The 57,671-nt window shown below is 37.4% G+C and carries 43 protein-coding genes, 2 tRNA genes and 2 pseudogenes (1 of these 47 running past the window's edge); 14 read left to right on the top strand and 33 right to left on the bottom strand.

Annotated elements, in window-relative coordinates:
• Both ACFIME_RS03910 and nhaA read left to right on the top strand, forming a co-directional pair.
• Positions 1 to 946 carry the 3' portion of a hypothetical protein gene (locus tag ACFIME_RS03910; RefSeq protein ID WP_375684529.1) on the top strand. Its footprint begins 761 nt before the window's first position, so only the last 946 of its 1,707 coding nucleotides appear in the window; its start codon lies beyond the left edge, outside the window; the stop codon is at positions 944 to 946.
• A 146-nt stretch (positions 947 to 1,092) separates the two neighbouring features.
• Positions 1,093 to 2,451, top strand: a complete 1,359-nt coding sequence (gene nhaA, locus ACFIME_RS03905) for a Na+/H+ antiporter NhaA (protein WP_375633545.1) — start codon at positions 1,093 to 1,095, stop codon at positions 2,449 to 2,451.
• A gap of 2,620 nt (positions 2,452 to 5,071) precedes the next feature.
• Here nhaA and ACFIME_RS03900 read toward each other — a convergent pair.
• Positions 5,072 to 6,328: an aspartate kinase gene (locus tag ACFIME_RS03900; RefSeq protein ID WP_375684528.1), complete on the bottom strand. Its 1,257-nt coding sequence runs from the start codon at positions 6,326 to 6,328 to the stop codon at positions 5,072 to 5,074.
• Positions 6,329 to 6,517: 189 nt separating this feature from the next.
• Here ACFIME_RS03900 and ubiG point away from each other — a divergent pair, with 189 nt between their 5' ends.
• The gene (gene ubiG, locus ACFIME_RS03895) at positions 6,518 to 7,261 is read left to right on the top strand and encodes a bifunctional 2-polyprenyl-6-hydroxyphenol methylase/3-demethylubiquinol 3-O-methyltransferase UbiG (protein WP_375633543.1); all 744 of its coding nucleotides are present in this window, start codon (positions 6,518 to 6,520) and stop codon (positions 7,259 to 7,261) included.
• 20 nt (positions 7,262 to 7,281) lie between these two features.
• Here ubiG and grxC read toward each other — a convergent pair whose 3' ends face one another.
• The gene (gene grxC, locus ACFIME_RS03890) at positions 7,282 to 7,536 is read right to left on the bottom strand and encodes a glutaredoxin 3 (protein ID WP_375618441.1); all 255 of its coding nucleotides are present in this window, start codon (positions 7,534 to 7,536) and stop codon (positions 7,282 to 7,284) included.
• 47 nt (positions 7,537 to 7,583) lie between these two features.
• The gene (locus ACFIME_RS03885) at positions 7,584 to 8,369 is read right to left on the bottom strand and encodes a ComF family protein (RefSeq protein WP_375634703.1); all 786 of its coding nucleotides are present in this window, start codon (positions 8,367 to 8,369) and stop codon (positions 7,584 to 7,586) included.
• Positions 8,370 to 8,564: 195 nt separating this feature from the next.
• On the opposite strand from ACFIME_RS03885, the gene ACFIME_RS03880 reads away from it, so the two are divergent.
• Positions 8,565 to 9,443 (top strand): methyltransferase, encoded by an 879-nt coding sequence (locus ACFIME_RS03880; RefSeq protein ID WP_375655207.1) that lies wholly within the window; start codon positions 8,565 to 8,567, stop codon positions 9,441 to 9,443.
• Between the two features lie 7 nt (positions 9,444 to 9,450).
• On the opposite strand, the gene ACFIME_RS03875 is transcribed toward ACFIME_RS03880, so the two are convergent.
• A complete protein-coding gene (locus tag ACFIME_RS03875) occupies positions 9,451 to 10,806 on the bottom strand; it encodes an L-cystine transporter (RefSeq protein WP_375612078.1) in 1,356 nt (451 codons plus the stop codon).
• 798 nt (positions 10,807 to 11,604) lie between these two features.
• Between ACFIME_RS03875 and ACFIME_RS09880 the strand changes: the two are divergent.
• A pseudogene (locus tag ACFIME_RS09880) lies at positions 11,605 to 12,202 on the top strand (type ISP restriction/modification enzyme); the annotation flags it as partial.
• Positions 12,203 to 13,186: 984 nt separating this feature from the next.
• Here ACFIME_RS09880 and ACFIME_RS03865 read toward each other — a convergent pair.
• Together ACFIME_RS03865 and ACFIME_RS03860 are read right to left on the bottom strand one after the other, a co-directional pair.
• A complete protein-coding gene (locus tag ACFIME_RS03865; protein ID WP_375662624.1) occupies positions 13,187 to 14,560 on the bottom strand; it encodes a glutamate--cysteine ligase in 1,374 nt (457 codons plus the stop codon).
• A 68-nt stretch (positions 14,561 to 14,628) separates the two neighbouring features.
• Positions 14,629 to 15,372, bottom strand: coding sequence for a 16S rRNA (uracil(1498)-N(3))-methyltransferase (locus tag ACFIME_RS03860; protein WP_375662623.1), 744 nt, complete (start codon positions 15,370 to 15,372; stop codon positions 14,629 to 14,631).
• A 235-nt stretch (positions 15,373 to 15,607) separates the two neighbouring features.
• Here ACFIME_RS03860 and ACFIME_RS03855 point away from each other — a divergent pair, with 235 nt between their 5' ends.
• A complete protein-coding gene (locus ACFIME_RS03855; RefSeq protein ID WP_375618436.1) occupies positions 15,608 to 15,751 on the top strand; it encodes a hypothetical protein in 144 nt (47 codons plus the stop codon).
• Between the two features lie 315 nt (positions 15,752 to 16,066).
• Here ACFIME_RS03855 and ACFIME_RS03850 read toward each other — a convergent pair whose 3' ends face one another.
• Positions 16,067 to 17,947 carry an AsmA family protein gene (locus tag ACFIME_RS03850; RefSeq protein WP_375662622.1) on the bottom strand — a complete coding sequence of 627 codons (1,881 nt, stop codon included), beginning with the start codon at positions 17,945 to 17,947 and terminating at the stop codon, positions 16,067 to 16,069.
• 315 nt (positions 17,948 to 18,262) lie between these two features.
• On the opposite strand from ACFIME_RS03850, the gene folD reads away from it, so the two are divergent.
• Positions 18,263 to 19,162 (top strand): bifunctional methylenetetrahydrofolate dehydrogenase/methenyltetrahydrofolate cyclohydrolase FolD, encoded by a 900-nt coding sequence (gene folD / locus ACFIME_RS03845; protein ID WP_375618434.1) that lies wholly within the window; start codon positions 18,263 to 18,265, stop codon positions 19,160 to 19,162.
• Between the two features lie 66 nt (positions 19,163 to 19,228).
• Here folD and edd read toward each other — a convergent pair whose 3' ends face one another.
• The 6 genes from edd to ACFIME_RS03815 all read right to left on the bottom strand — a co-directional run bounded on the left by edd (position 19,229) and on the right by ACFIME_RS03815 (position 27,771).
• Positions 19,229 to 21,052, bottom strand: a complete 1,824-nt coding sequence (gene edd, locus ACFIME_RS03840) for a phosphogluconate dehydratase (protein WP_375662621.1) — start codon at positions 21,050 to 21,052, stop codon at positions 19,229 to 19,231.
• A 55-nt stretch (positions 21,053 to 21,107) separates the two neighbouring features.
• On the bottom strand, positions 21,108 to 21,860 hold the full coding sequence (gene pgl, locus ACFIME_RS03835) for a 6-phosphogluconolactonase (RefSeq protein WP_375662620.1): 753 nt from the start codon (positions 21,858 to 21,860) through the stop codon (positions 21,108 to 21,110).
• A gap of 10 nt (positions 21,861 to 21,870) precedes the next feature.
• Positions 21,871 to 23,343: a glucose-6-phosphate dehydrogenase gene (zwf, locus tag ACFIME_RS03830; protein WP_375633535.1), complete on the bottom strand. Its 1,473-nt coding sequence runs from the start codon at positions 23,341 to 23,343 to the stop codon at positions 21,871 to 21,873.
• Positions 23,344 to 23,462: 119 nt separating this feature from the next.
• Positions 23,463 to 24,746 (bottom strand): NAD(P)/FAD-dependent oxidoreductase, encoded by a 1,284-nt coding sequence (locus tag ACFIME_RS03825; RefSeq protein WP_375684531.1) that lies wholly within the window; start codon positions 24,744 to 24,746, stop codon positions 23,463 to 23,465.
• 11 nt (positions 24,747 to 24,757) lie between these two features.
• A complete protein-coding gene (locus ACFIME_RS03820) occupies positions 24,758 to 26,185 on the bottom strand; it encodes a glutamine synthetase family protein (protein WP_375618430.1) in 1,428 nt (475 codons plus the stop codon).
• A gap of 890 nt (positions 26,186 to 27,075) precedes the next feature.
• On the bottom strand, positions 27,076 to 27,771 hold the full coding sequence (locus ACFIME_RS03815) for a hypothetical protein (RefSeq protein WP_375633533.1): 696 nt from the start codon (positions 27,769 to 27,771) through the stop codon (positions 27,076 to 27,078).
• A gap of 338 nt (positions 27,772 to 28,109) precedes the next feature.
• Between ACFIME_RS03815 and ACFIME_RS03810 the strand changes: the two genes are divergently transcribed.
• The gene (locus tag ACFIME_RS03810; RefSeq protein WP_375684527.1) at positions 28,110 to 29,531 is read left to right on the top strand and encodes a coproporphyrinogen-III oxidase family protein; all 1,422 of its coding nucleotides are present in this window, start codon (positions 28,110 to 28,112) and stop codon (positions 29,529 to 29,531) included.
• A gap of 10 nt (positions 29,532 to 29,541) precedes the next feature.
• On the top strand, positions 29,542 to 30,762 hold the full coding sequence (locus ACFIME_RS03805) for an MFS transporter (RefSeq protein WP_375681829.1): 1,221 nt from the start codon (positions 29,542 to 29,544) through the stop codon (positions 30,760 to 30,762).
• An 822-nt stretch (positions 30,763 to 31,584) separates the two neighbouring features.
• Here ACFIME_RS03805 and ACFIME_RS03800 read toward each other — a convergent pair.
• The 15 genes and pseudogenes from ACFIME_RS03800 to ACFIME_RS03730 all read right to left on the bottom strand — a co-directional run bounded on the left by ACFIME_RS03800 (position 31,585) and on the right by ACFIME_RS03730 (position 41,216).
• Positions 31,585 to 31,728, bottom strand: coding sequence for a hypothetical protein (locus ACFIME_RS03800; RefSeq protein WP_375633529.1), 144 nt, complete (start codon positions 31,726 to 31,728; stop codon positions 31,585 to 31,587).
• Positions 31,725 to 32,987, bottom strand: a pseudogene (locus ACFIME_RS03795) (hypothetical protein). The gene ACFIME_RS03800 and the pseudogene ACFIME_RS03795 overlap by 4 nt, the downstream one beginning before the upstream one ends.
• 547 nt (positions 32,988 to 33,534) lie before the next feature.
• Positions 33,535 to 33,951: a hypothetical protein gene (locus ACFIME_RS03790; protein WP_375684526.1), complete on the bottom strand. Its 417-nt coding sequence runs from the start codon at positions 33,949 to 33,951 to the stop codon at positions 33,535 to 33,537.
• A 13-nt stretch (positions 33,952 to 33,964) separates the two neighbouring features.
• Entirely contained in the window at positions 33,965 to 34,327 is a 363-nt protein-coding gene (locus ACFIME_RS03785; RefSeq protein WP_375633521.1) for a hypothetical protein, read from the bottom strand.
• 14 nt (positions 34,328 to 34,341) lie between these two features.
• Positions 34,342 to 34,917: a DEAD/DEAH box helicase family protein gene (locus ACFIME_RS03780; RefSeq protein ID WP_375684525.1), complete on the bottom strand. Its 576-nt coding sequence runs from the start codon at positions 34,915 to 34,917 to the stop codon at positions 34,342 to 34,344.
• Between the two features lie 272 nt (positions 34,918 to 35,189).
• Complete coding sequence (locus ACFIME_RS03775; protein WP_375684524.1) at positions 35,190 to 35,663, bottom strand: hypothetical protein; 474 nt, start codon at positions 35,661 to 35,663, stop codon at positions 35,190 to 35,192.
• Positions 35,641 to 36,105 carry a hypothetical protein gene (locus tag ACFIME_RS03770; protein ID WP_375684523.1) on the bottom strand — a complete coding sequence of 155 codons (465 nt, stop codon included), beginning with the start codon at positions 36,103 to 36,105 and terminating at the stop codon, positions 35,641 to 35,643. Before ACFIME_RS03770 ends, ACFIME_RS03775 begins: the two co-directional genes overlap by 23 nt.
• A gap of 2 nt (positions 36,106 to 36,107) precedes the next feature.
• Positions 36,108 to 36,584 (bottom strand): hypothetical protein, encoded by a 477-nt coding sequence (locus ACFIME_RS03765; RefSeq protein WP_375684522.1) that lies wholly within the window; start codon positions 36,582 to 36,584, stop codon positions 36,108 to 36,110.
• Positions 36,542 to 36,994 carry a hypothetical protein gene (locus ACFIME_RS03760; RefSeq protein WP_375662411.1) on the bottom strand — a complete coding sequence of 151 codons (453 nt, stop codon included), beginning with the start codon at positions 36,992 to 36,994 and terminating at the stop codon, positions 36,542 to 36,544. Before ACFIME_RS03760 ends, ACFIME_RS03765 begins: the two co-directional genes overlap by 43 nt.
• Positions 36,987 to 37,235, bottom strand: coding sequence for a hypothetical protein (locus tag ACFIME_RS03755; protein WP_375662410.1), 249 nt, complete (start codon positions 37,233 to 37,235; stop codon positions 36,987 to 36,989). Before ACFIME_RS03755 ends, ACFIME_RS03760 begins: the two co-directional genes overlap by 8 nt.
• 55 nt (positions 37,236 to 37,290) lie before the next feature.
• Positions 37,291 to 37,737 (bottom strand): hypothetical protein, encoded by a 447-nt coding sequence (locus ACFIME_RS03750; RefSeq protein WP_375684521.1) that lies wholly within the window; start codon positions 37,735 to 37,737, stop codon positions 37,291 to 37,293.
• A gap of 377 nt (positions 37,738 to 38,114) precedes the next feature.
• Positions 38,115 to 39,014, bottom strand: a complete 900-nt coding sequence (locus tag ACFIME_RS03745; RefSeq protein ID WP_375662408.1) for a hypothetical protein — start codon at positions 39,012 to 39,014, stop codon at positions 38,115 to 38,117.
• Positions 39,015 to 39,102: 88 nt separating this feature from the next.
• Positions 39,103 to 39,417 carry a hypothetical protein gene (locus tag ACFIME_RS03740; protein WP_375684520.1) on the bottom strand — a complete coding sequence of 105 codons (315 nt, stop codon included), beginning with the start codon at positions 39,415 to 39,417 and terminating at the stop codon, positions 39,103 to 39,105.
• A gap of 501 nt (positions 39,418 to 39,918) precedes the next feature.
• Positions 39,919 to 39,995, bottom strand: a tRNA-His gene (locus tag ACFIME_RS03735).
• A gap of 138 nt (positions 39,996 to 40,133) precedes the next feature.
• Complete coding sequence (locus ACFIME_RS03730; RefSeq protein ID WP_375684519.1) at positions 40,134 to 41,216, bottom strand: quinone-dependent dihydroorotate dehydrogenase; 1,083 nt, start codon at positions 41,214 to 41,216, stop codon at positions 40,134 to 40,136.
• 1,345 nt (positions 41,217 to 42,561) lie between these two features.
• On the opposite strand from ACFIME_RS03730, the gene mscL reads away from it, so the two are divergent.
• Positions 42,562 to 42,969, top strand: coding sequence for a large conductance mechanosensitive channel protein MscL (gene mscL, locus ACFIME_RS03725; protein ID WP_026500234.1), 408 nt, complete (start codon positions 42,562 to 42,564; stop codon positions 42,967 to 42,969).
• An 18-nt stretch (positions 42,970 to 42,987) separates the two neighbouring features.
• Here mscL and ACFIME_RS03720 read toward each other — a convergent pair whose 3' ends face one another.
• Both ACFIME_RS03720 and ACFIME_RS03715 read right to left on the bottom strand, forming a co-directional pair.
• The gene (locus ACFIME_RS03720; protein ID WP_375684518.1) at positions 42,988 to 44,694 is read right to left on the bottom strand and encodes an ATP-binding protein; all 1,707 of its coding nucleotides are present in this window, start codon (positions 44,692 to 44,694) and stop codon (positions 42,988 to 42,990) included.
• 1,145 nt (positions 44,695 to 45,839) lie between these two features.
• Entirely contained in the window at positions 45,840 to 48,413 is a 2,574-nt protein-coding gene (locus ACFIME_RS03715; protein WP_375684517.1) for a DNA translocase FtsK, read from the bottom strand.
• A gap of 460 nt (positions 48,414 to 48,873) precedes the next feature.
• Here ACFIME_RS03715 and ACFIME_RS03710 point away from each other — a divergent pair, with 460 nt between their 5' ends.
• The 3 genes from ACFIME_RS03710 (at position 48,874) to rpoH (ending at position 52,371) form a co-directional block, all read left to right on the top strand.
• Positions 48,874 to 50,304, top strand: a complete 1,431-nt coding sequence (locus ACFIME_RS03710; RefSeq protein ID WP_375662403.1) for an aldehyde dehydrogenase family protein — start codon at positions 48,874 to 48,876, stop codon at positions 50,302 to 50,304.
• A 29-nt stretch (positions 50,305 to 50,333) separates the two neighbouring features.
• Entirely contained in the window at positions 50,334 to 51,338 is a 1,005-nt protein-coding gene (locus ACFIME_RS03705; protein WP_375684516.1) for an RluA family pseudouridine synthase, read from the top strand.
• Positions 51,339 to 51,486: 148 nt separating this feature from the next.
• Positions 51,487 to 52,371, top strand: a complete 885-nt coding sequence (rpoH, locus tag ACFIME_RS03700; RefSeq protein ID WP_375618560.1) for an RNA polymerase sigma factor RpoH — start codon at positions 51,487 to 51,489, stop codon at positions 52,369 to 52,371.
• Between the two features lie 203 nt (positions 52,372 to 52,574).
• On the opposite strand, the gene ACFIME_RS03695 is transcribed toward rpoH, so the two are convergent.
• The 3 genes from ACFIME_RS03695 to ACFIME_RS03685 all read right to left on the bottom strand — a co-directional run bounded on the left by ACFIME_RS03695 (position 52,575) and on the right by ACFIME_RS03685 (position 57,063).
• Entirely contained in the window at positions 52,575 to 53,996 is a 1,422-nt protein-coding gene (locus ACFIME_RS03695) for a hypothetical protein (protein WP_375655231.1), read from the bottom strand.
• A 230-nt stretch (positions 53,997 to 54,226) separates the two neighbouring features.
• On the bottom strand, positions 54,227 to 55,516 hold the full coding sequence (locus tag ACFIME_RS03690) for an adenylosuccinate synthase (protein ID WP_375633506.1): 1,290 nt from the start codon (positions 55,514 to 55,516) through the stop codon (positions 54,227 to 54,229).
• 383 nt (positions 55,517 to 55,899) lie between these two features.
• Positions 55,900 to 57,063 (bottom strand): phosphoserine transaminase, encoded by a 1,164-nt coding sequence (locus ACFIME_RS03685; RefSeq protein ID WP_375684515.1) that lies wholly within the window; start codon positions 57,061 to 57,063, stop codon positions 55,900 to 55,902.
• 412 nt (positions 57,064 to 57,475) lie between these two features.
• Between ACFIME_RS03685 and ACFIME_RS03680 the strand changes: the two genes are divergently transcribed.
• Positions 57,476 to 57,551: transfer RNA gene (locus ACFIME_RS03680), tRNA-Phe, on the top strand.
• Positions 57,552 to 57,671 lie beyond the last annotated feature (120 nt).

Here is a 57,671-nt window from a genome sequence, read left to right as displayed (position 1 = left end):
AAGTGTCGATATTTTTGAAGAAGCAGAAAAAAACAGCTCTTTCTTCCTTGGGCAGTTTAAAACATCTGGTTTAAAGATGAAACCGCTTGAGCAACCTCCTGAAAAATTAATCAAAGCTTATCTTAATGCAAGAAAAGAGAATAATAAAATCGCCGAAAAAGTAGCACAAAATGGTCTTCTTATAAACATACTGCTCGCCATTACCTCAGCGGATGCCAAAGTTGATAATATCACCGTTGATATACCGCAGTTGAAAGCAACGCTCGAATCATTCCAATTCAAACCAAGTTTGTGGAAACAACCTATCCCTAAAAAGCTTTTTCTTTCTCTCAATAACCTTTCCGTTTTACCTAAAAAAATGAATGAAAAAGACTTAGATTTCTTCAAAAATCTGAACTTTGAGCGCTTTAATGTTTCAGGAAAAATTGATATTTCTTACGATGAAAAAAAACGTATACTCTTTCTTGATACAATGTCTTTCAATATGAAAAACGTTGGATCTGGGAACATATCGGCTAAGGTTATTGATGTTGATGAAAAGCTTTTTTCTGGTCAGAAAAATATAATGATTGCTGCGTCTCAAGACCTTGGCATCAATGAAATTGATATACAATATACGGATGCAGGTTTCATTGATAAGCTTTTTTCTTATCTTGCGCAAAATCTTAATGACAGCCAACATGATCTAAAAAAGGAACTTTATGACGATTTCTATCTAATGATGACGCAGACCCCAAAAATTCTGCTAAAAAATCATGACGAAGCAGAAAAAATTTCAAAATCCTTAGGAGAATTTGCTAAAAATCCACAAACATTGATCGTTAAAATTAAAGCAAACGATAATAAAGGTCTCGCAATAGTTGATCTCGAATCTGCTCTACAAAATGATCTATCTAAGGCTTTAAGCAAAGTACATCTCACTATTAAAAATGAAGCGTCGCGTTAAACATTTTGTGCTTTAAACATGATGATCTTGTCTATAAATTAAGAACTTTATTCCTCTTTTTTCTTTTGTATGATACAGAAGGTATCATACAAAGTCATTTATACAGAGAGTATAGAATCTAAAATTGACGATGCTTGGAGTTGTTCATGTCTGATTTATCTTCAAATCGCCTGCCTAATCGCGTTTCTCGTGTCACTAATCAAGCGCTTTCTGCTATCGAGCGTTTTCTCCATATTGAAGCTCTTAGTGGTGTTGTTCTTTTATTAGCTGCTGCTGCTGCACTTATTTTTGCCAATTCTAAATATGCTGCTTTCTATGAATCTTTTTGGCATACACCTCTTGGCTTTAATTTGGGTCATTTCACTCTTTCATGGGATTTACATTTCTGGGTTAATGATGCCCTTATGACTATTTTCTTTCTCGTCGCTGGAATGGAAATTCGACGCGAAATTCATGAAGGTGCTCTTGCCGATTTTAAACAAGCAATCTTACCAATTGTTGCTGCAATAGGGGGCGTTTGTGTTCCTGCAATTATTTACTTTATCTTCAATTTTAACGAAGGACATATCCGCGGTTGGGCTGTGCCAACAGCAACAGATATTGCCTTTGCTCTAGGTATTCTTGCTCTTCTAGGAAAAAAAATTCCTTCTAATCTTCATATTATTCTTCTATCATTAGCAATTATTGACGATATTATCGCTGTTCTTATTATTGCTTTTTTCTACTCAACAAACATTGATCCTAGCGGTTTAATGATTGCAGGAGCGGGTATTGCTTTGGTACTATTTTTTCAGTGGATCGGGCTTGCATCAGCATGGCTTTACATTTTACCTGGTGCAATCATTTGGTGGGGTTTAATGGTAACAGGCGTTCACCCATCGCTTGCTGGCGTAATCTTAGGGATGATGACTCCCGTTCTTCCTACCCGTACTCTTGTAGCGCCACTCACCATGCTCAGTAACGCTATGCAAATTCTTCAAGAAAAAAATACAAAAACAGATCTGCATCATATTTCAACAGCATTGAAAAAGATGCGCAAAGGACAACGGGCCATGATCGCCCCAGTAACACGTGTTCAAAAAGCATTGCATCCATGGGTTGCATACGGTATCATGCCAGTTTTTGCCTTCGCAAATGCAGGAGTAAGTTTTGCAAACTTTGATCTTTCTTCTGACAAATCATTCTTGATTGTTCTGGGTGTTGTCATTGGTCTTTTCATCGGTAAGCCTCTTGGTATTATCACTGCCAGTTATATAGCTGTAAAATCAGGGCTATGCCGCCTCCCCCCTCATATGACCTGGACAGGCGTTTTACTCATTGGTTTTTTAGCAGGAATTGGCTTTACAATGTCTATTTTTGTTTCAATGCTCGCTTTTAAAGATATTATTCTGCTTGATGCGGCAAAAATTGGGGTCCTCTGTGGCTCTGGTTTATCTGCTCTTATTGGTTTGGGATATGGATTTATTTATATTAAGCGCAATAAAGGAATTTCTCATAGTTCCTAACAAACTAACTGAAAATACATTTTTATGCAGAACTTTTAAAAAGCGATTTCGCTCATTTGTTGGGTTCGGACGATATTTAATGTAAAAGCTGTTGTCTCGCCTCATCTTTACACTTATAAAGGAGAAAACTAACATCATCATACTATTTACGAGCTTCTAATGTTGAAACACCCTTGACTCTTAAGAAGTCTTATAAGAGATATTTTATTCCTTTCTTCAATATTCTTTTACTCATGCACCAGCTCCACTCATGTTGTGCACAGAAATAATTTTAATTGTTTCAATATAAAAGGCTTCGTGGTTTCATAAAAGCTGCCTTTCGTCGAGACTATTATTCACTATAAAGAAAAAATTAATTATTATGAATCAATATCTTATGTTTAATTATACGAAACAGATAAGAATAAGCAAAGTTCAATAATCAGTTAAGTAATTCCATGGTTTATTTTTTTCCAATAAACCACCCTCCTCGTTACTGATTTTATTGCCGGTATTCTAAACAACTTTAATTTTATCTTCTTAAAAAGCACATTATTTTTGGGTAAAAATATTTAATTTATCATTATAAATCTTGAATGAAATTCAAATATCGTATGATTTTTTCATTTCAAATCTGTACATGATGAATCAATCAAGACTATTCGCTTACACGTCACAAGCCGAAGAGAAATATGGATTATTGAGGAAAGAAATAAGAATGCTTCATCATATCCATACAAGAGCTGTTCAACACGAAAACTAAAAATTAAATGATGACGACCAACTGACACCTTTGATCTAAGAAGGAGATGGGGCCCCAATAAATTTTACGTTACACCATCCACAAACGCCGTAATGGGCTTGGGGAGAAATATTTCTTTAAAACAAGCGCGTAAATTGGCACTATAATAGCGTTTTTTTTACGTGAAAGGCATATATGATTTAATAACGCAATAAACAAAAACGTGAACCAATGTGTAATATCCATTATTTAAAAGATATTGCTGTCAACCCCTTTGAAAGTTGTAAAGCAGAATTAAAAGGAAGTTGTAAAATGGAAGTTGGTTTTCACTTTTATGGCTTCATATTCTCCCCCAATTAGGTTTTATCTCCATTTCAGAAATTACCCCAACAGGTATACGCAACATCCTTGTTCCTATCTGGCATACAAAAACAGGAGTTGCTCGTAGTCCCCTTACCCGTCTCAATATATATCGTCAAACATGCATCTACGCTGATACTAGATATTGATACAGGTAACAAAAAACAAAAGATTTTTTTGGAATAACAACGTCATAACATTACTACTAGATTGACAATGGAGTGGAAAAATATTCCCGTTTTTTATCATCGACACATCGCTTGTCTCACTCCATGAAAGAATTAAACTTGAAGCATGCTTCCATAGGGAGCACTCTAGTTTACGTAATTAACTCGCGGGAAAAAAGAAAATCCTAGTCATTTAGACTATTCTAAAACATATGATTGGTGGAAAAATAGAGCATATATATCGTTGTTCTCCCCTTTTTCCGCTCTTATTTGATATTTATTTTCTTTTTGTTTAAAGAGCTCGCTCTATATTTCTTGATACCATAAAATACTCTTCATAGATAATTTAAAAAGCAATATTTTCGAGACTTTCAAATTATACAACGCCACATAAAATACAAGAAGAGTAAAATAATATGGCTATATTTCTCACAAGAAGAGTTTTGCTTACAAAGACCACCATTTGCAAAATATGTAAATATGATAAGAAACTAGCACAATATACTGCAAAAACGAAAGAATGTATTTCATGTGTGATTGGCAGTATGACACAGAAAATACTTATAATAGAGTAGTTAAGGGAAGAAAGTTAACCTAAAGAACATATGGAGGTATCAAAACTTTGAAAATCTTAATCATAATTCAAAAAAGAGAAATAGACATGAAAAAAAATTTAATTAATAAAATCATAAAAGCAACACACTGTAACATTATCATTAATTTTGATCTATATTTACATGATTTTATGAAAAGTACTTCTGAATAAGCTATAAACGCATAAAATATGGTAATTTTATAACTTATAGTGCAACATAAATATTGTCTATAAAGATATATTTTTTTATTGCCTCATAATATGGAAAAAATTAAATTTTCAAGATATACATAAAGTCATAAACAATCATTTGATGACAAACTAAACATCTCTAGAAAATACATCATCAATTCTATTTTTGGTAATTCCGTCACTAATCCAATGAGCGCCCATTTCTCTAAGATTTATAATATTAAATCTGTATTCACGAGGCTGTCCCTCATGTAACATGCATTCTTTGAATAAACGCAGTGCATTGTTCCTTAGTTCTATTAAGGCTTATCGTATAAGTCTTCTCCATCCCACTCTATAGGTTCTAAAACGTTTATAGACGGCATATTTTATATCCCTTCTTAAACAGAGTTTTTTACCTAAACATCTTTCTCTTGTAATATATAAGTGACCATTTTAAATTCATCATGAACAAGTTTAAAATAAGAGAGTTCTGCTGTATTAAATATTCCATTTAAGTTTAAAATATAAATTATCCTTAACAAAAATTATTAATTATATATTAAAGCTTTACGTTATTGAAACTCTGTTGAAACTAAAAAATACTTATCCCTTATCAAGTGCATAAACAGCATGTAATGTTCTAACCGCAAGTTCAGTGTAAGCACTATCAATCAAAATAGAAATTTTAATTTCTGAGGTCGTAATTGCTTGAATATTAATACCCTTTTCAGCCAAAGCCTTAAATGCTGTAGCGGCAACACCTGCATGACTACGCATTCCAATACCAATCACAGATACCTTGGCGAGATCGCTTTCAAATTGGAGAACATCAAATCCAATTTCTTTGCGATTCTTCTCAAGAAGTGTAACGGCTTTTTCTACATCTGATGATGGTACCGTAAAAGTCATATCAGTTTTTGAGCCATCTTCAGAAATATTTTGCACAATCATATCAACATTAATGCGTTCTTCAGCCAAGGGACCAAAAATTGCTGCCGAGATCCCTGGACGATCAGCAAGCCGCCGAAGGGAAATTTGTGCTTCATCCTTAGCAAAAGCAATACCAGTAACATTTTGTTGTTCCACAATTTCATCCTCATCGCAAATAAGTGTTCCAGAAGAACTCATTGGATCCTCCATGCCTAACGCATCAGGATCCTCAAAACTTGAACGCACAAAGGTACGAACCTTATGAACCATTGCCAATTCAACAGAACGAACCTGTAAAACCTTTGCACCAAGAGAAGCCATTTCTAGCATTTCTTCAAAAGCTACTTTTGGTAAACGACGCGCTTTCGGCTCTATACGTGGATCCGTTGTATACACACCATCCACATCTGTATAAATATCACAGCGATCAGCTTGTACAGCAGCGGCTATAGCAACAGCACTTGTATCTGATCCCCCACGCCCTAAGGTAGAAATCCGGTTATCCGGAGATAACCCCTGAAAACCAGCAATAACGGCAACCTGACCTTCCTGAAAACACTCGATTAAAAAAGATCCATCAATATTAGTAATACGTGCACGGCCATGCGCATTGTCTGTATGAATAGGAATTTGCCAACCAAGCCATGAACGTGCATTCACCCCCATTTCTTGAAGTGTCAAAGCCAACAAACCTGAAGTAACCTGTTCACCAGAAGCAACCACAACATCATATTCACGAGCATCTCTATACATAGAGGAAGCATCACTTGTCCACTGAACAAGTTCATTTGTTTTACCAGCCATCGCAGATACGACAACGGCTACCTCATTGCCTGCATCAACCTCTCTTTTGACATGCCGTGCAACATTATGAATACATTCAATGTTTGCTACAGATGTTCCACCAAATTTCATGACAATGCGCGCCATTAATAACACTCTTACCTTTACATCTCTTATCTCAAACAGTAATGAGAATTAGATGCTGTATCAATTAACCATTTTCTCGACATAGCGAATATCTATCATTTGTGCAAGTTTCATTATGATTATATTAATTTCTCTTGACTTTGTATAAAATCTACTTGACCTGATCATTAAAAATAAAAGGAAGGCAACATGATCGATGAAACACAAACAACTATTGATCAAAGTGAAATTGATCATTTTTCACGTATTGCTACAGAATGGTGGAATCCACAAGGAAAATTTCGACCTCTTCACCAATTTAACCCAACACGCCTTGCTTACATCAGAGAAAAAATCTGTTTAGAGTTTAATCGTGACCCTTCTTCACTTACGCCCTTTGACAATTTGAAAATTCTTGATATTGGCTGTGGAGGAGGCTTGTTATGTGAACCAATGGCACGTCTTGGTGCTATGGTTGTAGGCGTTGATGCTGCACAAACAAATATTGAAGTCGCAAAAACCCATGCAGCTCAAAATGACCTTTCCATTGATTACCGCACGACGACAGCAGAAGTACTTGCCAATGAAGGAGAAAAATTTGATATCATCCTTAATATGGAAGTTGTTGAACATGTCGCTGACGTTAATCTCTTCATAGCAGCTACAGCAAAAATGTTGAAACCACAAGGGTTGATGTTTGTCTCAACACTCAACCGCACATGGAAAGCATGGGGGCTTGCTATTGTAGGCGCTGAATATATTCTACGTTGGCTTCCTAAAGGAACCCATGATTATAAAAAATTCCTAAAACCTCTAGAACTTAAAAATTTCTTATCAAAAAACGCTCTGACTGTCATTGATGAGATAGGTATTACTTATAACCCATTAAACGACAGCTGGAATCGCTCAAAAGACATGGGCGTTAACTATCTCCTTCTTGCAAAACGGTCTTAAGAATATGTAATTTACAAATATTATATGCCTTGTAATAGAGAATTCAGCTTTCCCTCAGCCTCTAAAGCATAAAGATCATCACAACCGCCAACGTGATAATCACCTATGAAAATTTGTGGAAATGTATTACGTCCATTTGCACGCTGTACCATTTCTTGGCGAAGGGATGTGGAAGCATCAATATCTGTATACTTTACGCCTTTTTTATTAAGCAAATCACGTGCTTTTGTACAATAAGGACAACCAGGACGTGTATAAATTATTATCTCTTTCATAGTATTATCCTCCAATATTTTTTAATAATATTCATTTTAAATTCCTCTTAAGAAGAGGGAAAAATAGAATCTTCTTTGAGAACACGCGAAAATGTTAGCACATCAACCTGTCGTGCACCTGCATCTTTTAATGCAGCAGCTGCTGCTGTAACTGTTGCACCCGTTGTAAATACATCATCAATCAGCAAAACAGAACATCCTTTGAGATATTTTTTAACTTTATGCGAAACCTTAAAAGCATTTTTTACGTTAAGTTTTCTCTCTCTCGAAGAAAGACTAACCTGCGGACGGGTATGCCGACAACGAACAAGCCAACTCGGTTTTAAAAGCTTTTTTTGTGATGCTGCAATATAACGTGCAAGCTCAGCAGATTGATTATAACGCCTCTCCCAAAAACGACGAAAATGCAATGGAATGGGAATAATAACATCACAATCATCAATAACCTCGCGTCCAGCAAACATCATCCAATTGGCCATAAATGATGCCAATTCTATATGATCACCATATTTTAAGCGCGTTACTAAAGTTCGTGCAAGCCCTTTATGAACAATGACTGAGCGAACACGTGAAAAAGGATGAGTATTACGGAGTGCTTCACCACTAAGAAAACCTTCCCCCATATCACAAACAAAAGGAGTCCCCATAACAGGACAATAAGGTTTCGTGATAAATTGAAGTTCTTTCCAACATTCGGAGCAAATCGTACCATAAGTAGAAACATTTTGCTTACATCCAGGACAAATTGGTGGATAAAGCATCGTTTTCAAGCGTTCAACGAACTTACTTAGTATATCTCCGCTATTTAACGCCGCTTCTCGAAAATACAACATTATAAATTTAGGCTTTTACAAGTTTCCCTTAGAACAAAAGTTCCTTTGTATTTCCTCAATTTATAATTTTAATTCCTTTAAAAACTCTTACCTTCTATAAATTTATTTCTTTCATATTATAAACTTGACAGAGCTTGCACAAATAATGAACCTTTTCAAAATATATTCTTTCATAGATCGAAAGTGTTCTACAATATGTCGCATCCTTTAATTTTTGATCATAACCGCATTGAACAATTCCGAAAACGTGCCTTTCAAAAAGCAAAAAAAGGATGTGACTTTTTACTCTCTCACATGGCAGAAGATCTCTATAAACGCCTTAGCACTGTTGATCGCCTCTTTACATTAGCTCTCGATTTACACAGCCATACAGACCTTGCTGCGCAAGCTTTAATGAAATCTGGAAAAGTTTGTTCCATAGAACGCATTGAGACCGATCCGCTTTATCAAAGCCATGATAAAAAATTTCATTTACGTCATCGAGAATTTCTTGATTTACCTCAAAGTTACTGTGACCTTATTGTTTCACTTCTTTCATTACAATTGACCAATGATACCCCTGGTGTTCTAAGCCAGATAAAAAATACCCTTAAACCAGATGGCTTATTTCTTGCTGTTATGGCAGGAGCTGGCACATTAAGAGAATTGCGCGAAAGCCTGCTGCAAGCTGAAAGTGAAATTTATGATGGAGCAAGCCCTAGGGTCTACCCTTTTGCCGACATTCGTGATGCAGGCGCTCTTTTACAGCGTATTGGCTTTGCCCTTCCTGTAGCAGACGTTGAAGATATCACAATACGTTATAATACAATGTTCGACCTTATGCACGATCTTAAAGCTATGGGAATGCAAAATGCACTCATAAATCGTTCACGACGCCCTGTATCCAAACGTTTTTTTCTCCGCGCAGCTGAAATCTATGCACAACGATTTAGTGATCCTGATGGACGTATTCGTGCACATTTTTCTTTCATCTGGCTCTCTGGTTGGGCTCCTCATCCCAATCAACAAAAACCGCTCCAGCCTGGTTCAGCGCAAATATCTCTTACAGATGTTTTACAGCCCCAAAAAATATAATCTAAAATTATTTTTTAAAAATACTTTTATCTGTTGTCCGTAATATTTGACTGGTGACCGTTCCAGCTATCATTGAATCGCTCACGTTTAGAGCAGTACGTCCCATATCAATTAGCGGTTCAATAGAGATAAGTACAGCAACCAAAGTAACAGGAAGCCCCATAATTGGTAACACAATCAATGCAGCGAAAATAGCACCTCCCCCCACACCAGCAACACCAATAGAACTCAACGTTACAACACCAATAAGCGTAGCAATCCAAGTAGGATCAAGAGGATTAATCCCCATAGAGGGTGCAATCATGGTCGCAAGCATCGCTGGATAAAGACCAGCACAACCATTTTGTCCAATTGTTGCCCCAAAAGAAGCTGCAAAACTCGCAATGGATTGTGGTACACCTATCCACTGTGTTTGCGCTTCAATATTCAAAGGAATACTTGCAGCACTTGAACGACTGCTAAAAGCAAATGTTAAAACCGGTAAAACCTTTTTGAAAAAACGAAAGGGATTAATCCCAGAAATACCAAGCAATACACCATGAATTCCAAAAATTAAAATAATACCGACATAAGAGGCAATGATAAAAACCAGTAAATTTAAAATATCTGTAATACGCGATATTGCTCCTACTTTCGTCATAAGTGCAAAAATACCATAAGGCGTCAAAGCAATCACAATACGGACTAACCGCATAATCCAAGCTTGTGCCACTTGAATAAATAAAAGCGCTTTTTCTCCTTTTTCTGGCTCATCTTTCTTTAAAAGAAGAACCGATGCACCTAAAAATGACGCAAAAATCACAACACTAATAATTGACGTACGTTTAGCTCCACTCAACTCAGCAAATGGATTTTTAGGAATCATAGACAAAATCATCTTTGGTATATTCATATCTCCAAGTTTAGAAATATGACCTTCAAGAAGAGCAGAAACATTTTGCCCTTCATGCACCAAACCATCGGTTGTTAATCCAAAAAAATTAACCACAAGCACACCAACCAATGCTGAAAGAGCTGTTGTAAAAAGCAATATTGAAATTGTTATTATACTCATCTTTCCAACAGCATAAACAGAATGTAAATGAGCAACTGCTGAAACGATAGAGATAAAAACCAGTGGCATAACAATCATTTGCAACAATAAAATATAGCCCTCACCGACAATGTTAAACCATTCAACGGATTTCAATAAAGTACTTTCACCCTCTCCATAAATAAACTGCAAAACACTTCCAAAAATCAAGCCAAGGATAAGCCATAGCATAACACGTAGTGAAAGACTCCATTGCATTTTCTTACTTTGAGAAACCAACAATAAAAAAATAACAAATAGAAATAAATTGACGAAAAAATTAAATGTCATTGTCTATGCTCACTATTATTATGGTTGACATAAATAATCTGCATAATTCAAAATCAATGCATGATATTTAAAATTAACCTATAAAGCTTACAAGGCTTTTACAAAATCATTATTTTTTTAATTTATAGATTAAAAGAGAATTTTTTATCTACTAATAAATGTTTAAAGAAAATAAATAAAATTATTTTCTTATTATTTAAATTTTCACTCTCATAAAATAGTTAAAAAAGAGAAATATAAGCAACATTCATTGCATCTTAATACTGAATAATTCCAGCATATCTTATCCTATAAATCTCTTTACCTCTCTCTTTTTCTATTTGAACTGAAGCGAGCTTTCCAAGCAAGGATGAATTAACAATCGAACATTCATGATTTTTCTAGAAAATACACCAACAAGCTACTTCTGCTCATTTTATGGACTGCACTCTCAATAGCTTTGATCAGCACTTCAAATATAATTATTTTATTGAAAATACTTTTTATACATTCTTTCTTTGCTCTCAATGAAAGCTTTTTTATTTTTCAAAACTCTTTTTATAGTCATAAAAAGGATTTGAAAGACAAGATGTTGATTTATAATGATAATTTACTGTTTTGCATATTAAATGAGAGTCCCGAATAACGTAAGATTCTCTCATTTCAAACCTGTTTATCTTGAATCAATCAAAATCATTTGCTTGCACGTCATAAGCAGGGCTGGCCGTATGGGTAAAAATGTATAAGAAAGGAGTAGAAATACCTCTGATGAAACATCTTAGTGCAAGAGCTGTCGCAACATTGGAGAGCGGAGCTTGAGCAGCAAATATAAATAATATGATTGCTTTTTATAATAGCGCAGTAAAACGTTTTAACGATACCTATTCATATGCTGATCGAACAACACGTGCACGTGCTGTAGATAATTTTGTCACTTTAGATATAAAAAAGATAAGTTGGAGTTATAATGTTACGCAAGAACTAATAAGAAGAAAGGTTTTGAATTTGAAGAGGCATGCCTCACTCAGAGTTCATATCATCCTTTTACGCAACAGTGGTTTTATTATAATCGGAATCTCAACGATGGAATTTACCAAATGCCTCGTATAGTCCTGATAGGACAAAAAGTTGAAAATAGGATGATACAAATTACAGGCATAGGAGCACGAAGCGTTTTTTCTGTATTGATAGCTAAGAATTTGCCTAATCTAGATGCAATAGATACAGGTCAATGCTTTCCACTGTATCTTTATAAAAACGTTGAATCTCTGTAACTGTTCATGATGAAAAACAATCCCATTTATTTGCAAATTCAATAAAGGAAAGAAAAACATCTGGTTTACAGAAGCGTGATGCCATTACGGATGAGGGACGAGCACATTTTAAAGCTGCTTATCCTAGTGAGAGCATAACAAAGACGATTACAAATTTCTAGATAATGAAAACAATGGAAAAGACTAAGGGTATATGATTAAAATGAGAGGCTTTAAGCCTACAAATATTATAAATTTTATAAATAGTACAGTTTAAAGCATTAAAAGCAGTCTTACAGTAAATTTACAATGTATGGGGATAATTAATCGCCTATAATAAGTTGCGCTCATACTGATAAAGATTATTCTGCTATAGAAATTTTGTGCTTTTTTGAATTTTTGTGCGTATTCAAACACTCATTCGTTGCAAATTCAATCTCTTTATCTCGTGCATCTTTATCAAGAATAATAGTATATTAATATAATACCCCTTTGCATACAAATAGTTATTTCTTATCTATGAATAGCTTATAATTTCATATAACTCTATGAAGATAATATTTTTATTTATTAATATTTAATGATGTAATTAACACATTCATTCTATATATTATCATCTTTATTTCTATCTATTTACATAATATATTTCTTTTTTCTATAAAAATAAACTTGAGTTATACATACATAGATCTATCGGTATTTTTTCTACTGTCTTTTTAGCACACTGAAAGATTGATATCATAATTTTTGTATAATAAAATGCTCTTTCATATAAGCATCGTATATTGAATTATAATAATTGACTATTAACCGCAAATTATATTTTTTTTATCCCTTTTTAAAGTGAAAAATATTATTTTCAGACCTATTCATAAGTAGGCTTAGCCAAGTGAATAAAAAATGTTTGATAATAAGCTTTATCTCTTATGAACTATCTTTTGTACAAAGGGACAACATTATGATTACGGAAATATCGTGATATTATTGGGTATAAAAATCACACTCCCCAAGAAATTTTTGTATTGTATCCTTTCCGTTATGAGAAATGTTAAAAGCAAGGTAGGATATGCTCTCTAGAGCAAATGAGTGAATAAACTACCACGGTGATATGCATTTTTTAAAAAATAGGAAGTATATTTGCTTCAAATTTAATAGGCACATTCTAAAAATAAAGGTTCTACAGACTCATTCCAAATAGAATAGTAATGGGACAAAAATTTTTCAGCATCTGTTTGTCCCATTGCAACAACCTCTTCTAAAGGATTAAGAAAATTTGTTTCATCAAAACCATTCGTATCATACTGTTTGCGATTTTTTAAGCCTTTGCGAGCAATAGCGAGAGCTTGACGTGCTAACTCTAAAAGAATAGTTTGACGAAAAGGAGTTCTTAACCCTTCTTTAGGAACGCGTTGGCGCAACTCTAAAACTTCTTCAAAACACCAATCTTTTGTCAAAGCCTCTGCCTCATTAAGTGCTTCCCTATCATAAAGAAGCCCAACCCAAAAAGCCGACAACGCACAAATGCGCTTCCAAGAACCGCAATCAGCTCCCCTCATTTCTAAAAATCTTTTTAAGCGGACTTCAGGAAATAACGTTGATAAATGATTAATCCAATCTCCCATGTTTGGAATTGAATTTGCAACTTGTCCTTTTAATGCTCCATTCATAAACTGACGAAACGTTATGTGTGTACAATCATAGTAACGACCATCACGCACAACAAAATACATTGGAATATCAAGGGCCCATTCAACATAATCAACAAAACCAAAACGCTCAGAAAATATAAAGGGAAGAACACCTGTCCTCTGATTATCAGTATTACGCCAAATTTCAGAACGCCACGATAAAAAGCCATTTGGGCGCCCTTCTGTAAAGGGCGAACTTGCAAATAATGCCGTTGCAATGGACTGTAACTTCATGGATACTTGCATTTTTCGCCGCATATCACTTTCGGATGAAAAATCAAGATTAACCTGAACTGTTGATGTGCGATACATCATATTAAGACCATTATACCCCACTTTAGGCATATAATCAGTCATAATCTGATAACGTGATTTAGGCATTCGCGGCGTTTCAGCTAAAGTCCACTTTGGACTAGCTCCAAGACCTAGAAAACCTATACCTAATGGTTCTGCAATTTTTTTGAGAAGAGTTAAATGCTCCATCAACTCGTGATATGTATGGCTTACTGATTTTAATGGTGCACCAGATAATTCAAATTGTCCCCCAGGTTCCAAAGAAATGGCTCCCTGATCAACTGATCCTACGAGCCCAATAATATTCTCTTCATCTAAAATAGGTTTCCATCCTAAAGCGCTTTGCATCCTCTCTAAAAGCGCTCGAATTCCCCTCTCTCCTTCATAAGGAACAGGGTGAAAACCATCTCTATAAAACGGAAATTTTTCATGTTCTGTACCAATGCGCCAATCATCTTCTGCTTTATACCCCCCTTGGAAATAGCTAACCAAAGAATCTAAGTCATAAATTTCACTTTCATCAGTTATATCAAGCGCCATAACTTACCGTATCCTATAATTGGTATCATCATCTTAAATAAATTGTTTAGAATGATTTTACAGATTTCTCAATCCATTGCCCAATCCCCCACGGTAGCATTAAGAAGAGCCAAAGCAGCAACAGCGGCAGTGTCAGCGCGTAAAATACGCGGACCTAGTGATATTGGAACCACAAAAGGATGTTTTTTTAAAAAGCTCCGCTCTTCTTCACTAAAGCCACCTTCCGGTCCAATAAGAATACCAGGTGTTGTAACGCCACGCTTTTTAAAAGAAGGTAATGGATTATGCGATTTATGCTCTTCATCACAAAAGAATAAAGGCTGTGTCTCATCCCACTGTGCTAAAAGTTCTGCTAATGATAGAGCCGATACGCATTCAGGAAGAGATAAAATTCCACACTGTTCAGAAGCTTCAATAACATTGGCTTCCATACGCGCCATATTGATACGCGTAACCTGCGTATGATGCGTTATAACAGGCTGCAAAATCGATACCCCCATTTCAACAGCTTTCTGCACCATATAATCCAACCGCGCATTTTTGAGTGGAGCAAAGCAATAAATAAGATTGGAATGCGTCGTTTGTAATCTTTCTTGATGGATAAGCTGAACCACAACAAATTTTTTTTTAACAGTGATAAGTTTAGCAAGCCACTCACCATCCTGTCCATTAAAAAGTAAAATTTCTGCTCCTTCTTTCATACGCAAAACATGCATAAGATAAGAAGCTTGTGCCCCCTCTATCTTTATTTCTTCATTCAAAGCCAATATCTGTCGGATAAATAATCTTTTAAGTTTATAATTTATGCGCATAAAAATTTTGCCAATGCTCACTATCGTCATCGAAAAAATGAAGAAAAATATATAGCAAAAAGAAAAAATTATATCTATAGAACTATAATATATTAAAGAATTATAGAGTTTTTTTAGCTTTATGAGATAATAATAGGAACTTATAGATCCTTAAGTGATTCTGCTTTCATAAAAGTTTAAATAATGCACCATTCATCTTTGCATTCAGTCATTGATGCATCCGTGGAGGAAAAATATGTCTGCTAAAAAAGCTACAATTATTACGATTACAACCCTCTTAGCCTTTATTTTGATTACAGTGGGAATTGGTTCTGTTGGAGCCGACGGGAAGCATACAATTACCAAAGATGGCTATGGTATTTCTTCTGCGACTCAATAAGCACTGGCCAACATCCTCCTTAAAATTTTAATGTTTTTTAGCAACTTTTATAAGATTAGCACCAATATTATGAATCTCTTGTATTTGAAAGATTCCATAAGAAGGGTTTTTATTCCTCTCTTCAGTCATTTATCTATACCAACCTCACTTATTATGACGGTGAGGATGGTTTTTACTGCTTCACGACGAACGGATTTAAAATGAGAGAATCTTCCGATAATGGGAGCTCTGATTTAAATTTAAAAGACAATTTTAAGTTGCAAAAAGACGAATTACCATTATAGGATAGAATATTATACAGATGAAAAACGATACTCAATCTGCGTCAATATCTTTTGTAACCCAAAGATCACCATGATTTTGTCCTTTAGAGCTTAGAGAAAATGTAAAAGGCCATGCAAGGCTATTAGCAAGACATTGGACGTCTTTACATAAAGTTTCTGATCTATAGTTTTTGCGTAGTTGTGCCTGTAATATCAGTTCATTTTCCTTCCCTTGCGCAATAGCAGTTGCAATGGTTCCTTGAATGGATAAGCTCAAGTCTGCTGTACGCATTAATGACTCTGTTACCTTCATCATACCTTCTGAAAAGCTTGTCTGAATATCCCAGTGATCAAATGTTGTTGAAAAAGTATCATTATTCATTAAAAGAAATTGTTGTTTATTTGAAAGTCTTGTTTGTAATTCATTCAGATCATACCCTAATAGCCGACCAGAAGACATCTTCAGTGTTAACTCACCCTGCATTTTCGTAAAAATTTCTCGCCAAGAATCAGCAAGTGTTCGTACCGTTGCAGTAAAATTCGTTTTGCTTTGTATAAATGGAATAAATCCCAAGGTTTCTAAAGTCTCCTGCATATTAATAGAAGCGCCTGAAATATTTCCTCCAATACGCACTCTCTGTCCAGCTGAGGTAACTTCAATATTACTTTGAATGGCCCCACCCCAAATATTCGCATGTCCAAGATCAAAAATACCATGCCCATCTCTTATTTGTATTGCAGCAGCTAAATTTGTGAGTGAAATATTTCCTATTTTAGCTTGTGGCGCAGAAAGTCGTATATCCACGCCAATACGATCAAAAGTTCTCATATCAAAGCAGGCATTTTTCTTTTTTCCTGAAAAAAATATTGAACCCAAGAGGCTAAGGTCTAGGTTATCAAAAGCTAAAGAGCCCATGACATTTGGTACATAATCTTGAAAATCGAGTTTTAAAGCTCCTCGCGCATTGGCTTTCCCCATCGTAAATGTAACATTGTTCATTTGGATATGCATTGGTTGCGCTAAAAAATGAGATTCCCATACAATGGGTATTTTTAATTTATGTCCCCAAAACTGATTTCCACCAACCCAAGACAATGTCTGATTCCATCCAGGAGAACGCATCGACACTTTTCCGTCAAAAATATAATATTCAGATAATCGAGCCTTTCCTGTAAAAGTTATTCCCCCACGTACAGAATTGAGACTTGCCCTAATATGACTTTTGCCTCCTGCAAGAAGCAGCAATGCTTGAGAAGCATCAAGTGATAATTTTGTAAATTCTCCGCGCCAACGCGCATCTGCACGTAACCGTACTTCCTGAGTTGATTCCGGCCAATCTAAAGTTGCATTTAATCCTGTTATTTTTTCTGCTACTCCTGAAAAACTATCGTGATACACAAGAACACCATTTTTAATGATAATCCGTCCAAAAGGTTGTTTTAAAAGGTGCTCTATCTCTGGATGCTCAGGATTATGTTTTAATATTTCACGCGTATTACGTATTGCCACCCCTAATGCACCTTGTGAGCGAGAAAACCGATCAAAAAAATCTGCTATTGTTTTAACAGGCTTTTCCATAACAAATTGAGGACGCATAATCCGCGTCTCTGAAAAAGAAATATGTCCCCAAAGAAGATCGACGACAGAAAGATCAACTTCTATTGATTCAGCTTCCATTAATGGCGCAACATCATCCATTTTTGATGTTAAAGTAACGCCAGAAAGAAATGCTTTAGGATAAGGAAAAAGATGTAACCGCGGTGGATCACGCAATTGCACATTGTAACCCGTCCATGCACTTAAATCCTGCGCTAAACGAATACGAATCGCATCTGTAGAAATAAGATAAGGTAAAACGAGAATCCCCACTCCAAATAAAAAGATAATTGTAATAAAAACTCCGCTCAAAAATTTTATTATTCTGATGCGCACATTATCCCTCTATACTTATCCCCCTATAACAGATTAAAAACAAACTTAAATGATCATAAAAAGTTTTTATAATCCTATAATTCACTATACCCACTTTGTATCTTCATTATTTTTGTTCTTTATCCAAAATTTATTCAAACAGCAATGTTGCTGCTTCTTTATAAAGCAATTATTTAAAAGTCTTCAAAACTATAAATCCACAACATTATAAAACCATTCTTACTGTTCTCATATGAATATTGCTATAAAACTCTATCGTATTATTAGAAAATGCTTTACAAAAAAAACAAACAGCCTTACCGAAAGGATCTCTGAATGAATAATATTATCGACGGAAAAAAACTTGCTGAAGAGATTATTGTGAAAGTTAAGGCCGAAACAGCAAAGCTCCGCCATCACTATAATATACAACCTAGTATCGCTGTTATTATCGTTGGAGATGATCCTGCAAGTCAAGTATATGTCACCTCAAAAAATAAAAAAGCCGAAGAATGTGGGTTTCTTTCAATCAAACATGTCGTTTCCAAAGAAACGCAAGAAAAAGAACTCCTTCAACTTATTGCAACATTAAATTCTGATCCCAAAATTCATGGTATTTTGGTACAGCTGCCTCTCCCTGCTCATATGAATACAAATCGCATAACACAAGCCGTTGCTTTCCAAAAAGATGTTGATGGTTTTCATTATATTAATGTAGGAAAACTCGCAGCAAACGCACTTGAAGATGCGATGATTCCCTGCACTCCAGCTGGAGCCATGATGATGATTGAACAACACTGTGGGCAAGATTTATCTGGACTTGATGCTGTCGTTGTTGGACGCTCTAATATTGTTGGAAAACCTATGGCTGCCCTTTTAACAGCAGCCAATGCCACTGTGACAATTGCCCATAGTCGTACCCGTGACCTTGATGATGTGTGTCGAAGCGCTGATATTCTAGTAGCAGCTGTAGGCCGCCCACAAATGATTAAAAAAGACTGGATAAAAGATGGTGCAATTGTTATTGATGTCGGTATTAACCGCGTTGCTGCACCAGAAAAAGGTATAGGGAAAACACGTCTTGTTGGTGATGTCGATTTTGAAAACGTAAAAGAAAAAGCTGCTGCGATCACCCCTGTTCCAGGAGGCGTTGGACCAATGACAATTGCCATGCTTATGGTTAATACACTCAAAGCGGCCGCGCGATCACACAATCTGCCTATACCAAAATTCTAAAAATTGTAACAATTCCTTGTATATGGTTTCATTGTATATGGTTCAGCTTATTTATTTTTGCATTTTTCATGTCATAAAAACAGATGCCCCTTGATCTGCACGATTAACGGATTGACGAAAAACATGAAAAAGTTCGCGTCCAACACCATGTTCGTTTTTTGAAAGATCCGGAGGTATGATTTTTCGCGCGTTAAATTTTGCTAAATCCTCCAAAAGAGTTAATTTACCCTCATGAGCATCAAGAAAAACAATATCACCATCCTGCAAACGTGCAATGGGGCCATTATCCACTGCTTCTGGTGTCACATGGAGAGCAGCAGGAATTTTTCCTGACGCTCCTGACATACGCCCATCGGTTATCAATGCTACCTTTTGACCGCGATCTTGTAAAACGCCTAAAATGGTCGTTAATTTATGAAGCTCTGGCATACCATTGGCTTTTGGTCCTTGATAGCGAATGACAGCGATAAAGTCTTTATTATGCAACACTCCAGATTTAAAAGATTTTTGTAGTTCCTCTTGATCATTAAAAACAAAGACTGGTGCTTTAATCTGCCAATACTCTGGTTTAACAGAGGAAACTTTTATAATAGCTGTTCCCAAATCTCCTGATAAAACACGAAGACCACCATCAAGCTGAAACGGCTTTCTCCACCCCGCTAACACCTTATGATCACCACTTTCCTTAAGAGCCACTTCACGTACCACATGACCATCAGCAGAAAGCTTTGCTTCAATTGCATAAGCATTGAGATCTTTACCAAAAACCGTAGAGACATCTTCATGTACCAAACCTGCCTCGATAAGCTCGCGAATAATAAATCCCATTCCCCCCGCAGCATAAAAATGATTGATATCTGCTAAACCGTTAGGATAAATGCGCGCTAAAAGAGGCACAACGGATGAAATTTCTGCAATATCATGCCATGTCAATTTAATACCGCAAACAGCAGCCATAGCAATCAAATGAATCGTATGATTGGTAGAACCTCCTGTTGCATTTAATCCTACAATGGCATTCACAAAAGAACGCTCATCAATGATCATACCAAGTGGACTATAATGATCACCAAGATCTGTCATTTCAAGTACACGTTTCGTAGCTTCTTTTGTTAAAGCATCACGCAACGGTGTATTCGCATTAATAAAAGAAGCTCCCGGCATATGAAGCCCCATCATCTCCAGTATCACCTGATTAGAGTTAGCTGTTCCATAAAATGTACATGTTCCTGGCCCATGATAAGAACGTGCTTCTGATGCTAAAAGTGTTTGGCGATCTATTTTATTTTCCGCGTAAAGTTGACGTATCTTCGCTTTTTCATCATTACCTTGACCACTTGTCATGGGACCAGCTGCTATAAAAATTCCTGGTAAATGACCAAATGTTAGTGCACCAATCAATAAACCTGGTACAATTTTATCACACACCCCAAGATACAATGCTGCATCAAAGACATCGTGTGATAAGCTTATAGCCGTCGCCATTGCAATTACTTCACGCGAAAAAAGGGAAAGCTCCATCCCCGCATTTCCCTGTGTAACACCATCGCACATCGCGGGAACACCACCTGCAACCTGTGCAACACCACCAACCATACGGGCCGACTCTTTAATTAAGTGAGGAAACTTTTCAAAAGGTTGATGCGCTGAAAGTATATCGTTATATGCCGTGATAATGCCAATATTCCCAACGATATTTCCCTTCAAACGCTCTTTATCTATTGCACCACAAGCAGCAAAGCCATGAGCCTGATTGGCACATCCTAAAAAACTCCGTTTGGGGCGATGAACTTGTGCTTTTGCAATACGATCTAAGTAAATTTCTCGTGTTGATCGAGAACGTTCATAAATCCTTCGTGTAACTGTGGCAATTGTCTTGGAAAGTGCCATATTTCTCTCCCCCTTTCATTGTTTCTTCCCCTCATTCATTGAGAGAGATTACGTTTTATTCACCTTGTGTCGCATACTTTGATTCACTTATTTCATTTTCTGCAGGCGACCAATAAACCTGAACGAGATGAGGGGAATTACGCAAAATTGCCCGAATAGGCATTTCTATTTCAGACTCGTCTTGACAAGCTTCTTCAAAACAATCGCGTTTCTGAAAACCTTCGAAATGGAGAATAATACAACGAGATTGCATAATAACTGGCAAAGTTAGTGAGAGTCTTGGCTCAACAGCACTCTTAGCATGAAGGGGTAAAACAAGTGCTTGTGTTCGTAAATCAAGCGCTTGCTTTAAACGATCAGCATCAGGAAAAAAAGAAGCCGTATGTCCATCCTCCCCCATTCCTAAAACAACAACATCAAAGGGTTTAGGCAAAGTATTAACACGACTCGCCGCTGAAAAAGCAGCAAGTTCAGCAGTAATTGCTTTATGATAAAGCCCTACAAAACGTGCTTTTTCGGCAAAATTTTGTAACAAATGACACCGTACCATATGTTCATTTGAACGTTCATCGTGTGTAGGGACAAAACGTTCATCGACCAAAGTGATAATGATCTTTTGCCAATCAATATCTGCTTTTGACAAATAATGAAAAAACAATTCTGGTGTTTTACCACCAGACACCGCTAAAACTGCTCTCTTGCGCTCAAGAACAGATACACTAAGCTCTGCGGCTACTCGATCTGCCAATGCCAAGGCTAAAGTCTGAGGGGTTTCAAAATCTAAACGATCAATATTCATTCTATACATACTTATTGCTCTAAACTAAATTGTTCCATATACGCCCATCACGTTCCATGAGGCTCATCGAAGCAGATGGACCCCACGAACCAGCGTTATAACTGTGAACAGGCTGTTTTATTGCTTCCCATCCCTCAATGATTGGATCAATCCAACGCCAAGCAGCCTCAACTTCATCACGACGCATAAACAGTGTTTGATCTCCACGAATAACATCCATTAATAAACGTTCATAAGCATCAGGATTACGTTCAGAAAATGCGGAAGCAAAACTCATGTCTAATGGAATGTGACGAAACCGCATACCGCCATAACTTGGATCCTTAATCATCAACCATTGTTTTACACCTTCATCAGGTTGGAGACGAATTACAAGCCGATTAGAAAAAATTTCATCTAAATCCACATTAAAAATATTATGAGGAATAGGTTTAAAAACAACAACAATTTCAGACATTCGCGTGAACATACGCTTACCTGTTCGTAAATAAAAAGGCGTATTAGCCCAACGCCAGTTATCAATCTTAACCTTAAGTGCTACAAAGGTTTCACTCTTACTCACTCTTCCCAGATCATCAAAATAGGACTCTACCGATATACCATTTGATAGACCAGAAAGATACTGCCCACGTACAGTATGCTGCCCTACATTATGGACATCAAGCGGTGTTAAAGAATGTAAAACTTTAAGTTTTTCATCGCGCACAGCATTAGCACTGTTAGTAAATGGTATTTCCATCGCAACCAAACAAAGTAATTGTAGCATATGGTTTTGAACCATATCGCGTAGAGCACCAGTGCTTTCATAATATTCTGTACGCCCCTCTAACCCCAAAGATTCAGCAACGGTTATTTGAACATGATCAATATAATTGGAGTTCCATAGCGGTTCATAAAGTGTATTAACAAACCGCAATGCCATTAAATTTTGAACAGTTTCCTTCCCAAGATAATGATCAATACGAAAGATCTGCTCTTCATTAAAGGCGCTTGCAAATACATCATTAAGTGAAACAGCTGTTTTTACATCACAACCAATTGGCTTTTCAATGATAATCCGTGTTTGTGCTGTCACCAAATCATTTTTTTCCAACTTCATCGCAATATCAGCAAAAAGTAACGAACCAACAGCCAAATAAAAAGCTCGAATATCCGCTGAATCTTGTGACAGAAGGAGGGCTAAATCCTCCCACCCTCGATTTGAGGAAACATCAACAGAAACATAGCTTAAACGTGCAAGAAAACGATTGAGTTCTGTTGAATTGAGATCTTTTGGATGGATATGTTTTTCTAAAGAAATGCGGACAAAATTTTGATATTCTTCACGACTTAAGGAAGTGCGCGAAACCCCAATAATACGTGTTGGCTCACTGAATTGCCCAGCACACTGACAATGATACAAAGCCGGCAAAAGCTTGCGCAACGCCAGATCACCATTGCCACCAAAAACAATACAATCAAAGGAAGAAACTGGAATAATTTTACGCACCATGAACTTGTTTATTTTCTATTCGATTATGAAATCCCATATCACTTATAAAAGCTTTCATCATTAAAGCAGACAGATACTAAATAAGCCATTAATTTTCTTCATTTCAAGCAATGTTTCCATTAAAGGCGATCCAATAAAGAAAACCAACGCATTGCTAAAAATATAAGCGGATAACGCAAAACTCTTCCTCCCGGAAAAGATGAAATCTTTAAGTCTTGGAAATAGGAAAAACGTTCATATTTTCCAGTTAACCATTCTGCGTATAATTTTCCCACGAAAGGAGCCAGCATAACGCCATGCCCTGAATAACCACCACAATAAGTCATCCTTGAAAAAATTTGGCGAACATAGGGCATGCGTTCAACTGTGATGGCAACCGTTGCTCCCCACCGATGGCTTAAATTGATAGAATGTAATTGAGGATAAATTTCAACAATTTGCCGTTTTATACGTTCATCTAAATTTAGAGGATGCTTATTATCATAACTTTCTACACCACCAAATAAGAGACGATTATCAATGCTTTTGCGAAAATAGCGAACCATAAAACGGGAATCATCAACCGATTCCCCCCCTATAAGAATTGAACTATGCTTTGGTAATGGGTCCGTTGCTCCAATATAAGAGCGAATAGAAACAATATTTTTTTCAATAAAACGCTCCAGACCAAGTTTATACCCATTTGTTGCAAGTAAAACATGCTCTGCTGTTACACTACCTTTTTCTGTTATTACTTTCCAATGTGCTCCCTTGCGCCTTACGGTCGTTACTTGTGACTTCTCATAAAGCTTAGCACCAGCATCTTGTGCTCTTTTTGCCAACCCAATAATCAATTTTAAGGGATTTATATGACCGGTATCCGCATCATAAATACCACCACAATAAAAAGTTGACCCAAGTCGCTCAAATGTTTCAGCCTTATCCATAAAAGTAAGCGCGTGATAGCCATAACGCTGCATCGCCTCAATATGCTGTTGATAAGAGAGAAGCTCACGCCTTTTATGAGTTACAGAAAGCTGTCCTCCTATCAAATCACAAGGACAATTAGGCATTGCGCATAAAGCTAAAATATCTCTTTTAGCTTCTTCTGCTAAATCAAACAGAGCCTTACTTCGCTCAAAACCATACTTTTTTTCTAATGTTTCTACCCATTTCCGTTGCCCTGTTCCCAGCTGTCCACCATTGCGCCCTGAAGCACCATCACCAAAACGTGATGCTTCAAATAAAACAACATCTACTCCAGCCTTGGCTAAATGATAAGCAGCCGAAAGCCCCGTAAATCCGCCTCCAATAATGACCACATCACACTGTCTGTTTTCACAAAAAGAAGGATAAGAGGGACGTTCTCTTAAAGCATCTTCATACCAAGAAATTCCTGGAGAAATTGAATTATAATCAATCATCGTCATAAAATTTAAACATTCAGCAGGAGATATTCACGCTCCCACGGACTGATTACTTCCATAAAAGTTTCAAACTCTTGTCGTTTGATTGCAGCATAAGTACTGACAAACACATCCCCTAAAATAGCACGTATCACTGTATCTTGTTCAAACAAATTGACTGCCTCAATGAGCCCACGCGGTAACTCAATATTATCAGCGTTTACATTATTTATCGCTGGCTCATCCGGCTCAATTTTTTGTTGCAAACCAATAAGACCACACGCTAAAGAAGCCGCAAGGGCTAAATAAGGATTCGCATCTGATGAAGGAAGCCTATTCTCAACACGTCGCGCTTGAGGAGCAGAACGGGGAACTCGAAAAGCTGTAGTACGATTATCATATCCCCACCGCAAATTAACAGGAGCCGAATTATCAGGGACAAGACGTCGATAAGAATTCACATAAGGCGCAAGCATCACAAGTACGCCTGGCATATGTTTTTGCAATCCACCAATAAAATGGCGAAAACAGATACTTTCTTCACCATTTTCCTGTGTAAAAATATTCATACCGGTTTTCTTATCAACAACCGATTGGTGAATATGCATAGCAGAACCCGGCTGCCCTTGAATGGGTTTTGCCATAAAAGTTGCATACATATTATGTTTTAGTGCTGCTTCACGAATTGTTCGTTTAAACATAAAAACTTGATCCGCTAATTCAATAGGATCACCATGACGTAAATTTATTTCAAACTGTCCTGCTCCTTCTTCATGAATGAGGGTATCAATTTCCAATCCTTGTGCCTCTGAAAATTGATAAATATCATCAATCAAATCATCGAATTCATTAACACCAGCAATGGAATACCCCTGTCCACCACCAATTGAACGCCCAGAACGACCAACCGGTGGAACTAACGGATAATCAGGATCGGGATTTTTTTGTACCAAATAAAACTCAATTTCTGGTGCCACAACAGGGCTTAAACCCATTTTTGTGTAAAAATGAACTACTGTTCGTAAAACATTGCGTGGTGTGTAATCCACAACCTGACCATTTTGATACACAAGATCACAAATCACCTGTGCCGTAGGAGCATCTTCCCATGGAACAATGCTTAACGTAGAAAGATCAGGCTCAAGGCGTAAATCACCATCTGCTTTAGGATATTCAAAACCATGACCATCTTCCGGATAATCCCCTGAAATTGTTGCCATAAAAACTGCTGAAGGCAATGCCAATGATGTTTCCGATGTAAATTTTTTAGAAAGCATCATCTTGCCCCGTGGTACCCCTGCTTGATCAGGCGTAATACATTCAATATCCTCTACCTTACGAAAAGCAAGCCATTGTGAAACTTGTTCCCAATTGCGCACACCACGTAAACTTTTGAGAAAACGAGAGACAGGTTTAAAATTCTTACTTTTCGTTTGTTTACCATTTTTTACAGCCATAACATACCAACTTTAAAAACAATCAAGTCCTATTCTTATTGTATCAGCCCATGCATAAACGACACGAAAAAAATTTATCAACTGATATTTTTGAAGAATACTATAAGATCCATCAAGGTAAAAGAACTTTACGCTCAAAAAGCTATCCTATCACCATAGTGAAAAAATTGATATTGCACCCGATACATCGGTGCGAACCTTCTCCTTATATAAAACAGCGAGAAATACCATATTGTACGTAACCTAATTCCGATTCAAATAATCATATATAAGCAAACATTGACGAGAATAATAAAGGCGAGATATTTAATTCCCTTTTGGTTGTAGCAATGCTTAATTAAAAGAAAAGAAACTTTTCTTTTAATATGAAGCAAGTTTTGTAACTCTATTGTTATCCACATAGAAGTAAACACCCTAGGATGGCGAGTAGCCTTTACAGCTGTGCTTACAAATACTCACCCCGCCGTAATATGCGTAAATGTATTTTCAGGATAAGTCATACGCTCAGCATTTCCGACATGAAACTTAACCATCGCCTGCATAATATAGAGCTATCAACCTTGTTCTGAGCGGATGGTACAAACTCTGCACTTATATCAATTCCCACCGCTTGACATTGCACTTCGCACACAATATTTAGAGCTGAGAATCTAGTAGAGCATACCAAATCCAATAGATAGGATTTTTTGCTAATTGCGCCATGCGTGATCCAACATTTGATAGTTTCCAGCCCACTAGGAGGTGTGTTATTTATATCTAAAAAGCCAAAAAATCAGGATATGAGAACACAATAATATCAATTTCCTTTGAACTAACGTCCTTTACGTCGATCTTTCACTATCGTAAAATCTTTTTTGTATCAGTTGCTTTCACATACTTTGACTTATGATCTAGTGATACTGTGCAGATTGAGCACACATCCCCAGAGCCCAGATTATAATTAAGTTCGTACCATTCTGTTCTTTTATAGAGCTAATATTTGAGAATAAATAACCATAATCTTTAGATATAATACGCCTAGGTTTAATAATTACCGTAAGCTTATGTAAATCACAACCCAATTGTGATAATGCCTCATAAATTTTACGAGGGTATTCGTCATTGACCGTCACGGCATCGCAAAATGCTGTGGAAGTCGGATATCCTCCGCCTAGACTGATAAAACTTTTTTGATCCTTCAATGCGTAAATATCCTTTCCAGCCTTAGTTAAGGTGGATACTATTAACTCAGTCGAATTCAAATTAGAGCCCACATGCAAAGGCACCCCATTAAGCCTAATCCTATTGGATTCTAGCAAAGATAATGCGGCACGTAACTTCGCCGCAGTCATACCAAAACACGATCTATCCCCGTTTGCCAGTACATGGCACAATCTCAATGAGATTTTAGGTAATATGTCAAAATGGCGTGCAAGAGTGATGATGTCATGTAATTCGATAATATTATCACACTGGATATTTATATGTTTTCTAATAGATAATTCTATCTCTTCTCGAAGTTTTACAGGGATATTAAAAAATGTATCTCTACCTTTAAAACCATCTTTTTGCGCTAATGATATTTCATAACCAGACGCAAATTCCAAGTCCCAGTAACATAACAAGAATGCCCCGCACGTCCATTAAAATACCCTGCTTTTTCTCGCCCTAGGCATTCATAGCCCGACCACGTAAAACAGGATACCAATTACAATATCAGACCATACGGCTGCAAGAGAAAGTTTTTTTATATTTTTATCTTTACATTGCCTCTTAAACAAGCTAGCCTGTTCATATAAGAAGTTATATGTATTATACATATAACTTCTACAAAAGGAGGATTCATTATGTTCCGTGAAAATCTTTGGTAATACACTCGGGTGATTGGGTCACCAGTCGCCCGTCAATAATATAGTGCGAGTTAAGAAATTGGGGGAGGTAAGCTATGCAACTCGTGGATCATCCTTTTGTGAAGTTCGATCAACTCAAGCCGATTTACAACTTCACATATCCGTTATTTCGCACTATTTCAAATGAATTTTACGATTACCTAGACTTTAATAAACTAGCGCAAAGTAAGCAGATTCCACAAGCGTGTACCATTTCTCTTTATTTGCATATTCCCTTTTGCGAAACCATCTGTTCCTTCTGTCCCTTTCAGAAAGGGGCCTACAAGCATGTTAAACAAATCGAATCTTATATTTCAGCGCTTACCACAGAGATCAGAAACAAAGGAAATTTCATTCGCTCGCTTAGAGGGACCATCCGCAGCATCTATATAGGGGGCGGCACACCGTCGCTTTTGTCTGCAGATAATATCCGACACATCGGAAAAGTATTGCATGCCGAATTTGAGCTCTCTTCCTTAACCGAATTTACACTGGAAAGCGAACCGAAGAGCGTCACACGTGATAAACTTTATGCTGCCCGTGAGATCGGCGTTAACCGGATCAGCTTCGGTATACAGAGTTTCATTGAGCGTTTCCGATCATTGTTTAACCTCACCTCAACACGTGAACAAATCAACAATACCGTGGCTTGGTCACAAGAGATCATTGGACATGTCGGTTTTGACCTACTATATGGCATGCACAGCCAGCAAGGCGAAGAACTATTATACGATTTGAAGCAAGCCAGCGAGCTTCACCCTGAAACCATCAACCTCTATGCAATCAACAATCTGGCTATCACGTCGCAACTGCATAAGTCTTACGCACAAAAAGGGCTAAAGCCATCCAGCCTACAGCATCGACAGATGCTTCGATTATTTAGCGATATCGTTATGCGCAGCTGCGGCTATGCGCCGTGTAATGGGCATTCCTATATCAAAATTGCCAATAACACTCCTCTAACGCTCGCTAAAACGAGTTCAGCTAATCATTTCCGCTATCACAAATATTTGCATGGTTATCATGACGATTATGTCGTTGGCTTTGGGGCGTCAGCAATGTCGATTCTCGGCTCACTCGTCACACGAGCCAATCCCAGTCGAAGCGGATACATTACCGACATACAACTTAAAGGCAAATCCAAAGTATACTACAATTGGGTATCAGCAGAGCAACAAGCCTCCAAGGCTTTGTGTATGAGGCTACCTTATAACGGTTATGCCAAAAAAGAAAGAATTGACTGGACCGCACTCCCCTCTTTCGTTTACAATAACCTACAACAGCTCATAGATGCAGGTCTCATCGCAGAAAGTGATAACGATCTCCAGCTGACTCAGCGTGGTTGGCAATGGTATTCCAACCTTATGTATTTTCTTCTACCTCAGGCGGATAGGAATATCTTGGACGGCTATGTCTCAAACATGCTGAATACAACCGCCGTACTTGATGGAACAGTGGAAACCTGTGTGGCATCTTAAGGAGAACAGAATGTTCACGCTTTTTTCCAACAAGAACATACGCTATTTTTGCCTAACCGTTAGTCTTCTCGCCTTACTCAGCGGTGCTTTGCGCACTGCCATCCCGCTATTAGCAAGACAATCTGGATATGGCGTAGTCGGAGTAAGTTGGGCGCAAGGTCTCTTTTCATTAGCGTGGCCAATTTTCGGCATCCTTGCAGGCGCTTTACTTGATCGCTGCGACAAAATAAAACTTGCTACCACAGCTCTCCTCATCTTCATGCTACTGCATATTGTCCTGTTCATACTACTTATGATACAGATTGCTCCAGCCGAACAAATTTTCTTCTATGCAACCATTGCTGGATTCATCGTCGTTTCTGCCGAAGCTTATATAATGACGATTCCACCACTTATCATGGAGGGAGAGCGATTGATGACCTTCTACTCTATTGTCTTGTTTTTAGATTTCGGGGTCTCCTATTTTCTTGCCCCTGTCATAACAAGCAGCATTTTAGCGCATAGCACACTGCTATTTCTCGGCCTGTTAATCGTGCTTTTTATCGCATTGATTTTTACCGCTCGCCATGCTGTTCCGACATCGCCAACACCTGATAAAGAAAACATCACTTTCCGTTATATCATTGCCGGCTTTCGTTTCATTTTTTCAAATCGGCATCTTACCTCCCTTACATTACTCACATTCTTTCTATCGGTGGTATTTGGAGCATTCCTAACCTCATTCATCTTCTTCGTTACCGACAGTCGGTATCTGGGCCTACATAGCAGCCAATATGGCGTGATGTTTGCAGCCTACGCGCTTGGAACAATGGCAGGAGCCCTATTTGCGCCGCGTATACGCTATGCACCGGTGCGCCTAGCTGTTCTCACTGACGGTTTAGGAACGGTTGTCTTGCTGCTGATTCCAGCCTTTTCAAAAAGTGCTGTCGTCGTATGGGGCGTCACCTTTATTGCTGGCGTTGGAGCAAGCTTATGGTTTATTGGTGTTACCGCCTTCAGGCAGCGCCTCACACCAAAGCAACTTCTCGGGCGAGCTAATTCTGCTTTTCGGGTGATAGGCTATGCTGGAACGCCGGTCGGAAGCTTTTTGGTCGGCGTCCTTGGTTCTTTTATATCATTGCAGTTTGCTGCCACCTTTATCGCTGGACTACTATTGGTAGCTATCGCGATAACGCTTCCATTTCTTTGGCAGGCTGATCATATAGACACCCCCAACCCTGCCACGAGGTAACAGCTGCTTTTAAAAAAAGACACGGTCGAAAAAGGCACACATACCCTATTACGCAATCAATTGATCTATTCTTTGGACGAGAAAATTATCACCATAATGGCTGATAGAGCCAGCGGCGCTATAGAAGCAGCCAAACAAACGCTAAAGACAAAACAGCCCCTTTACGTTGCATTGGGCGATGATCCAACGCCTATATGAAGGATGCAGAGAGCTTATAGCGTACGAAGTGCAATTCTTAACTAAAAACTCCGCCCTAGCAATGCCTACTTATACTCCAGTTAATCCGTCACCCACTGGACATCAAATGCCTCACCCCTTCTGCTCCTCAAAATACATTTTGCTTCACTTACGCGCCGTATTCTTCCTTTGTAATTAAAAGAGCAGCCCTCCTTTCCTAGTTTAGGATCTTTGCCTACACAACGCAGCAACAGATGCGACCATATATGCAATCACGCCTTAGGGCCTGCATAGTAGAAAGCTTAGTTCGAGAGATTCATAAAGCCTATATCCCAATAAATTTGCCGCCCAATCCATCTTTTAAAAGGGCAGTTTTATATAAACCGTTAGAGCAAGCTATGAAATCCTTAGGTGTATTAGAAATAATTGGCGGTTTTTACCTCAGACCAATGTTGATTGACTTTTACTCGTGCATATACGCAAGCGGTGCTACTCTTTTCTTAGATAGAAAGGACATAATCGTTACCATCTGACCTATTATTGTTTGAAAATAAAAAAAGTATCAGTGCGACTGATGATATTGAAGAGCTATCTCATTATGTGGCTGTACTTAATTACGGCATTATTACGGCATTGGGAAGCTAGTCACGCAATCACCCGTTTCTGCGCGCCTTCTGCATGATATTCATAAGATTTTATTACGCGATAAACGCGGTACGTCCAAAAGCCTTGGCGAATTTCGCAAAGCACAAAATTAGCTTGGTGGTACGCAACTAAAGACAGCGTCATTCGTGCCGCCCACTCCTACCACAGCCCCCCACTCTCTCTACCACCACCCCCCGCTTAGAATCGCGCCAACTCATCACCAGTGCCTCGTTAAACACCACACCAGTCTCAAGGGCGGTAAAATGCGCCTTGCCGCATTTAATCTTCAGCATTTCTTTAAGGCGCAAATCAAACTCGCTATTCGTTCCTTTTGTTTCCAGTACAAAATAAAGCTTTTGCGCGCCATCTCACTCTAAAAAAACCGCCCAATCAGGCGTATAAGAACCAATGGGAGTGGCTATTTTTAAATTTCTTGGCAGTTTAAAAAACAATCTTACATCAGAGTCATTATCAAGATTTTGCGCAAACTCTTTCTCAATACGGCTCTCACAAATCACATGATCATACACACTCTTCTCACTCACAACAGCTGTACGCTCTAAATTTGCCACAAGCTCTTCACTGGTAAAAAGCTCTTGCACACTATATTCTTGCCCGACCAGCTTTAAATATTTAATGCCATCAATTGTAAGATTAACATAGGTTTTATTGAGTATTTCTTCTATGCACTCTAAAAAAGCTTGTGGAGTTTTCACAAACTCATGCTCACGACCACTCTTTGTCAAAATACCAATAATTGTCTTTGCGGTTAATTTCAGCTTTAAGGTCAAATAATGTACAATGTTCGGCAGTGCACAAAAACTATAATCAAGCGCACTCTGCTTTAATAACTGCTCTTCATAGGTCACACCAGCACTATCCAGTTCTATCTCTGCTGTCTGATAAACCAAATGCGCGGGCGCAACTGGTGCCATTTTTTCCACTGCATCCACTGCTTTGGCAACAAACTCTGTGCGATCAAGCTTTGCACGATAAGTGGTCTTTTTATTGATCTTCTCCCACAAGGACAAAAACTCTGGCGAAGCCACTGTTTGCTTTTTAAGCTTAACCCGCACTTCGCGCGCAGCATTACGAATAATCGGCATGGCTTGGCTCGCTTCTAGCGCCTGCAGCACAGCCTGCTTTTGCCCTTTACTAAAACGTTCACTTAAATCTAACGTCCCAGTTGCCCATTGCGCTTTTAATGTATCTGTGATTTTTCCTGCTGATGTAAGCAAGGCTTTTTCACGCAACTCAACCAATATATCAGCAGCCTCTTGCGAAGACAGAATCTTTGTTTCCGTCACAGCTGTCATATAAATCAGATCTTGCAGTATCTCAACATTAATAAGCGCGCCCGCATCAGTTTTTTTCACAATTTCTTGACGCAATTCGCGTGGCATTTCCTCCGCCCCTATAGCATCAAATTCGCTCGCTACTAAATTTTGATCTACTTTAACGACACCCGCCTCATCAATAAAATCTTTTGCAACAAGTATTTTAACAATTTTTTGTGCTTGCGATACTTCCACTTTAGCAGCCACATATTTTACATCTTCATAAATACGGCCAACCAAATGCTCCATCTGCAATGTACCAAGTTTATAACCAATATCCGCCTCTAATTCTTTTTGCAATGTACTCACAAACTCAGCAAAGCTTTCATTCACCATGACATGCAGCACATTTATATCTTTATTTTCTACCTGTTCACCTTGTTGGTTTACGCACAAGCGCAAACCGCGACCAATCTTTTGCCGTGCGGTAAAATTCGATTTTTGTTCAATCAACATACACACTTGAAACACATTCGGATTATCCCAGCCTTCTCTCAAGGACGAATGCGAAAAGATAAAACGCAAGGGGCATGCAAAAGATAATAACCACTCCTTATCGCGCATAATCGTGTTATAAGTGTCATCATCAGCTTGGCTGTCGCCCTTTGTATCCTTATACACGGCCTTTCTTGTCTTGCGAGAAATAACCGCCGTGCACGTTTCGAATATTTTGCGCAAACTTAGTTCGCAAGGAGGCATATTTCTTTTTCGCCAACAGCTCTTCATAACATTCTTCAAACATACGCTCATAAAGTGCTGGCTCTTCATCAGAGCTACGATATTTAGCCACCTCATCAATAAAAAAAAGTGATAAAACTTTAATCCCTAAAGGCACAAGCCGCAATTCCTTATCTAAATGTGTTTCTATAGTGCGATAAATTTGTGCGCGTTTAAGCTCTATTGTATTCACATCACCAAGTGCGTGGCCAAATTTGACAATTTCAGTATCAGAAAACTCAACAGCTTCATCCCCCGCCATGCAATTGATACCCGAAACAATATAGCCCTTATAAAGCTCACGTCCGCCCATAACGCGATACAGATCATCGCCGTCTCACTGTAACTGTTTTGCGGCTCACCGTGCCATTCTTTCCCGCAATATCCAACTCTAAGCGCGCCTTAAAGCCATGTTTGTGTGATACGGATTTCAAGGCAATATAGGAACGGTTAAAATCTTGCTCTATCTGATTAGAAGAAACACAAATTTGCTTTACCAGTCCTTTTTGATAAGCATCAACAGGTGTTAAACGATATAAAAGATTAATCTCATCTTTATGCGTGGCACTATAGCGGAAAACACAAAGCGGGTTAAGGCTCGCAATAGCCTCCTTCGCTTTTGCTGTATTATCCACCGATTGCGGTTCATCTATGATCACAATCGGTTTTGTGTCTTGGATATAGCGCATAGCGCTTTCGCCATTCAGTCTATCTTGCGGAAGGTTGATAATATTTTCTGCTTTTTAAATGCATCAATATTGATAATCATAATTTCAATATTGCTAGAGCTTGCAAATTGGCGAATTTGCGAAAGATCTTTTGAATTATAAATAAAATAACGATAGGGCAGATTATCAAACTCTGCTTGAAAATGCTCCCTTGTTACCTGAAGTGATTTATATACCCCTTCGCGAACAGCAACATTTGGTACGACAATAATAAATTTGGTAAAGCCATAGCGTTGATTTAACTCAAAAATCGTCTTGCTATAGACATAAGTTTTACCTGTTCCCGTTTCCATCTCAATAGAAAACTGCTTTTGCTCTAGCGTCTCACTCGCCAAGAGTTTATTGTTCTGTTGCACCTCTCGTAAATTTGCTAATATGCTTTCATCACTGATCAATAATTGATTACCATAACCAAATTCATTTAACGCTAATTGTCCTTGTTCTGAATGCAAAGAAAAAGAAGAATCCCGTTGTGGCTGGCCTTTAAACAAATTAATGACGCTTTTAACCGCATCATTTTGAAATTCTTGTTGTTTAAATTTAAGTCTCATATCGCCGCCTCAAGATTCCCATCTTCAATCTCATGGAGGATAATAGAAAGGAAGACACTAGAAAGTTACATGATAGCATATTTGCAAACTCCCATATGCGCGTGGACAGTGGCACACCCTCCCCCCAATTAGTGCAGAAATGACGTCACTCTTGGTACTGGACGCGTTACGTCGGTGCTAACCTTCTCTATTTTTTTGCAGAACAGCAAGCGCGTATCAGGCTCTCTAGCCATACTTAGAGTACGCAAAGTTATTCATCACTCTACAACACTTTAAGCGCGCAATTTTATGTTTTGTATTAAAGGATTTTTGCTTTCAAAATATACGAACAACATCACACAAAGTAGAATAAACAAGCTGCCCCCAACATTAAACCAAACCTTCTCTGTAACCAGCACTGTTGCACCGAAACAGTTAGCAATAGCGTGGACAAAAAAAGGCGCACACGCATAAAATTTAGAGCGCGTAACAACACCACGATACGCCAAGCATGTATTGAAAATATGCATGAGTATGACGCTCATTAAAGCACACAAAAAAATACTCGCTTGCGTCCAGGAATAAAAAATTACATACTCATTGGCTAATAACCTAGATCGAATAGGCCAGCCATTATAAACAAGGAAAGGCCCTAGCGCCTTATAAGCTAATTCGCATAAACCCCAGCCTATGCCAATATTCAGCGGCAAACGCCACAAAAAACTAGGCGAGCACCGATAAAACTTAGTAACTAACCAACGACGCATAGCTTCTTCTGCTACAACAAAAAAAAACCGTAAATGTTAAAAATAAAAAAACAAGCGCCAGCCCCTGCTCTGCACGACTCTTGGTTTCAACAATACTCATCATATAAAGCGTTTTTATTACAGATTGCTCCCAAAAAGCAATAAACCCGCCAGCAATGCAGCTAGCAACAAACCATCCCACAGCACCAGCGACAACCAATTTGAACTTCAGAAAATGATGAAACACACATAGAATAAAAACAACGCCAAGCACTTGCAGTAAACGTAAGGCATCAAGTTTATGTTCTGTTTCCGAGTAACGCCATACTAACAGAACAATCACCCCAAAAACTATGCCGCTCAACAGCACATTTATCCAACTAAATGTAGAGCGAAAAAAATTATAAATGACAGCGCCATAAATAAGGACTGCGAGAAGCGAAGTAATAAATAAAACCAACATTATTATGCCCCCTCATTTACTACAGCGTAACTGCTATTTTTCTTCATGGATAATCTGTCTTGCACAAAATCATAAATTTGCCGCATAAGAGCAAACATAAGAATAGTAGCGATTGTATAATGCCCAATTGCAAGAAGTTCTGGCTCAGCGGCCCGCCATGAAAAGCGCGCCCAAGCCGCCAAGCATTGTAAAAGCAGGATAAGAACAAAAAAACGCCATTTCTTGTCAAGGCAAACCACAAGCATTAAGAAAGTTGATAAAAGACTCAGACCTATAATAAACGCATAATATATTACCGTCTCAAGTAAAGAAAGTAAGGCGCCCCTATCAAGACTAAAGGCCCCTTTTAGGATCATCATAGCTTCTGGTAGAGATGTAAGCAGTGCAAGCCCCATAGCAGCCCCCCAAATCCCCATTCCCACGCTCAGGGCTGCCTCTACACCATTGCCATTATCTTCTGCCACCCAATGAGAGAGCAAAAAAACTGCATAATCGCCATGCCTATAGGGAATAGACCAACAGCAAAAACAATATTAGGCGTACTATAAGCAGAAAAATCAAAAATTAAACTACCTATCATACGCATAAAGCCGTATAGAAAAAAAATCAAAAGCACATAACAACCAGCGCTTGCCCCAATAATCGCCTTCGTGCCTTTAAACGCTTTAACCAAAGAGAGTAACCAGCGGTACCCCAATATAAGCGAAAGCACCAAAACATAATAAGGAAAATAACTCACAGCGCCATAAACATAAAGAAAAACAAGACACAAAACAACGAGCAAGAAAACCAAATGTTCAACCAATGTTTTTTTCTTCATCAAAGGAAAAATAATCAGCACCAGACAAAAAACGGCGCTGATAACAGATAATGTCAATTTGTCAAGCATTATGGTAAGCCTCAGAAATAGAATTTATTAATATTGCGTAGTCTGAAGAAATGCCAAACATAGACAAAAGATCAACAGCAAAATGAATTACAAAAGGCAGATAGAAATAGGCCTTGCGCTTATCTTGGAAACCAAGATACATAAAGCGCGTATTTACACCATGCATCAATACAATCATGCCCGCGGCAATAAGATAGCTGATCGCTTGTGGACAAGATTCAAATGCGACATAGCCCGCCATTTGTGGCTCCCTATCAACACGGTAATTCAAGTAAAGAAAAAGAGCTGGGAGGGTCTTATAGCATAAGTCTAGAACACCCCAAGCCCAGCCCGAAATAAAGGACCTCACGCGCTGCTAATTCTGGCTTATATACGCGAAGCAACCACAAACGCAAAAGCTCCGCAGTTAAAACTGATATCAAAAGGATAAAAAAGGGATAGTTTGCAGCAACCAAACTCATGTAATGCACCACCTGCTGCTGGCTATTATTAGCAGCAGACAAAGCAGGCAATGGCAACAAAGAGCTCAAATATACAAAACCTGCCCCAATACACAAGGCAGCAACTGCACCACAGAATCCAAGAACTAAATATTTATATAAGTAGTGCTCGTGCAGAATTAAAAGCATGCCAAGATAACATACCAAAAGCAAAGATAAGTCTGGAAGCCCACTTTCACTATGTGGATAGGCGAAGATGATAGCGCAGGAAAGGCCAGCTAGCCCCCCCCCAAAATGACGCACTCGCCCAACAAGCCATTGTTTTTAAGGAGACGAGGGCTGGAACTTATCCCAAAACTAAGCAGCATTCCAAAAATTAAGTCAGACATATAATTTCCTTAAAGCGTCTTGCCCTCCCAAGCATACCAAGATATTATTGCGGGAGAAAAACTCCCTGCTAAGAGGCTGATAGCGTACCCCTTAGCAAGGCCTTTACCTTGTTAAAAAAGCCAGGTCAAACAACAATTTCACCACTTAGAGCGAGCACAATTCCAACCAGCTTTAGCAATATCCGCAGCTGCGCCACGGGACCCTGCCTACTATTGCTCCAGAAACTGCCCCTCCTGGGTTGGCTGCTCTAGGCTTTAGGATAACCCAAAGAACTATAGCCTCCTGTCTTCTCACTCAGTTTTCCTTTTAAACGGGTTAATCACGCTAAGCTTCACACTCTTTGATTTAATGTAACGCGCGTACACATAAACAACATACATCAAACAAATCCAATTTCTAACCATTCCATAGTTATCATCTGTATGAACAAACGCTACAGAATAAGAAACAAAGAGGCTAAAAAACAGCTCTGCAAGAACATCAAGGACCAACCAATAATATTTCTTTGTAGTAACAAAGAGAACCATCAAAAATGTCAAAAAAACCTGGCCCGTTAGAATAGCAAAACCAAGCACCGCATAATCAAACATTTTTTTCACTGTCTCCCTGTTTGCAAAACCTATCTGTTGATAGATTTCTCGAAGGTCTGATAAAAGCAGTGATGACACAAAAAAGACGCCTATGGCAAACCCACAGCCAATGCAAATGCTTAAATCTAGCACTGACATAGATTTTTCCTTCAAAGCTTTAGCAATTAGGACATAGCGAGCCCCCTCTATCATCAAAGGAATAATGAAAAGCAGATAAATACAGCTCGAAAGCTGCAGATCAAAAAAATCTAACAGAACGTCATCACTCACAACAATAAAACCAGCTGCGATGAAAAAAATGGGGCAACTTGCGATAATGGCCAAACTAAAGCACTTTATATTGTTTACTATATTGGGTATAAATTCAATGCAAAAAGAAAGAAAGAACATAATTATAATAACAGGAGGAGATGTTATCGGCACACCAACTATATACTCAAAGACATACATGAGGGGAGGAGCAACCAATGCCACCACTATGAATGCAACTATGTTCTCCCCGCCTAACATGCTTTTTCCATTAATAGCAATAGTTTTTAAGAATAGATACATGCCAAAACACAGACAAAAATAAGCGAGCACTAAACCAAACGCGCCCATAGCTCCTCCTGTACAATATTCCAAACATAAAGGTGGCACCTTTTACAGTACCACCATTCTAGGCTTTAGGATAATCCAAAGAACTACATCAAAAGTGCATCAACATCCCACCACCTGAATTAGCAATAGATTGACCCAACAACTGTGCTCCACACTGGGCAGCAGCCACACCATAACCACCATAACCGCCTATGGTGTCTCCGAAATTATCGCCTACAATTTGCCCAAAGCTTGCTGAGGCCATGGTAGTAACAGGATTACGCGATGCCGCTGCTCCTATGAAAAGACCACTCGCAAAGCCAACCTTACCACCATACTTGCTACCAAACGCAGTACCAGAGTTATATTTGCTACTAAAATCATCGGCACTGCAATAATCGTGCGAACCACTTGAACTTCCCATTTATTTTCCCCAATTTAGTGTATAAATAAATCCCCCAAGGTTACTTATGTCCCCGCGCCAGAATGGCTTACCCATAATTAACCACCGAAACACCCCTGGAAATATGAATGCACTTTCATGCAAGTTCATATTTATAATATATAGTTGACAAAATTAAGGGCATTGTGTCAAAAATATGGCATATTTTAGTAAATTTATGCTTACTTATTTTATGTGTTTAAACTTAATATTTTATATTATGAGCAATAATAATGAAAGTCAAATAAGATTCTCTTGGTTTACAAAATATACTAAAAGTATATAAATATACTGATAGAGATATTTATTATTGCAATTGCAATCAGAATCATAGATTTAGTTAACCCGTTTATATTTCAAGCGATTATTGATCGTATCATTCCGTTTTGGGCAAAATTTGAGAAAAATCATCCGCGCAAGGTCTCTGCTCCGTGACGGCTCACACGCAAAAAATAAGAATTAGAAAAGTTGTAACAAGACAAATGGTACGGTTGGTGGGATTTGAACCTACGACCTCTGGTGCCACAAACCAGCGCTCTAACCAACTGAGCTACAACCGCATAAAAAGCAAATGTATCATAACTGTTCACGATTTCGTAAACATTTATTCTTTGCTTATGAGACATAAGGAAGATCAACAAAGTTTGCAAGCCCCTTTAAAAAAATCTCTCAATTTTTTGTGAAGAAAAAAGCGTTTTTTACAAAGGAAATTTTGCCCACTGCTCAAGACTATGATCACGATAGCCTTTTATGTTATCAACGCCATCTTGTTGCATCATCTGCAAAATCTCTTGCAGAATAGTTATGACAAGATTTGGACCTTCATAAACCATCCCACTGTATAATTGAATCAAATCTGCACCAGCTTTTACTTTTTCCAAAGCAGTTTGTGCGTCCTTTACACCGCCAACACCAATAATTGCAATCTCCTTCCCTAATTTTTTACGCATTTTTGCAAGCACAATAGTAGAACGCTCAAAAAGTGGACGTCCAGAAAGCCCACCCTCTTCATTACTGAGGTGACTATTGCTAAGACCTTGGCGTGCAAGAGTCGTATTGGAAACAATCAGTCCATTAAAATCAGAAAGTTTTATTTCTTCAGCAACATCATCTAATTCTTTCTCTGATAAATCGGGGGCAATTTTTAAAAAAATAGGAATGGAGAATCCATGCTTGTTCTCTTGCTCATTTCGCGCTTGCGAAACTGCACTCAACAAAAGATGCAAACTGTCACGGGCCTGTAAATCACGTAAACCTGGTGTATTAGGAGAAGAAATATTAACCGTAAAATAATCAGCAACATCATAAAAATGAGCAATACCAACAGTATAATCATCAATCTTATCGACCGTATCCTTATTGGCTCCAATGTTGACTCCTACAACACCAGTTTTTTTACGCGCACGCAATCTGTTGTAAACAACTTGATGTCCATCATTATTAAAACCCATTCTATTAATAATCGCTTCATCTTCTTTTAAACGAAAAAGCCGTGGTTTAGGATTTCCAATCTGAGGCTTTGGTGTCACTGTCCCAATTTCAGTAAAACCAAATCCTAACCGAAAAATACCATCTACAACCTCTGCATTTTTATCAAACCCCGCTGCAAGACCAATAAAATTTTCAAACTCAAGCCCAGCAACAGTTACACACAAACGTTTATCGATAACCTTTTGACAGCCATTTAATCCACTTTTCAGCCCGAGAATCGCTAAACCGTGTGCTTGCTCTGGATCCAACATAAATAAGGCAGAACGGCCAATACAACGAAAAAAACTCATCAATCCTTCTCCACAACATAAAAATGATCCATCGCACCTCACCTATATCTTTTAACATAAAAGATTACCAATCAAAGAGAGCATATTATCCAAATAATATTCCTCTTCTAAAAGAAAACTCATCACATAATAGCCATACATGTTTATATTGATGTATACTGTGTAAAAAACTTTTTATTCTAAAAAAATGTTTCTCTTTTTCGACATTTTTTAAAGATTAAAATATGAATCCTAATCTTATAAAATGCAGCATAAATTGAAACATCAAAGGCTCTTCACCATAGTCATGGTTTTGTAACGTCTCATGCAAGCAAGCTCATAATTCTCTTAAAAATGCAGGCAAATTATCTCTATTCCCAAAGTTCCTTTGTGTAATATCGTTTCCAATAGAAACAGAGCTTGCTTTATAAAGCTATTTTTTCCTAGCATTTATAGAATACATGGTTCATAAAGTCATCTAAATTCATACTATTGTTGCACCATTTATTAGTAACAGAATGTTCAATCAATTTGTACTCTATTGATAAAATTTTGAGGAATCTGCGTTGTTTCCTTTGCCATTTCTGATGCGTTAAATACAATTCTGCATCTATTAAGTGCTCTGTCTAACATATGTTTCAAGTAATGACAGTTGATCATTGAACTCACACATCATACCAACGACTTTCAAACCAAAATGATCTTGCAAACCCTATAGCTCTGCTATTTATAAACTGATACAATCTTCCAGCAGATGAAATGTGTTTCTTCCATCGGAATTATCGCCATTTTAGCTCATGCAACCCAATACAAATAGCTTTTAGATAAGCCATAATGCCCTCCTAATTGCTATTATCGCTTACTGAATTAAGAGGAATTAAATTATAAGTTTTACTTCTGTCTCATTTATCTATTTCTTCTATCAGCGCTGAAATATATTTTTTATTCCTAAATTTTCTTTTTATAATAAAATGTTATGCCAATATATGTGCTTCATTTATATGTACTTCATTTGAGAAGCTTTCTGATAGCTCAGCTTTCAACACTACCCATTTTGTGGTATTGTGTAAAAATCTCTCTTTTTAATGTTAAAATAAAAATCTTGAGGCAATTATATAAATTAAGCTACAGTTTTCTACTTTCTGTTGAAAAAGCAGATATAGTTTTTATCAAAAAAGCTTTTTTCTAGGAAATATTCTATGTACATTCAAATAGAGCCCTAAAGCTCTTTATTAAACCTTATAAAGTTCTTTGAAAATAATATTAATATCGTAATATAATCCTAAAAATAAAATCTGCCCTTTCCTTTTTCATCAAAAGCGGTAAGTAAATTACCGTATATCGCTTATATAAAGGGGAAAACGCAATGCTTAAAGAATTCAAAGAATTTGCCCTAAAAGGTAATATGATTGATCTTGCTATCGGTGTGATTATAGGGGGTGCTTTTGGTAGCTTGGTCAACTCAATTGTCAATGATATTTTTATGCCAATCATTGGGCTGATTACGGGTGGAATTGATTTTTCTAATATGTTTATTCAACTTGCTGGCGAAAAACAAGCAACATTGAGTGCCGCCAAAGCAGCTGGAGCAACCATTAGCTATGGACACTTTATTACTTTACTTATCAATTTTCTCATTATTGCTTGGGTTCTTTTTTTATTCGTTAAAGCTATGAATAAAATCCGTAGAAAAGAAGAAGAAAGCCCCAAAAAAACGTCTTCAGAAGAACAACTTTTAACAGAAATTAGAGATCTTTTGGCTAAGAAAAAATAATTTTATGCCAGATTTACATCATGGAACACGAGGAAAAAACATTTCCACAGTTGTTCCATGATTGGGTTTTGAGAACAGTAAAAATTGTCCCCCTCTTTCTTCCACCATTGCTTTACACATTGGGAGGCCTAAACCTGTTCCCATAAAAGCGCTATCACCAGATCGGCCATCTTTGCGCTCTACTTGACCGTAAGGTTGCAGTGCCTGTATAATCTCTTCTTCGTTCATCCCTATACCATTATCACTCACTGAAATTTTTACACGTTCTTTTCTATAAGAAACGTGAACAATAATCTGTCCGCCCAAAGGTGTAAAACGAATAGCATTGGAAAGAAGATTCCATATAATCTGGCGAAACACTTGTTGTGATACAGGAATAAATGGAACGTGAGGTGGAGCAACAATACGCATGATAATGCCGTTCTGATTGGCTTGAGTTTCAAGAAAAGCTATCGTCGCACGTAAACAAGATATTACATCAAATGTTTCAGAAATAAGGGAAGAATCAATCTGGTTATCGGAACCAGAATAATTTATCTTCGAGCACTCTAGTAATTGATTAATCAGCAATAATATATGTTTTCCAGAGGAAATAATATCGCGTAAATATCCATGATAGCGCTCATTTTCTATTGAACCAAAACGGCCTTCTCTCATAATTTCTGCAAAACCAATAAGAGCATTCAAAGGTGTTCGTATTTCATGAACAACTCCAACGATTTTATCCTCTTCTGCTTTTTTTTCTCCTGATGGAACTGTTTGTGTCCTATCACGCAACATAACAGCATAATTGCCTTGCTTTGCCAAAAATACAATCGTTATCAAAACGGTTATATTTTTTTGATTTTTTGTCATTAAATCAGCGGTTTCACTGCGATTTAAAACCTGATTTTTTCCCTCCATACGGATTGATTTAAAATATTTTTCAACCAAAAGTCGGCTTTGCAAAGTAAATAATGAAGAGAATAGCTGTCCTCGTAGTTTATTTATTTCATAACCCATTAATGCTAAGGCTGCCCTACTCGCTGATTGAATAAAGCCCTCTTCATCCAACCATAAAACACCATCTGTTGCTGTATCCAACAATGATAAAACTGCAGCGGGCTCTTTTACGAGAGCTTGTTCTATAGCATTTATCGGCAATGTTTGTGCATATGGTAACTGAATAGCTGTTTCTTCAACTAAATTTTCTTCTTTTACCGATGAATTCAATTCATCACGCAATTGCTCTGCAATTTCACGAAAAGCTGAGCGTTCGATCTCCGTAAGACATGGCATTTCTGTTTCTAGCTTTTCATTTCTTTTTTCTTGGACTTTTTTTTGTATTTTTAAAACACCAAAGCCACGAAACCCCTTAAGCTGCTTTGTAACATCAAAAATTGGCAAAGCCGACAATTCAACATCAAGCCATTGTAAGCAACCATCAACAGGCCATTGAACAATCTCTTTACTCCAAGGCATAGCCGCTTCAATAAAATGACTGAGAACCAGATATCGATCATCATTAAATTGATGAGCAAGCTCATGAAAACTACACCCTAAAATAGAAGAAGAGAGAGGACCAACAACTTCAGCTAGCTCTTTTGAGACTTCACAAAACAAACCATTGTGATCGATTTCCCACGTAAAAGGCCGTGGCAAAAGCTCTGGTGTAAAACGAAAAGCTTCTTGCTGACATTTTAATTCATTTGTATTTAACTTTAACTCATCTGCTTTTAATGGCATAACTAAAACTAAAAAGTGTTGGATTTACTCTCAAATGAATAATGCTAATTTGTTTACAATTATCTGTTCTGGTTATAATAACTTGATATCTCATATCAATTGTCTGTAGCAAAATTTTGACTGTTTCATCAACAAAACAAGAATAAAAAGAAGCTTCCAGCTCTGGTTGCTTATTCACCCATTATTGTAATAAATCTTGTTACAATAATGATAACATCTCCCTCGCATAAATAGTACTCAAAAAGAATACACTTATTTTACGCATTCATGCGCCTGTTTTGAAAAGATATCTCCCAAGATCCCCAAGCTTATTTTACGACAGCATCCGTAAATGGTGTAATGTAAAGGTCCCTATAGAGGATATCAAGGCATTGTGCATTACCATTTTTATGCTTATAAAAGAGCTGGTTAGCACCATCATTATACTAATTTCAGCCCCTAATGTCACCAATAGTTCTTAGCATTTGAAGGCATTCATAAGCAGCATTTTTAACTTTTTTACTCCTACATTATTATGATACGCAAGGAAATGGTTTTAATTGTTTCAACAGAAACAGATTTGAAATGAGAAAATCTTACAATGTTTGAGACTTTTATTCACTGTGAATAATGATAAATTACTATCAATCAATATACTGCATTATAAAAATCTCTTTTTCAAATAAAGCTTCTCGTAAGAACACCTTTCTTGAGCCAATAATATCAAATGATAATAAATTCAGCGTAGCGCTTTAAAGTACCCCATGCAACAGAACTTGCATATTGGGCATTTTTTTATGATGCTCTCAATAATCTTCCAAAGATCTTTCTTTCATTAGAATCGCTACAAAAGAAAAAAGAAAAATATGCCACCGCACTATTTTATTAAAAAAATTCTCTGTAAAAAAGAGAACACAAATCATATGTCCTCATATAAAGATTTGTTTAATTTCTTTATATTCCAGATCATTTAGAAATGTTAAAAATATCTCATAATCTCCTTTGATATCAGCTTGTTTACCTCATCAGAAGTCTTAATATAAAAGATCGCTTTTTCTTTATTACTCTCCATTTAAATTTTTAATTTATATAAAAAAATAAAACAACCACATTTAAATAATGACTGTCAGATATTTAAAAAATTGCATATTTTTAAATGTGTTTGTTTATTTTCCTTCATTGAGTAAAATTTCACGTTTTCCAACATGATTAGCGGCTCCAACAATGCCTTTTTCTTCCATCCGCTCGACGAGAGAAGCTGCTTTATTATAGCCGATTGAAAGTCGGCGCTGAATATAAGATGTTGAACATTTTTTATCACGCATAACAATTTTTACAGCTTGGTTATAAAGTTCCTCACCCTCTTCATCAAAATTTTCTTCCTCAGAAATTCCAGCAGCTAAATCAGCAGAATTATCCTCTTTGTTATCGTCTTCATTATCTGTTACCGTTGCTAAATAATCAGGTTTACCTTGCATTTTTAGATGTGCAACGATGGATTCAACTTCTTCATCAGAAACAAAAGGTCCATGAACGCGCACAATGCGTCCACCACCTGCCATATGAAGCATATCCCCCTGACCTAAAAGTGTTTCAGCACCTTGTTCACCCAAGATCGTACGACTATCAATTTTTGATGTTACTTGAAAAGAAATGCGGGTAGGAAAGTTCGCTTTAATTGTACCTGTGATAACATCAACAGAAGGACGTTGCGTTGCCATAATAAGATGAATACCTGCCGCACGCGCCATTTGCGCTAAGCGCTGAATGGCATTCTCTATCTCTTTCCCTGCCACCATCATAAGATCAGCCATCTCATCAACAATCACAACAATATAAGGAAGCTGCGTGAGATCCATGGCTTCTTCATGATAAAGCATTTCCCCTGTTTCCTTATCAAAACCCGACTGAACAGTACACATGATCGTTTCGCCTTTTTGAGCTGCAAGTGCAACGCGTGCATTAAAACCATCAATATTACGCACACCCAACTTAGCCATTTTGCGATAACGCTCTTCCATTTCACGAACCGCCCATTTTAAAGCTGTTACTGCTTTTTTGGGATCTGTGACAACGGGTGTTAAAAGATGTGGAATGCCATCATAAACAGAGAGCTCTAACATTTTAGGATCAACCATGATCAAACGACACTGCTTTGGTGTCATACGATAAAGAATCGACAAAATCATTGTATTAATTGCAACAGACTTGCCTGATCCTGTTGTTCCTGCAACCAATAAATGAGGCATTTTTGCTAATTCTGCAATGACAGGTTCACCATTAATCCCTTTCCCCAAAGCAAGAGCAAGTTTAAATTCACTTTCACGAAAAGAACGTGTTTGGATTAATTCCCGTAAATAAACAGTTTCACGAACCGCATTGGGTAACTCAATCCCGATAACATTACGTCCAGGAATTACAGCAACGCGTGTAGAAATAGCAGACATAGAACGCGCAATATCATCAGAAAGATTAATAACGCGCGATGACTTTACACCCGCAGCGGGTTCAAATTCATACATTGTTACCACTGGCCCTGGATGAACATGGATAACTTCACCCTTAATGCCAAAATCTTCCAAAACACTTTCCAAAAGTCCAGCACCACGTTCTAATGTTTCTTGAGGAATCATCGTACCTTCATGAAAAACAGGTTCCTGTAATAAGTTGATCGGAGGAAATTCATAAACATCACAGTCAATAGATTGAATATTTTGCATAAAAGCAGAATCATAATTACCTAATGGCATACGAGTAGATTGCAATGTTTTAGTTTTACTGTTTGCTTGCATCACAGAAAAATCTTTTGAATTCTTTGTGACGGCTTTGTTTATACAATCAACAGTATTATTGGCGACAATATTATTGGTATTTTCAGTCTCTATACTAGCCCCTGCATCACTTAACGCCCCTGTATTACTTAACGTATGAGCAGAATCTTCAACAGAAAGCTTAGAATGACACTCTTTAGTAGTATCATTATTTGTATGCATTAAATCAGAAATTTTCTCAACACCTCGCATTCTTTCCGCTGGAGATTCTGATGTAATTGAATCATAGAGTTGTGGAAAGCGGTATTCAAGAACACGATAAAGAGCAGTTATTGACTCATCAAAGGCTGTGGGGATATCAGGTGTGAGTTCATTTGTCGTGTCAATTGATGTTCCATCCTCTTTTGAAGTTTGAGTCTCCACATGTTCAAATATCAAAGATTCACACTCAAAAAAAGCATCATCGGAAAGATGCAACGCAGGTTTTATTTTTGGTAGCACATTTTCCACTTGTAATTTATGTTCTTGTTTATCCTCCTCAAGTGGAATATTTGCTGACGGCATATGAATAGCTTGTCGTGATAACTGCTTCAAAACCGTTGAATGACAAACTGATGTTTTATTCTCTATTGATTGAGGATTAATGACTTTTTTTGTCGAAAGAATATTTGTTGTTTTCTTGTTACAACGTACAATACCTGTATCTGTAATTTTTTTTTGATCTTGCTTCGTAAAAATTTTAAACTGTTTTGCAAAAACTGGATCTGTTTCTATACGACGACGCAAAATCTCAACTTCTGGGGTTCTCGTGAAACGGACGTTTTTTCCGAGGGCAAATGCCTTTTTCCACACTTCCGGATAAGGAAATATCTCAGTAATCTTAACAGATAAATCTTCTCTTGATGCACCTTTTGTACCATCATCAGAAAAAGAAGACGTAGAAATAGATTTTGTTTTCGAATTATGCATGGCACCCAACAAATTTATAGCAATGAGAAAAATAACCTTTTCAAAAAGAATTCGTAGAAACTATCATACGAAGGTTAATAACCTTTTGCTGATGGTTACTTTTAAATGAAAAAAATAGTGCCATAATGCATATTCATAATCTGCCTTTTGCATATTTACGATATAAATTGCCTAGTTTATGGTGTCATAGAGCTCGTATTTCATTTGTTTTGAAGAAAACTTCATGATAAAAAAGCTTCAAGAAAATTGTCTATGCCTCTCTTTCTCTCCCTTTTCATAAAAGAAACTAGTTTCAATAATACAATAAGCATTGCTCTATTGAATTCTCCATGATCAATTATCACAATATAATCTAATTTCTCGCGTTTTTATAAGATTACCCTTGTTATCCTCGTTTAAAAAGGCTTAGACTAAGACAATCATAATTACATAAATACAAATAGAAAAAAGGGAGTGAATCATGTTTAATAAACGGAAATTTTATATCAATGGTCTATGGGATGAGCCAAGCACTCCTCACGATTTTGACGTCATTAATCCATCAACAGAGGAGACTTGTGCTGTCATTAGCCTTGGAAGTACAAAAGATGCCGATAAAGCAATTAATGCGGCTAAAGAAGCCTTTCAAAAATGGAAAACAACATCACCAAATGAGCGTCTTGGATTTGTTGAGAAAATTCTAGAGATCTACGAAAAACGTTCCAAAGACATGGCAAAAACCATTTCAATGGAAATGGGGGCACCAATTGATATGGCGCTTAATGCGCAAACTGCAACTGGCAGTTCCCATATTCGCAATTTTATCGAAGCTTATAAAGAGTTTTCGTTCCAAAAAACTTTAATAAAGGGAAATGAGCAAGCAATCCTTCACTACGATCCTATCGGCGTCGTAGGATTAATTACGCCATGGAATTGGCCCATGAATCAAGTAACTCTTAAAGTTATTCCTGCTCTCTTGGCTGGCTGTACCATGGTGTTAAAGCCCTCTGAAATTGCGCCTCTTTCTGCTATGCTTTTTGCTGAATTTTTAGATGAAGCCGCACTTCCAGCCGGTGTTTTTAATTTAATCAATGGTGATGGTGCAACTGTCGGCTCTTACCTCTCTGCACATCCAGATTTAGAAATGATCAGCTTTACTGGTTCAACTAGAGCAGGAAAAGATATTTCTAAAAATGCCAGCGCTACTTTAAAAAGAGTCTGTCTGGAACTTGGGGGAAAAGGAGCGAATATTATCTTTGCTGATGCCGACTCAGATGCTGTTCAACGTGGTGCACGACATTGCTTTTATAATAGTGGACAAAGTTGTAATGCACCAACTCGTATGCTTGTGGAACAGAGCATCTATGACAAAGCCGTGAAAATAGCCAAAGATATTGCAGAAACAACAAAAGTAGGACCAAACTGCCAAGAAGGAAATCATATTGGGCCCGTTGTTTCAAAAAAACAATATGATAAAATTCAAGATCTTATCCAATCGGGAATTGATGAAGGTGCAACTCTTGTTGCAGGCGGGACTGGTTTACCAAACGGAATGGAACGCGGTTATTATGTCCGTCCAACAGTCTTTGCTGATGTAAAACCTCATATGCGTATTTTTAAAGAAGAAATCTTTGGTCCAGTTCTCTCGATTCTTTCTTTTAGTACAGAAGAAGAAGCCGTCGCTTTAGCGAATGAGACTGAGTATGGTCTTACAAACTATATTCAATCGCAAGATCGCAACAAATGTCGTCGTATTGCGGCACAAGTACGCTCTGGTATGGTAGAAGTTAATGGACATGGATTACCCAGTGGAAGCTACTTTGGAGGTGTAAAATTTTCTGGGCGCGCTCGTGAAGGAGGACATTGGGGAATTAAAGAATTTCTCGATAGTAAAGCAATTTCGTACTGGTAAAATCTTATTAAAAACTTAATAGGAATCGTATGGTAATACAGAAAATAACGGATGAAGGTGCTCTTGGGCAACGTCTTGATCAGTGGCTCGCAAAACAATATCATGACGTGCTCTCACGTTCGCGTTTGCAAACCCTCATCCGTGAAGGCTGTCTTAAAATTGATGGTCAATTCATAAAGGAACCAAAAACAAAATTAAAACCTAACCAAATAATTGAATTGGAAATGCCGGACCTTCGTGATGCAGAACCTAGCGCTGAAGCCATTGCATTGGACATTCTTTTTGAAGATGATCATATCATTGTTATTAACAAACCAGCTGGTCTTGTTGTTCATCCTGGGAATGGAAATTGGACCGGTACATTGGTTAATGCCCTTATTTACCACTGTGGGAATAGTTTATCTGGTATAGGTGGTGTTAAACGCCCTGGCATTGTCCATCGTCTTGATAAAAATACAAGCGGTGTTATGGTTGTTGCAAAAAATGATCTAGCTCATAAAAGTCTCAGTGCTCAATTTTCTGATCATGGACGTACCTGCGCATTAGATCGACGCTACCATGCCTTGATTTGGGGAACACCTCAGCGCAATGTCTGGACAATTGATGCATCACTTGGCCGTTCGCCCCATAACCGGACAAAGCAAGCTGTCATCCATAACCAAAACCCTTATGCTCGTCATGCTGTTACACATGTTTCTCTGCTTGAAAAATATGGCTCTCATGCAGACTCAACATCTTTTGCTAGCCTTCTGGAATGTCGCTTAGAAACTGGACGCACCCATCAAATCCGTGTTCATATGACTCATATGGGGCATCCACTCATAGGCGATACAGTTTATGGAAACGCTTTTAAAACAAAATCAAACACATTCAACCCCACTATTAGAAATGCAATCGATCAATTCAACCGACATGCACTCCATGCTGCAAGTCTTACTTTTGAACATCCTTCTACCGGTAAAGTTATGTCGTTTTCCGCATCACTGCCTCAAGATATGGCTAAACTTATTAAGCTTTTTAAAAAAATGAATTGAAACTTTTCCCCTTCTCAAGATTTCACAATAAAATATCTTTTTTTGAACAAAATTGAAAAATATGCTAGAGTGAGGTTATGAGGATAGTTAGCTATCTAAAACATAGAATTTGCCTTATCAGGGAATTCAGATGAAAGGAGGGTGCTATATGGCCCATATGAATTTATTATCAGTAATGACAGGTGATGGTGGTTTAAACCGTTACTTGGAAGAAGTGCGTCGTTTTCCAATGCTTGAGCCAAAAGAAGAATATATGTTAGCTCAGCGTTACCGTGAGCATAATGATCTAAAAGCTGCGCATAGGCTAGTAACCAGTCATTTGCGTCTCGTAGCTAAAATCGCGATGGGATATCGGGGCTACGGACTTCCCATTGGGGAAGTCATTTCAGAAGGCAATGTTGGACTCATGCAAGCTGTTAAACGTTTCGAACCAGAGCGGGGTTTTCGTCTTGCAACCTATGCAATATGGTGGATTAAAGCGTCAATCCAAGAATATGTATTGCGCTCTTGGAGTTTGGTGAAAATGGGGACAACAGCTAATCAAAAGCGCTTGTTTTTCAACCTTCGTAAGTTAAAAAGTAAACTTCAAGCACTTGATAGTGGCGATCTCAATGCAGAACAAGTGAAAGAAATTGCAACCCAGTTGAATGTCACAGAAGATGAAGTTGTATCAATGAATCGTAGGCTTGGTGGTGACACTTCACTCAACGCACCAATTCGGACAAAAGAAGGAGAAAACAGCGAGTTACAAGATTGGTTGGTGGATGAATCTAACGATCAAGAACAAATTTTAATTGAAAAAAGTGAATTAGAAAATCGCCGTTCCATGCTCATAAATGCCATGGACAATCTCAATGAACGCGAAAAACGTATATTCAAAGCGCGTCGTTTAAATGATGTACCACTAACCCTAGAAGAACTCTCTGGTGAATTTAATATTAGTCGAGAACGAGTAAGACAAATTGAAATGCGTGCATTTGAAAAAGTACAAAACTCTATCAAAGATTCTACTTTATCTCAAAGTCAAGTGTAAAACCTAGAGTTAAGTATAAAGCCAATGGTTTGCACATTCTTTAAATGTGAAAATGAAAAAAAGCATACCTTGGCTTTATACTTGTAAATTAGTCTATCGAATTCTTTACGTTATTGATATGTAAAGATTTAGTGAGTGTATTTGGTATATAATTGATAAAGACGGTCGTGGAAAATTCTTCACAGCCGTTTATTTTTTTGCATCTATGTTTTATTTTTTTGACCAAGAACTGTTAACTTATCTTGTTGTGCAAGCCATTGTCCAATAACTTCATTAAAAATAGACTTACCTGTTGGTCCTTTTGCAAAGGTTAATTCACTTATACGCCCATTTTTATCCGTTAACACCAAACGCATCCAATCTAATTCTCGCATCAATTGTAAATTTCGATCAAGAAATGGATGATTACCACTCAATGCGACAAGAAAAAAGTCATCGTTAATCTTTGCAGCAATGGTTCTTGTTAAAGCCTGTCCAATGGATTGTTCACTTGCTTTAAAGGTTAATGCTTGAACCTTGCTTATAGCTTTACCTGAAAATTTATCCGAAAGAATAAAAATAAGGTCCATAATATATGAAGCAGGAAATGACTGATCGGTATTACGACGTAAAATTAACCGCAATGATATCCCTTCATCAGGAATTGTTATATCACCTTGTATAGTTGTTTCTTCTGGAGACCCCTTCACTTGAGACTCTTTTATAAGCGTCCAGCGAGCACTTCCCGTTGCTATCTTTTCTGCATCATAATTTGTACGTGCTTGATAGAAAACAGCTTCACCTGATTTTTCAAGCGATTGCAAATTGCTATCAACAACTGTTGAGAGTACTTCTTCATCCGAAGAATCTATCGCTTGTTTTAAACCAACATCAATTTCACTTCCATCCTCTAATAAGCGTTGTGTTAACTTTCTCTTAATTGGAAATGCCTTTGGTACTCTGTGAGAAGCTTGAAGATTTTCTTCTAAAAACTGATAATCATTTGATACAAATACACGCTCACCAACAAAAAAAATACCAACAATTAAAACAACAAAACTAACAACAAAAACAGCACTTATCACAATACGCCTTTGCACTAACGATTTATTAGCACGACGTAAAGCCTGAGAAAAAATGTGCGAAACAATATGCGGATTATCTTCCTGCGAAGGAGAAATCTTTAACACACTGCTATTAACATGCTGAGAAGGCACATCAGCCTCCATATTAACAGGCTCTGCATCTGGTATATCTGATACACAAAGCTCAACAAATACCTTGTTATCCTTTGAACGTGTAACAAAATCCTGCTTTCTTTTTATGTTTACCTCTGACAATTCATTATTCTTTGGTAATATAGTTTTTTTTGTAACTTTCTTATCTTCATTTATATTTGTGGGATTCCACCCAATAACTGAAGAAAGCCGTTTCTTTTCAACTGCTAAATATTCTCCTTCAACAGTTGCAATAGAACTTTGAAGAATCTTTCTTTGTTCATCCGCTATTGCTTGTGGTATTTTTGCTGTTACAAATTGATGTTCTAGTGTTTCGGTAGCCCGCTTATAAATCCGCTTACGCACTTGTGGTGTAATATTATTTTGTGCATTAATTGTCTTTTTTAAGATTCCAACGAAATCTACCATTTCCTCTATAATCTCTCTTAAACTGAGAAAAAATCAATAGTAAAGCCAAAAAACTTTATTTTAGCCTTCTAAATTGGTTGCCATTTAATATTGGTACAACATAATGTAAAATGAATATGAAAAATAAACAATGCTATTTTGCACCTTTCTCTTACGTGCTCTTAAAAACTTTTTTTGTAAAAAGATACAAAAATGAACAGAGAACATATATAGAAACCTAAAAACAATAATCAATTAACAAAGGGATCCGTAATAAGAATAGTATCTTCACGCTCTGGACTTGTGGATAATAAAGCCACTTTTGTATTAATCAGTTCTTCAATATAGCGTATATATTTAATAGCCTGCACTGGTAAATCTTCCCACCTCAATGCATGTGCTGTTTCTTTCTTCCAACCTTCTAATGTTGCATAAATAGGCTTCACCCGATCCTGAGCTCCCATGGAAGAAGGTAAATAATCAATCCTTTTACCATCAAGCTCATAACCAATACAAATTTTTATTTCATCCAAACCATCTAAAACATCAAGTTTTGTCAATGCTATACCTTGAACACCGCAAATTGTTACCATCTGACGTACTAAGACAGCATCAAACCAACCACATCGACGCTTTCGACCCGTTACAACACCAAATTCATGTCCACGCACTCCCAGAAATTCACCAATATCATTTATCTGCTCTGTCGGGAACGGCCCTTCTCCAACGCGTGTAGTATAAGCTTTTGCAATACCCAAAACATAATGGATTGCATCAGGTCCCATCCCCGAACCTGTACATGCTTGCCCAGCAACTGTATTAGATGACGTTACATAAGGATAAGTTCCAAAATCATTATCTAATAAAGCACCTTGCGCACCTTCAAAAAGAATGTGTTTACCTCCTCGATAACCTTCATCTAAAAGACGCCACGTACAATCCATAAAGGGCAAAATTTTATCCGCAACTTGCATCAATTCATCATAAAGCGCTTGAGAATCAATCTCTGCAACACCCATCCCACGACGCAAAGCATTATGATGCCTCAAAAGCCGCTCAATCTTAGCCATAAGTGTATCTTTTTCTGCTAAATCCATCACTCGGATAGCACGACGTCCCACCTTATCTTCATAAGCCGGTCCAATACCGCGCTTTGTTGTACCAATCTTTAAACCAGATAAACCGCTTTCTCGAATTGCATCAAGATCACGATGCAACGAAAGAATCAAAGGAGCATTTTCAGCAATACGCAAAATTTCTGGTGTGATTTTTACACCCTGATTACATAGTTTTTTTACTTCTGCAACAAAATGATGAGGGTCAACAACAACACCATTACCAATAATTGATAACTTGCCACGCACTAAACCAGACGGTAAAAGTGATAATTTATAACTGACTCCATCAACAACCAATGTGTGGCCAGCATTATGCCCCCCCTGATATCTCACCACGATATCTGCTCGCTCAGACAACCAATCTACAATTTTACCTTTGCCTTCATCACCCCATTGTGTACCGACAACAACTACATTGGCCATAACTTTCTCCGTCGTGTTTGGTCAAAAAAACCAGCATTCAAAAACAAACACTTCTTTATAACGAAACCTTAGAGCAAGTGCGACTCCTCATTTCAGATTTTTCTCAATCTTCAAGTGATTAAATTTTCAAATTTATGATAATAAAGATAAGCAAATACCAAAATATTTTAAATCTGTCATTTTTGCTACAAAAAGTAAAAAAATAGAGATTTTAATTTGTGCGTATCCAACACCTGACAGAGCATTTATTCCTCCTCTTAATCTTTTACAATTCATGTAATATTTAGAGGCTGTTTGTCTGATACAAGAATACGAAAGATCATCATAATCTCTCGTATCCTTTTTCTGTTTAAAAACACCCTGTGAAAATCACCAGTAATTATTTAAAGCTGTGCTTTTTCAACTTGGAATGCCCACTCAAGCCATTGTGTTAAAATTTCAAGATCGGAAGCCTCAATTGTTATACCCGCCCAAATTCGAAGCCCAGGAGGAGCATCGCGATACGAACCGATATCATAAGCAACCCCTTCCTCATCAAGACGCTTCACAACCGCTTCTATAAAAGATACTCGCTTTTCCGTATCCAAAGCAGTAATCACTGGATCCACAATATCTAAACAAATAGCGGTGTTAGAACGCACTTCAGGATCTTTTGCCAAATATTCTAACCATGGCGTTTTGCGAACAAAAGCATCAAGTACAGAAAAATTTTTCTCAACCCGTGCTCTTAATGCCGCTGCACCTCCTAGAGATTTTGCCCACTTCAACCCATCAAGGAAATCCTCAACACAAAGCATAGAAGGTGTATTGATGATCTTTCCTTTAAAAATATCTTCGTTCAATTTTCCATTTTTTGTCATATAGAAAAGTTGGGGCATAGGCCAAGCTGGAACATGATTCTCAAGCCTCTCAACAGCACGAGGACTTAAAATCACCATACCATGTGCAGCCTCGCCTCCCAAAACTTTCTGCCATGAAAAAGTAACAACATCTAATTTTGAAAAATCAAGATATTGCGCAAAAGCTGCCGATGTTGCATCACAAATGGTCAATCCAGCCCGCTTATGCGGAATGAAATCTGCATTAGGAATACGCACACCAGAAGTTGTCCCATTCCATGTAAAAACAACATCCCGATCAAAGTCAAGTTGTGTTAAATCTGGTATTTCACCATAAGGAGCTTCAAAACGACGCACATCAGAAAGCTTTAATTGCTCGACAACATCTTTATTCCACCCAAACCCAAAACTTTCCCACGCTGCCATATCAATGCCACGCTCACCTAATAGAGACCATAGAGCAGCCTCAACAGCACCGGTATCTGATCCTGGCATAATTCCTATACGATGATCAGAAGGAACCTCAAGAATCTCACGGGTTAAATTAACAACTTCAGCAAGTTTTAATTCTGCTTCTCTAGATCTATGTGAACGCCCAACTAATGCATTTTTAAGAACATCAAGAGTCCAACCAGGCCGTTTGCTACAAGGACCTGAAGAAAAATTAGTATTATTGGGACGATTACTTGGTTTTTGTAACATTATCATTATTTCTCCCCTTTTAGATGTTTTTCTTTCTTTATAAAGAAAAACAAATTATTATAAAGACTAATCAATAATCTTTTTAGAAAAAAGTCAAAAATATTGTCTATTATTGCGTATGCTTAAAATTCACGGAAACTTTATAAAAAAATCTTTCTTAATCATGCCTCTCGATTGATTCTTTTAATTTTTTTTCGTATCATCACCACAATAAGACAGCATTCTAATAACAATACACTAAACTATCCAATATACCTATCAAATTTATTTTATGATATCTTTATGATAAAGATTCATTGATAACGCTCTAAAATAGGGAGATAAACTTATTAAAAAATCAATTATTTTTCTTTTGATGACTGGACAGAGAAAATTTTAATGTTATAACCGCAAACGCTTTATATTTTTTATGAAGCATGCCCAGATAGCTCAGTTGGTAGAGCAGCGGACTGAAAATCCGCGTGTCCGTGGTTCGAATCCGCGTCTGGGCACCATACTCTTCTTTGTTATATGTAACCTATTGTTTTTACTGATGTAGCTTGCCAGCAGGTTTTGTATAATTTGCCACTAGGTTTTGTACCAATTTATTTTTTTCAAAGAGTTTTTAAGGGGTT

It is taken from the genome of Bartonella sp. AP1QHHD, assembly GCF_042196265.1.
In the GTDB taxonomy this organism is placed as follows: Bacteria; Pseudomonadota; Alphaproteobacteria; order Rhizobiales; family Rhizobiaceae; genus Bartonella.
The sequence above is the reverse complement of the archived record's forward strand: the minus strand, read 5'-3'. Positions and strand labels throughout refer to the sequence as shown.

What these genes read in the sequence shown, in the direction of transcription:
- ACFIME_RS03695 (WP_375655231.1), bottom strand. Translation starts at nt 53,996, where the DNA reads ATGGTAGATTTCGTTGGAATCTTAAAAAAGACAATTAATGCACAAAAT.
- ACFIME_RS03875 (WP_375612078.1), bottom strand. Translation starts at nt 10,806, where the DNA reads ATGACATTTAATTTTTTCGTCAATTTATTTCTATTTGTTATTTTTTTA.
- ACFIME_RS03790 (WP_375684526.1), bottom strand. Translation starts at nt 33,951, where the DNA reads ATGGGCGGACGTGAGCTTTATAAGGGCTATATTGTTTCGGGTATCAAT.
- ACFIME_RS03770 (WP_375684523.1), bottom strand. Translation starts at nt 36,105, where the DNA reads ATGTTGGTTTTATTTATTACTTCGCTTCTCGCAGTCCTTATTTATGGC.
- ACFIME_RS03855 (WP_375618436.1), top strand. Translation starts at nt 15,608, where the DNA reads ATGTCTGCTAAAAAAGCTACAATTATTACGATTACAACCCTCTTAGCC.
- ACFIME_RS03760 (WP_375662411.1), bottom strand. Translation starts at nt 36,994, where the DNA reads ATGCTTGACAAATTGACATTATCTGTTATCAGCGCCGTTTTTTGTCTG.
- ACFIME_RS03805 (WP_375681829.1), top strand. Translation starts at nt 29,542, where the DNA reads ATGTTCACGCTTTTTTCCAACAAGAACATACGCTATTTTTGCCTAACC.
- ACFIME_RS03860 (WP_375662623.1), bottom strand. Translation starts at nt 15,372, where the DNA reads ATGCGCATAAATTATAAACTTAAAAGATTATTTATCCGACAGATATTG.
- ACFIME_RS03710 (WP_375662403.1), top strand. Translation starts at nt 48,874, where the DNA reads ATGTTTAATAAACGGAAATTTTATATCAATGGTCTATGGGATGAGCCA.
- edd (WP_375662621.1), bottom strand. Translation starts at nt 21,052, where the DNA reads ATGGCACTTTCCAAGACAATTGCCACAGTTACACGAAGGATTTATGAA.
- pgl (WP_375662620.1), bottom strand. Translation starts at nt 21,860, where the DNA reads ATGTATAGAATGAATATTGATCGTTTAGATTTTGAAACCCCTCAGACT.
- folD (WP_375618434.1), top strand. Translation starts at nt 18,263, where the DNA reads ATGAATAATATTATCGACGGAAAAAAACTTGCTGAAGAGATTATTGTG.
- ACFIME_RS03775 (WP_375684524.1), bottom strand. Translation starts at nt 35,663, where the DNA reads ATGCGTCGTTGGTTAGTTACTAAGTTTTATCGGTGCTCGCCTAGTTTT.
- ACFIME_RS03800 (WP_375633529.1), bottom strand. Translation starts at nt 31,728, where the DNA reads ATGACGCTGTCTTTAGTTGCGTACCACCAAGCTAATTTTGTGCTTTGC.
- ACFIME_RS03780 (WP_375684525.1), bottom strand. Translation starts at nt 34,917, where the DNA reads ATGAGACTTAAATTTAAACAACAAGAATTTCAAAATGATGCGGTTAAA.
- mscL (WP_026500234.1), top strand. Translation starts at nt 42,562, where the DNA reads ATGCTTAAAGAATTCAAAGAATTTGCCCTAAAAGGTAATATGATTGAT.
- ACFIME_RS03715 (WP_375684517.1), bottom strand. Translation starts at nt 48,413, where the DNA reads ATGCATAATTCGAAAACAAAATCTATTTCTACGTCTTCTTTTTCTGAT.
- ACFIME_RS03745 (WP_375662408.1), bottom strand. Translation starts at nt 39,014, where the DNA reads ATGGGCGCGTTTGGTTTAGTGCTCGCTTATTTTTGTCTGTGTTTTGGC.
- grxC (WP_375618441.1), bottom strand. Translation starts at nt 7,536, where the DNA reads ATGAAAGAGATAATAATTTATACACGTCCTGGTTGTCCTTATTGTACA.
- ACFIME_RS03820 (WP_375618430.1), bottom strand. Translation starts at nt 26,185, where the DNA reads ATGGCTGTAAAAAATGGTAAACAAACGAAAAGTAAGAATTTTAAACCT.
- ACFIME_RS03690 (WP_375633506.1), bottom strand. Translation starts at nt 55,516, where the DNA reads ATGGCCAATGTAGTTGTTGTCGGTACACAATGGGGTGATGAAGGCAAA.
- ACFIME_RS03705 (WP_375684516.1), top strand. Translation starts at nt 50,334, where the DNA reads ATGGTAATACAGAAAATAACGGATGAAGGTGCTCTTGGGCAACGTCTT.
- zwf (WP_375633535.1), bottom strand. Translation starts at nt 23,343, where the DNA reads ATGGTGCGTAAAATTATTCCAGTTTCTTCCTTTGATTGTATTGTTTTT.
- ACFIME_RS03900 (WP_375684528.1), bottom strand. Translation starts at nt 6,328, where the DNA reads ATGGCGCGCATTGTCATGAAATTTGGTGGAACATCTGTAGCAAACATT.
- ACFIME_RS03720 (WP_375684518.1), bottom strand. Translation starts at nt 44,694, where the DNA reads ATGCCATTAAAAGCAGATGAGTTAAAGTTAAATACAAATGAATTAAAA.
- ACFIME_RS03865 (WP_375662624.1), bottom strand. Translation starts at nt 14,560, where the DNA reads ATGGCGCTTGATATAACTGATGAAAGTGAAATTTATGACTTAGATTCT.
- ACFIME_RS03885 (WP_375634703.1), bottom strand. Translation starts at nt 8,369, where the DNA reads ATGTTGTATTTTCGAGAAGCGGCGTTAAATAGCGGAGATATACTAAGT.
- nhaA (WP_375633545.1), top strand. Translation starts at nt 1,093, where the DNA reads ATGTCTGATTTATCTTCAAATCGCCTGCCTAATCGCGTTTCTCGTGTC.
- ACFIME_RS03730 (WP_375684519.1), bottom strand. Translation starts at nt 41,216, where the DNA reads ATGAGTTTTTTTCGTTGTATTGGCCGTTCTGCCTTATTTATGTTGGAT.
- ACFIME_RS03880 (WP_375655207.1), top strand. Translation starts at nt 8,565, where the DNA reads ATGTCGCATCCTTTAATTTTTGATCATAACCGCATTGAACAATTCCGA.
- ACFIME_RS03685 (WP_375684515.1), bottom strand. Translation starts at nt 57,063, where the DNA reads ATGATAATGTTACAAAAACCAAGTAATCGTCCCAATAATACTAATTTT.
- rpoH (WP_375618560.1), top strand. Translation starts at nt 51,487, where the DNA reads ATGGCCCATATGAATTTATTATCAGTAATGACAGGTGATGGTGGTTTA.
- ACFIME_RS03825 (WP_375684531.1), bottom strand. Translation starts at nt 24,746, where the DNA reads ATGATTGATTATAATTCAATTTCTCCAGGAATTTCTTGGTATGAAGAT.
- ACFIME_RS03810 (WP_375684527.1), top strand. Translation starts at nt 28,110, where the DNA reads ATGCAACTCGTGGATCATCCTTTTGTGAAGTTCGATCAACTCAAGCCG.
- ACFIME_RS03755 (WP_375662410.1), bottom strand. Translation starts at nt 37,235, where the DNA reads ATGGCGGGCTATGTCGCATTTGAATCTTGTCCACAAGCGATCAGCTAT.
- ACFIME_RS03785 (WP_375633521.1), bottom strand. Translation starts at nt 34,327, where the DNA reads ATGCGCTATATCCAAGACACAAAACCGATTGTGATCATAGATGAACCG.
- ubiG (WP_375633543.1), top strand. Translation starts at nt 6,518, where the DNA reads ATGATCGATGAAACACAAACAACTATTGATCAAAGTGAAATTGATCAT.
- ACFIME_RS03740 (WP_375684520.1), bottom strand. Translation starts at nt 39,417, where the DNA reads ATGGGAAGTTCAAGTGGTTCGCACGATTATTGCAGTGCCGATGATTTT.